Below are 57223 nucleotides of genomic sequence, written 5' to 3'. Positions count from 1 at the left end.
GGCTGAGCTCACCGGCGGTCACGATTCCGGCGTTGACGGTCGCGCTGTCGTTCCAGTACGCGAGCGTGCCTGCTCCTCCGAGCAGCAGCGCGATTGCTGCGCCGCTGGCGATGGATGCCTTCGTGAACTTGTTCATGATTCCTCCTGCTCCTGGGGCTGCTCCTGGGGCGTGGTCTCGGCACGCCGCTTCCGCATCGATGTGGCGATGCCGCTGGCGAGCATGTATCCCGCGTACAGGAACAGTCCGACCGCGATTGCGGGCACGAGCCAGCTGCGGGCTTCGCCGTTGACGAAATTGTTGGCGTAGCCGATCCACGGCACGCTGTACCAGACCTTGCCCTTGAGTTGCACGGGCTGCACGGGCAGGGCATCCGCGGCACCGTTGGCGTCGCCCTTCGTGGTGAAGGCGAGCTCACCGTTGGTCGAGTGTGAGATGGAGATCACTCGGTGGGTGACGACGGCGGCCTTGCCGGATTCGATCTGGTACGTGATGGGGTCGCCGATGCGGACTTCCTGCGCGTCGAGCGGCTTGACGATGATGAGCGTGCCCGGCGGGTAGGTGGGCTCCATCGATCCGGTGAGCACGGTCATGGGGGTCGAGCCTGTGGCGGCTGGCACGACGATGACAAGCACGCCGATGAGCAGAACGAAGGCGAGCAGGCCTGCGCTCAGGCCGACGCCGATGTAGTAGATGAGCCCGCGGGGCTTCTTCTCCGCCTGGTCTCGGGCGGTGCGCCTCTCGCTCATGCTGCTTCCTCTGTTGGTGTCTCGGTGCGGCGTCGGCGTCGGCCGATGGCGGCGAAGACAAGCGCGCCCAGCACGGATGCGCCGATCGGGATGAGGATCAGGTATTCCTCGAACAGGTGCCAGGTGTTGGGGTCGATGCCGAGCAGCCCTGGCAGGTTGAGCACGGGCAGCTCGATGTCGCTGCCGTCGATGGTGGGCACCTGCGGTCCGAGCGCGTCGGAGAATCCGGCGCCGGGCGCGAGTATCGCCGCCGGGGTTCCGGTGGGTGTCGTCGGCGGAGTGCCGGGCGTCACGGGGATTGTGGTGCCTGAGCTGCACTGGGTGAGCGGCAGCGACATCATGGGCACACCGCTGAGGGAAACCTGGATGGCGAGGGATGCGGTGGCCGCCTGCCCCTTCTGCCCGTCGAGCTGGCCGAGAACGAGGGATGACTGCACGGGCACGACCTCGCCCGGTTCCACGCGCTGACCTTGGATGAGCACCCGGCACGGGGTCGCTTCGGACAGACTCGCCGGGCGCCCCTGTTCTTCACTGGTGAACAGGGCGACGGAGAGGGCATCCGCAAGATCCGCATCCGAGGCGACGACGTCGCGCATGGTGATGCGTAGGAAGCCGGGCTCGATGCTCGAGTTGCGCACATAGAAGGTGGCGGCCTGGGCGTCACCGGGCACCATCGTGTCGATGTCGTCGAACAGTGCGCCCGGGTAGCTGGAGCCGTAGCTGGTGCCATCACCGCTCACCTCGACGCCGCCGGGTGAGGCGTTCGCGGAGGTGACGGGTGCGAGTACGAGCGCAGCCCCGATGATGGCCACTCCGCACAGCTTGGACAGAAGATTCATCGTGCAAACACCTTGCGATTCACGCTGGGGGCATTGACATCGTCAGTGATCCGGAGGGGCTGCGAGATGACGAGGGTCGTTCCGTCGAAGATCTCCAGGACCTTGTTGCCGACAGACACTCCGACGAACTGCTCAGGGTAGAGCTGGAGACGATCCTTGGCGTACTCGTTCACGGCAGTAATGCTGAACGGCTGACCGTCGAGCAGAACTGTGTAGTCAGTCTTGGCGCCAACGACCTGAGCGTCCCACAACAGGCCGAGGAAGTATCCGTCGCTACCGCTGAGCGCTGCCGTCTTCGTCGGAGTTGTGGTCACGGGCGGCACGACAGAAGACGATCCTGAATCCTCTGGGGTGCTCGGCTGCGAAACGCCGGATCGCCCTGCGGTGATGCAGCGGAGCACGTGGGCGTCGTTGGTGTTGGCCCTGCCGCTCTTCGCGACCTCGATCGTGGCTGACTCTGTGCCGTAGCTCACGCGCAGGATTCTGGTTCCGTCCGCCCAGTTGTTGGCCGGTGTGACGGTGACGGATGTCGCCCAGCGGTTCGCCGTGCCTGCGGACGTCCAGGTGCGGTCCACGGTGAACAGGTCGACGTTGTAGGTGCCGAGAGCGGGGTGACCCCAGCCGATGGTGACACCGTTCCATCCGGAGTCGACGCAGCTCAGCGAGGTGAAGCTCGCGGTGGGCGCGGCGCACTGGAGCACATTGGCACCGTTCTGCGTGAGCTGACCCTTCCAGAGCGAGGTGATGGCTGAACTGAGTGCCGTCGAATTGTAGGTGATCCTCATGTTGAGCACTCCGGCGGACAACTGCGTGTTGTCGCTGGGCGAGAATGTCGTGGCGTCCGCGCTGGCCGTCCCCAGATCACGCCAGGTACCGTTGCCATTGCGTGCCTGGAAGACGTAGTTTCCGATCGCCGGCTCGGACCAGCTGAAGCTGAGGCCCGTGGGCGTGTTCACGCAGGCGATGCCGGCCACAGTGGCGGTGGGCTGGCTGCAGCGAAGACGGTGCTCGCTGCCGGTCGTGCCCTTCCAGATCTGCGACGTGATCAGAGTGGATGTTCCGTAGACGACTCGGATGGCCCGGTTGCCGTTGCTCCATCCGCTGTCGGCTGCCGGCATTGTGTACGAGGTGGATCCCTCGGTTGCCGTACCGATCGTGCCCCACGTGCCTCCGGATTTCTGCGCCTGGATCACATAGTCGCCGAATGCGGGCTGGCTCCAGCTGAGCGTCACCGACTGCGGCGTCACACCCGTGGTGTTCACGCAGTTCAGGGTGGAGATGACCGGTGTTTCCACGAGGCGGACGGTGAGGGTGTATCCCTGCCGCGTTGTCCCGTCGCAGGAGCGGAGTTCAAGGTCGATGCCCGTGGCAGGCGCCTGGAGGCAGAGCCCGCTCGCGCGATTGACGATCTGGTAGGTGTTGGTGCCGCCTGCATTCGAACGAAGCTGAAGCTGCCACTGCTGCGCCTCCGCGTTCGCGGTGCGCTCCTGCAGCTCGACGAGGCCGGTGCTCCGCGGCCCGATGATGAGCGCGTCGTTGTAGCGGGCGGCGATGGTCACGTAACGGGGGTCGTTCGATGCGGTGCTGAAGGACCAGTCCTGGTTGTAGGTTCCGGTGTCGGTTCCTGTCTTGCACGCGAAGTCGATGAGGTTGGTGCCGGCGCCGTTGTTGCCGCCGTTGACGTCAACGCACTGCGTCGTCGCTGCGTTCCTGATTTGGAACCAGGTGTGTGAGGACGGCTGGCTTGTGGCCGGGTAGATGTAGCTCGTCTGCTGTGTTGTGCTTGCTGTGGTGGTGACGGCGAAGCTGCCCACCGCGATTGACGCGGTGATGCGGGGGGCGATTGTCTGCGACCCGGATGCGGTTGCCAGCGTGCTGCGCTCTGCGACCGTGCTGTCGATGCAGTACTTGACCTTGGCGCCGGCCGGTAGAAGTGCTGTTTCAGTGAAGCCGGGGAATGATGCCCAGCTGCCCGTTCGGATGGTGCCTGTGGGGGCACCCGTCGCGCAGTCGGCGGTAAGTGCAACCCGCCACATTGTTACGGTGACGGCTGCGGCGATTGCGGCGCTTCCACTGGCGGAGTCGAGTCCGATGGTGAGGTCGGCGGCGGTAGTGCTGCTGGTGGCGGTGGTGTTGCTGACGGTGACCGAACTTCGCTTCGAAAGAGAGTCGTTGCGGAAGGTGAAGGCCGAGCTCGTGAAGTTCTCGGTCGTGAGCACCAGTGTTGCCGAGGATGCGCTCGAGGTTGCGACGGCTTGGGAATTCCAGAGCGCGAGCGTCTGGCCCACCCCGGCTCCTGTGACCGCAAGAAGTGTCACGAGCGCAGCTACCCCGGCGACGATGACGATGCGACCGGGGGTTGAGATGAAGTCCGCGAGCCGGCGAAACACAGAAGCGCGACCCATGTCAGCCAGCCTTCTGGGTCGCGACAAAGGTCAGCGTGAAGTCGGTGGTTCGCCCCTGGGCCGCGGCGGGGGCGGATGCCGGAAGCATGACCTCAACGCAGACTGTCGTGGTGTCCGTGGGCGCCAGCGTGCCGAGGTTCACGGGTGTCGCGCCGAGAGCGGAACCGGAAATGGCCGTTGTCGTGCATGCACCGGATGCCACCCTGACCTGGTGACCGTTGCCGCCGACCGTGCCGGTCACGGTGAGAGTGCTGGCGACGTTACCCGTCGTGGACAGGGTGACGTTCTGCGTCCTGCGATCTCCCGGGAGCATCCCCTGAAAACCTGCGGCGGGCAGGGCGACGCTCGTTTGCGAATTCACCTTCAGTGTCAGAGAGCCGGAGGTGATGATGCCTGCAGCGGCCGGGGCGGCGGCAGACCAGCTGGCGTAGCTTCCGCCGAACGTCGACACCGTCAGAAGGACGACACCGGCAAGGGCCGCAGCGCAGGCGTGGAGCGCCCAGGCAGCTGGTCGCCGCGTCACGCGTGTGGTGTTTGCGGACATGGCGTCACCTCCTGGGGCAAGAAGAATCGGGAATCTGTGAAACATGGAGGGCTCGGCGGGTGTGAGAATCGGGCCTCACACCCGCCGAGAGGGTTACTACTGGACCTGCTGGACCGTGACTGCTGCCGTGGAGAGGTTGAGCGTCTGGTTCTGACCGGTGAGGCCCGACACGGAGGTCGGGAAGTCCACTGCGACGGTGGCCTTGATCGTGTAGGTACCAGCCGGGAGCTTGTAGACGCCTGCGGTGGGCGTCTGGACTACCTGCGAAGCGTTCTGAACGACGACGGTGGGTGTGACGGTGGCGCCCGTGATGCTGCCAGCGGAGACAAGCGTCGCGACGTTGTCGCTGACAGAGAACTTGAGGTTGTCGCCTGCAACGGCGAGCGACAGGTTACCGGTGTAGGTGAGGCTGTCTCCGGGGACGATCTTGGCGATCGTCTTGTCCCAGGAGCCGGTTGCTGCGGTGATGTCGAGCTGGCCGGAGGAGATCGATCCTGCGCTTGCAAGCGTCTGCGAGTCGTTCCAGTAGGCGAGCGTTCCCGCGCCACCGAGGAGGAGGGCGATTCCGGCGGCGCCGGCGATGGAACCCTTGACGAGCTTGTTCATGGTGTTTCCTTTCGCGACATCGCGAAGGATGTCGGGTAGCGAACCCGAGCGCGGCAGGGCAGGACGGAACGCACGCCCGGTGAGGGGCGGGCGACGGCGCCTGCACAAGACAGATTCGGGTTGTCTTATGGGATGATCCGCGGTGGTTTCGGGCCACACGCGAAAGTGGGTAAAGCTGCGGTACTCGGGTTGATTCGGGGTTGTTCGGGGTTTCGGGAGACAGCCGAAGCAGCCCTTCCAATGGAAGGAGACGAGTCGGTACATCCCCCGATATACGAGCTTACTCAGCCGCGCGCGAATCACCAGCGTCACGCTGCCCCCAGTGATGGGGGTACAAAGCATGTCCCCCCTAATGCTGACACACTCGTACCCCGAAATGCAATACCTGTACCCCGAAATTTTCTGATGGGAACCGAGCCGCAGGCATCCTTCTGCGCAGGAGAAGGTACGGTCGGAATGTGGCAGCAGCGAACGCGAAACCATCCCAGTCCCCTGCGCGCCAGGCCGGCGCCTACCAGCCGCGCGCCGGGCGGATCGCGATACGCGATCTCACGCCCCGGCAGCCCGAGGACCTCTGGCCCGCCAAGGCCTTCGTCGGCGAGGTCGTGCCCTTCGGCGCGACCGTCTTCATGGAGGGCCACGAACTGCTCGCCGTGGAACTACTGCTCACCGACCCCGACGGCACGCAGCAGAGACACCGGATGTCGCAGGGCGCGCCGGGCACGGATCGCTGGCACACAGAGGTGCAGTTGGAGGCGCCCGGCACCTGGCTGTGGAGTGTGCAGGCCTCCGTCGACGCGTGGCAGACCTGGTTGCACAACGCCGAGATCAAGATTCCTGCCGGGATCGATGCCGTGCTCATGGCGGATGAGGGCGCTGCCCTGCTCGCCGCCGCTTCCGCCGCCGACCCGGGCAATACCGTGCTGATGGATGCGGCAGCCAGCATCGCCAAGCGCTCCAGCAGCCCGGCGAAACGTCTCGCGGCGGCGCGCGACCCCCGAGTGGCCGCCGAGCTCGAGAAGGCCCACGACGGAACCACCCGTCGACTCAGCACGCTCAGCCTGCCGAACACGCTGCGCGTCGAGCGCGCCCGCGCCGCCGTCGGCAGCTGGTACGAGTTCTTCCCGCGCTCCGAGGGGGCCAAACAGCGCAAGGACGGCAGCTGGAAGAGCGGAACCTTCCGCACCGCCACCCGGCGCCTACCCGCTATCGCCGGCATGGGCTTCGACGTCGTCTATCTGCCGCCCATCCATCCCATCGGCACCAGCTATCGCAAGGGCCCGAACAACACACTGGATGCCGGCCCGAACGACCCCGGCTCCCCCTGGGCGATCGGCTCCCCCGATGGCGGCCACGACGCCGTCCATCCCGATCTGGGCACCATCTCCGACTTCAGCGCCTTTGTTGCCGCGGCGAAGAAGAACGGGCTCGAGATCGCGCTCGATCTGGCCCTGCAGTGCTCGCCCGATCACCCCTGGGTCACCGAGCATCCGGAGTGGTTCACCACCCGCGTCGACGGTTCCATCGCCTACGCGGAGAACCCGCCCAAGAAATACCAGGACATCTACCCGATCAACTTCGACAACGACCCGCAGGGTCTGCGCGACGAGGTCCTGCGCGTCGTCGAGCACTGGATCGGCCTGGGCGTGCGCATCTTCCGGGTCGACAACCCGCACACCAAGCCGCTGCGATTCTGGGAGTGGCTGCTGCATGAGGTCGATGCGAAGCATCCGGGCGTCGTCTTCTTGGCGGAGGCCTTCACCCGTCCGGCCATGCTGCGCTCGCTCGCACAGGTGGGCTTCCACCAGTCGTACACATACTTCACGTGGCGCAACACGAAGCTCGAGTTGGAGGAGTACCTCGCCGAGCTGAGCCACGACACGAGCGACTATCTGCGGCCCAATCTCTTCGTCAACACCCCAGACATCCTGACCGAATATCTGCAGTTCGGCGGGCCAGCCGCCTACAAGGTGCGCGCGGCGATCGCGGCGACCGCCGCCCCCAGCTGGGGCGTCTACTCCGGTTACGAACTGTTCGAGGATGTGGCCCGCCCGGGCTCAGAAGAGAACATCGACAACGAGAAATACGAGTACCGACCGCGCGACTGGGCTGCGGCGGAAGCCGAGGGCAGGTCGCTTGCCCCCTACCTGGCCACGCTCAACAAGGCCAGGGCTGAGCATCCGGCGCTCCGGCAGTTGCGCAACCTCGAAGTGCACTGGAGCGACGATGAGGCCATTCTCGTCTACAGCAAGCACCTCGACGGGCAGTACGTGCGCAGCGGAAAGCCCGACGGCGTGATCGTGGTGGCCAATCTCGACCCGCACGCCGTGCGCGAGACAATGGTGCACCTCGACACGACTCGTCTCGGTATCGAGCCCGGAACGCCGTTCACCGTGACCGATCTGGTCACCAAGCAGAAGTTCCGCTGGGGTTCCGACAATTATGTGCGGCTCGACCCCTTCACCGAACCGGTGCACATTCTCAGCGTCGACTACAGCAGCATCGGCCGCGACAGCATGGGAGGCACCCGATGAACGCGCAGCCGAAGCCCATCACCGGCGACATCGATCTGCACCTGTTCGGCGAGGGCAGACACGAGGAGCTGTGGCGGATGCTCGGGGCGCGGCCAGTAGACCGCGACGGCACCCAAGGTACCGTCTTCGTCGTGTGGGCACCCCGCGCGCAGGCCGTTCGCGTCATCGGCGATTTCAACTACTGGGGTGGCGAGCAGCACGAGATGCTCCGCCTCGACGACACCGGCGCCTGGGAGCTGTTCGTTGCCGGTGTCGGCGCCGGAACCGCATACAAGTTCAGAATCCTCACGGCGGCCGGCGAATGGGTCGAACGCGCCGACCCCATGGCCCGCCACACCGAGACACCACCACGCACCGCATCCATCGTCATCGGCGCCAGCGGCCACGAATGGGGCGACGGCGACTGGATGAATACACGCGCTGGGCGAGACCCGCACGAGTCCCCCATGAGCATCTACGAGCTGCATGTCGGCTCGTGGCGGCCCGGCCTCGGCTACCGAGATCTCGCCGATCAGCTCATCGACTACGTCTCCGATCTCGGCTTCACGCATGTCGAGTTCATGCCGCTCGCGGAGCATCCGTACGGCCCCTCGTGGGGGTATCAGGTGACCGGATACTATGCGCCGACCAGCCGTTTCGGGCATCCGGATGACCTCAGATATCTGATCGACAGGCTGCACCAGGCGGGAATCGGGGTGCTCATGGACTGGGTTCCGGGGCACTTCCCGAAGGACGAGTGGGCGCTCGCCCGCTTCGACGGCGAGACGCTGTACGAGCACGGCGACCCGCGTCGCGGCGAGCAGCCCGACTGGGGCACCCTCGTGTTCGACTTCGGGCAGTCGCAGGTGCGCAACTTCCTTGTCGCGAACGCGCTCTACTGGCTGGAGGAGTTCCACATCGACGGCCTGCGGGTCGACGCCGTCGCCTCGATGCTCTACCTCGACTACTCGCGCGAGGACTGGCTGCCCAACGAGTTCGGCGGCCGTGAGAATCTGGAGGCGATCAGCTTTCTGCAGGAGGTCAACGCGACCGCCTACAAGCGATACCCGGGCGTCGTCATGATCGCCGAGGAGTCGACAGCGTTCCCCGGCGTGACCCGCCCCACGGGCGGCAACGGGCTCGGCTTCGGCCTCAAATGGAACATGGGGTGGATGCACGACAGCCTGCAGTACATGGCCGTCGACCCGATGTGGCGCTCGCACCATCACCACGACATCACGTTCAGCACGCAGTACGCGTTCAGCGAGAGCTTCCTACTGCCCATCAGCCATGACGAGGTCGTGCACGGCAAGGGCTCGCTGCTCGCGAAGATGCCGGGCGACCAGTGGCAGAAGCTCGCCAATGTGCGCGCCTATCTGGCGTTCATGTGGGGGCACCCCGGCAAGCAGCTGCTGTTCATGGGCCAGGAGTTCGGGCAGCCGAGCGAGTGGAGTGAGGATCGCGGCCTCGACTGGTGGATCCTCGACCAGCCGGTGCACCAGGGGCTCCATTCGCTCGTCGGGCAGCTGAACCGCGTGTACAGGGCCGAGCCGGCGCTGTGGTCGCGCGACAACGACCCGCGCGGCTTCGAGTGGATCATCGGCGACGACAGCACCAACAATGTGCTCGCGTTCATCCGGCGCTCCTCCGATGGCGAGCAGCTCGTCGTCATCGTCAACTTCAGCGGCGTTCCGCACGAGCACTACCGCGTCGGCCTGCCGGTCGACGGCGAGTGGACCGAACTGGTGAACACGGATGCCACGGAGTACGGCGGCAGCGGCGTCGGCAATCTGGGCTCGGTGACGGCGAGTGCGGGCCCCTCGCATGGGCAGCCGGCGTCGGCGTTCGTGACGGTGCCCCCGCTGGGTGCGCTCTTCCTGAAACCGCGCGCGTAGCGGCCCTCCCCTGAGCGGCAGCCGCCGCTTTCACCTAAACTGTATACCGGGCTGAGTACAGAGATTCAGCCCGCAGAAACGTCACAGGACGGATGTCCATGGCAGCATCGGCAGCAGGCTCGACGACGAGCGGCACGACAGGGGACTCCCCCGCGCCCGCCCGCCCCGCCATCGGCGTCTTCGATCTCTTCACGATCGGCATCGGGCCGTCCAGCTCGCACACCGTCGGCCCCATGCGCGCGGCCGCAGCCTTCACCCGCGAGCTGGCCGACGCCGGCCTCACCGAGCGGGTACACGGTCTCTCGGTCGATCTCTTCGGCTCCCTCGCCGCGACGGGTCGCGGCCACGGCACGATGCTGGCCATCCTGCTGGGGCTCGAGGGTGCCAGGCCCGACGAGATCATGCCAGCTGACGTGGAGGCCGGCCTGGCCCGCATCGCGAGCGGCGGAACCCTGCAACTGGGCGGCATCCGCCCCGTCTCCTTCGTCGAAGCCGACATCGTTCTGCACCCCTTCACGAGGCTCGAGCGTCACCCCAATGGCATGCGCTTCGCCGTCACCGCGGCCGACGGCACGGCGCTTCTCACCTCCACCTATTTCTCGATCGGCGGCGGCTTCATCGTGCGCGAGGGCGACGACGCCCCCGCAGAGCTGTCGATACCCGCCGACTCCCTTCCCCTGCCGTTCCGCACGGCGGAGCAGCTGCTGCGGCACTGCGACGAGAACTCGCTCAGCTTCAGCGGCGTCATGCTGCGCAACGAGCTTGCCTCGCGCACCGAGGAGCAGGTGCGCGACGGCCTTCTGCGCATCCGCACCGCCATGGACGAATGCAAGGACTCCAGCCTCAGCCGCACCGGCACCCTGCCCGGCGGGCTCAACGTGCACCGCAGGGCACCCGCCTGGCACGCACGCCTGCTGCTCGAAGACCCCGACCGCAGCCCCGCCTTCTGGCAGGAATGGGTGAACCTGGTCGCCCTCGCCGTCAACGAGGAGAACGCATCCGGTGGCCGCGTCGTCACCGCACCGACCAACGGCGCCGCCGGCATCATCCCGGCCGTGCTGTTCTACGCGACCCACTACATCCCGGGCATCGCGGATGCCTCACCGCAGCAGAAAGACGATGTGGTCGTTCGCTTTCTGCTCGCCGCCGGCGCCGTCGGCGTGCTCTACAAGGAGCAGGCCTCCATCTCGGGCGCCGAGGTCGGATGCCAGGGCGAGGTCGGCTCCGCCTCATCCATGGCGGCGGCAGGCCTCGCCGAGGTCATGGGCGGCACCCCGCAGCAGGTGGAGAACGCCGCCGAGATCGCCATGGAGCACAATCTGGGCCTGACCTGCGACCCCATCGGCGGGCTCGTTCAGATCCCCTGCATCGAGCGCAATGCGATCGCCGCCGCGAAGGCCATCAACGCCGCCAAGATGGCCCTGTGGGGTGACGGCACCCACCATGTGTCGCTCGACGAGGTCATCGCGACCATGCGCGAGACCGGCCGCGACATGGACTCGAAGTACAAGGAGACCTCGCAGGGAGGCCTCGCAGTCAACGTCGTCGAGTGCTGACGCCCCGCAACTCGGTGGTGGCGGCTGTACTTTGTCGCGACGGCGGTGGAATGTTCCGCAGCCGTCGCGACAAAGTACAGCCGTCGCGAGGAGCGCGCGCTAGAAGAGCAGCGTCGTGAGGCGACGGCGCGCCGCGACCACGCGCGGGTCCTCGACGCCGGCAATCTCGAAGTACTCGAGCAGGCGCGTGCGCACGCCGTTCTTCGCCTCCGCGTCAAGCGACGGGAACAGGTCGAGCAGCCGCCCGAACGCGTCCTCGAGGTGACCGCCCGACACGTCCAGGTCGGCGACCGCGAGTTGCGCCTCGATGTCGCCGGGGGCGTCGCCCGCTGCAGTGCGGATCTCGGCGGCCGTCTTGCCGGAGAGCCGGTTCAGCAGCGAGACCTGGGCGAGGCCCGCCACGGCCAGCTGGTCTCGGGGATCCTGCGCGATCGCCGTCTGGTAGGCGGCGATGGCGGCCGGGTAGTCGCCGCGATCGATCGCGTCGTACGCCTCCTGGTGGTGCGGCGGGAGTGGCTCCTCGACGGGCTCGGCGGGCTCACCCTCCTCGCCGTCGACCGTCACGGTACCGGTGACGCCGTTCTGCGCGGCAAGCGTGAGCACCTGGTCGAGCATCTGACGCAGCTGGTCGTCGGCGATCTCCCCCTCGAACAGCGCCAGGGGTCGCCCGCCGATGACGGCGGCGACGGTCGGCACCGCGGCGACGGAGAAGGCCTGCTGCAGCTGCGGGCTGCGGGTGGCGTCGACGCTCGCGAGCAGCAGGCGGCCGCCGTACGAGCGCACTGCTGCGGCGATTCCGGCCCACGCCTGCCCCGCATGGAACTCGACGATGATCGGCACCGTGTTCGAGAGCTCGAGCAGCCCCGTGAAGGCGGCGTCGTCGCTGTCGACGACGAGCGAGGGCACCGGGATGGGGCCGGATGCCTGCTGCGCGCCGTTCGCGGCGCCGGTGGCGGGGGCCGCAGAGGCCGCAGGCTGAGCCGCGCGCTGCACGAGGCCCGACAGGTCGACGGCACCGCGAAGGGTGGATGCGGATGGGGGGATCATGCTCATGGAAGTTCTCCTGCCGAAGTCGTGCCCTGCGTCGCGCCGAGCAGCCGCACCTTCTCGGAGCTGCCGGCCGGCGGAACGTAGAACAGCAGCTGATAGCCGTAGTTCACGAATACGCCCTTCTTGGTCGTGCTGAGCCCGGTGAGGAGGCGGGCGGCGTCACCGACGGTGATCTCGGCCTGCGCCTCCGTGGGGGCGACGGTCTCCCTGTCGCCGAAGCTCATCACGAGGATCGCGCCCGTGTCCTCCGTGGCGAGGGCAACACGGTCGCCCGTGCCCTCGACCGGTTCTGACGTGAGGGCTGCCGGACCGGTGACGGCCGAGACCCGGCCGGCCTTCGCATCCGGGCCCACCTGCGGCAGGAAGGTGTCGCTCGCCAGGTCGAACTCGTCGGCATACTCACTCGCCTCACCGTTTGCGATGATGTCGGCGTAGCCCTTCGCGACCTCCTCGGGTGCGAGCTTCAGCAGCTTGTTGTCTGGCGAGTAGCGAATCGCGCCGACGCTGGCGCCGGCGACCTCCGGGAACGTCGTCGCCTGCAGCATGACCACGTACTGGGCCTTGTAGTTGTCGCGGGGCGTGGCCTGCTTGAGCACGAGCGCCGTCGGCACCACCGCCTCGTCGGCCGGATCCTGCACGACGACGAGGACGTAGCGGGGCCAGATGTCGGTCTGCTGCGGCAGCGAGAGCGCGATCGGTTCTGCGGCGATCGCCGGCTGGCCCGGCTGCTCCGCATCGGCCGCGCGCTTCGTGTAGCTGGCCGTGCGCAGCTCGAGCGCAGGACCTTCGAACCGGGTCGCAAGGAGCTCCGCGTTCAGCTCGGCGTCGGCCTTGCCCGCGACATCCGCGACCTGCTTCATGATGCGCTTGAGCTGCACCTCGGTCACGGCGACGTCCTTGACGGCGCTCACAGTCTCCACCGTCGTGCCCGGCGACGCCGAAGGGGATGCCTCCGCGTCACCCGAGAAGTCGGGCCACGCATCCGCCGAGCACCCGCCCAGCACGAGCGCGCTCACCACGACGACAGGCAGCACTGCGGTCATGCGTCGCGTCGAGCGCCGACCCTTCGAACTCTCGATCTGCTTCGGAGCATCCGGAGACTTGATCGCCTTGGCGGCCTTGCGGGCGCTGTAGCGCGGCTGGCGGGGAAGCTTCGGCTGATTCGGCGGCGGGGTACGGCGCGGGCCGCGAGCCTTGCGCAGATGGTTGAACGCCCACAGATAGAGCCCGATGCCGAGCAGCAACAGGATGACCCCGCCCACGACGAGCGGGCCGGACCACGGCGTGCGGTTGTCGACCGGCCATGTGACGCTCACGGTCGAGGGCGCGGGGTCGACGCCCGTCGACATGATGAGAACCGACACGCCCTCCGGCACGTTCAGCGTGAAGTCGAGCGCCGCCTCACCGGCATACTCGCCCAGCCAGAGGTCGGAACCGATCGCATCCGGAACCTCCTGCTCGCTGCCCCTGACGAGCGACGACACAAGCTCGCCCGTCTCCTCATCGACGGTCAGACGGTTGTAGCTCGCATCGCCGACCCAGGCCTCGATGTCGCCCGTGCGACCGTAGACGGCTACGACACGCTCACTGCCGCTGACCTCGACCTTCTGGCGGCCATCATGCGCGTTCAGAGCCGACCCCTCGAGCACGCTCAGCACCGCATCGGAGTCTGTCGTGCTGGCCGCAACGACACGATCGGGCTCGGCGAACACGGTGCGCTGGGCGATACCGAAGCCGATGAGGATGAACGCCAGGACGAAGCTGACGATGGCCGCAACAAACCGCAAGAACTACTCCTCTCGTGTTGCCGACTCGACCGGACACCTGAGGGCTGACGGGCGCTTCCCACAGCCGACGGCCATACGGCTCCCGAAAGCGGACGCCGTGGACAACAGACAAAGACGATCAAGACTAGCGGAGCTAACTGAAAGCCACCTAATAGCGGGCTGGGGGCGAGCAGCCCCACAGTCACGAAGTGCCGAGACCGGATGCTGCGGCTAAACTCGGATGGCGCGAGCCGGCATCGCACTGCACCGGCCGACAACTCACGAGGAGATCAGCGTGGCAATTGACGAAGAAGCGTTCAGCACCGTCATGCGCGGATACAACCGCGAAGAGGTCGACGGCGCCATCCAGGCCCTTCGTCGCGAACTCATCAAGGCCAACGCCGACAAGGCGGAGGCGAGCAAAGAACTCAAGCGGCTCAAGGCGACCGTCGACGACCTCCAGGCGGAGCTCGACGAGACCGGCAGCCCCACCTATGCGGGGCTCGGCACGAAACTCGAGAACACGCTTCGGGTGGCCGAGGAGCAGTCGACCCGCCTGATCAGCCAGGCCGACATCGACGCCGAGAAGCTGCGCAGCACGGTGCAGGCAGAGGTTCAGGGGCTTCGCGCCGAAGCACACGCCCATGCCGAGCGCATCGTCGGCGAGGCGAGCACGAGGGCTGAGGCCCTCGTCACCGAGGCCCGCGTCGAGGCATCCGAATTCCTTGATCGCGCGCACATCGAAGCCGAGACGGTGACTCAGGATGCGGTGCGTGAGGCCGCCACCATCCGCGGCGCCGTCGCAACGGAGGCCGCGGAGGTGCGGGCCACCGCAAAGCGTGAGGCCGGCGCACTGCGCGCCGAGGCGGAGCGCGAGGCCGCCGAGCTGCGCGCCGTCGTCGACCGCGAATCCGGAGAGGCCCGCGAGCAGGCCGCAGCACTCGCCCGGGAGACCGAGCAGGGCAGGGCCGCCTTCGCCGCAGAGGATGAGAAGCTGCGCGGCGACCTCGAACGCGAGATCGAGCAGAAGCGCACCGACATCGACCGCTACGTGGAGACGACGCGCGCCGAACTGGACGCCACCGTCGAGCAGACCAAGGCGGCACTGAAGCAGGAGATCGACGAGGCCAGAACGGCCCTCGAACTCGACACCCGCGAGAAGCGCGGCAGCCTCGAACGCGAGACGACCGAGGCCCGCGGCAAACTCGAACGCGACACCCTTGAGGCCCGCGGCAAGCTCGAACGCGACACCAAGGAGGCATCCGACCGCCTCGCCCACGAGACCGCCACGACGCGCGCCGCCCTCGAACAGCAGGCGGCGCAGCAACGCGCGGCACTCGAGCAGGAGGTCGGCAGCCGCCGCCGCGAACTCGACCACGAGATCAGCGCGGCCCGCAACGAGCTGCAGCAGGAGCTCACGACGGCACGCACAGAGCTCGAGCAGGAGCTCACCGCACGACGCAGCGAGCTCGACCAGGAGATCACGGCGCGACGCACAGAGCTCGAGAACGAGATCACCGGCCGCCAGGCTGCCCTGCAGAACGACAGCCAACGCATCCGCACCGAACTGGAGCAGGAGGCCGCGCGCATCCGCACAGAGCTCGAGCAGGAGGCGGAACGCGTGCGTTCGGCCCTCGACATAGAAGCGTCAGAGACCCGCGCGACTCTCGAGAACGAGACGGCCGCCACACGCGGCGCACTCGCAGAAGACACGACACGGCTGCGCTCCGAACTCGAGGAGGAGACCACCCGGGCTCGCTCCGAGCTCGAGGAGGAGACCACCCGGGCACGCTCCGAGCTCGAGCTCGAGATCACCTCGCGCCGTTCCGCGCTTGAGGCCGAGCTCACCGCGGCGTTGAAGGCGGCCACGACCGAGGCGAGCAAGCTGCGAGCGGATGCCGCACGCGAGGTCGCGCAGGTGCGCGCGGCCCTGAAGCACGACGACGAGACGGTGCGCGCCCAGCTCGCCTTCGAGTCGGAGGAATCCCGCAGCACTGTCGCGCGCGAGACCGAACAGGCCCGCATCGACCTCGACGTCGAGCTCAAGGCGCGACGCGACGAGGCCGAGAAGGAGTTCCTCGCCCGCCAGCAGGAGGCGGTCTCCCAGACCCAGAAGTACCTGGACGAAGCCCAGAGCCAGCTTGCGGAGGCCATCAAGCGTGCCGGCGAGAAGCGTCAGGAGGCGGAGACGCTGGAAGCCGGCTCCAAGGCCGAGGCGCGTGCGCTGCGCGAATCGTCGTCGGCCACGGCCGCCGAGATCCTCTCCAACGCGGAGAACCGGGCCCGCTCGATCGTCGATGAGGCCGAGAAAACAGCCGCAACGCTTGTGTCTGATGCAGAAGACCGTCTGGCCAAGATTAGGATCGAGCGCGAAGCGGTCGCTGGCTACTTCGAGAACCTCCGGGGCATGCTCACGGAAGCCGAACGCATCACGAGCGACCACTGAACTGAAGACGAGCGCTGCGCACGGCAGCGTCGGATGCAGCAGGGAGCCGCATGAAGATCCAGAACGCATTCCGGCTGGGGCTGTTCGGTGGGCTCGGAGTCATCCTCGCCATCGCCATCGGTGCCGCCGTCGGCAACCTGGCAGCGATCCTCACGTACATCGGTGCCGCGCTGTTCATCGCACTCGGCCTCGACCCGCTCATCTCCTTCCTCGAGAAGCACCACTTTCCGCGCTGGCTCGCCACACTCACCGTGCTCATCGGGGTGCTCGCGGCGTTCACCGGCCTCGTGTTCGCCCTCATCCCAGTCATCACGGAACAGGTGGGCAAGCTCGTCGCCCAGGTGCAGGAGATCATCGTGCAGGCGCAGTCCGGTGACCTCGACCTCACCGAGTACCTGCAGGATCTGTTCCCAGATCTCAAGGTGTCGGTCATCCTCGACCAGCTCTCCACCTGGGTCGCCGGCCTCGACTTCTTCAGCATCGGCGGCGGCGTGCTCCAGGCGGGCATCAACATCGCCACCGCAGCGTTCGGCGGCGTCATCATCCTCATCCTGACCCTGTACTTCGTGTCATCGCTGCAGAGCATGAAGCGCGGGGTCTACCAGCTCGTCCCCGCCTCCAAGCGGGCGCGCTTCATCGACATCGCCGAGCAGATCACCGACTCCGTCGGACGCTACGTCGTCGGCCAGGCGACGCTCGCCTTCATCAACGGTGTGCTCAGCTTCATCTTCCTGTCGATCATCGGCGCCCAGTACTCGGTGCTGCTCGCCTTCATCGCCTTCCTGTTCAGCCTCGTTCCGCTCGTCGGAACCCTCACCGGCTCGACACTCATCGTGCTCAGCGTGCTGCTGTTCAACGGATGGCCGACCGTACTCATCGCCGCCATCTACTACCTGATCTACATGCAGATCGAGGCATACGTGATCAACCCGCGCATCATGAACCGCGCGGTGAAGGTGCCCGGCGTGATCGTCGTCATCGCCGCCCTCGTCGGAGGAAACCTGCTCGGGGTTCTTGGAGCGCTCGTCGCCATCCCCGTCGCGGCATCCGTGCTCATCATCGTCAAGCAGGTCTTCATCCCCCGCCAGAACGAACTCTGAGCCTCAAGGCTCTAATTCTCCGGGCGCTGCTGCTCTCTAGGCGAGCGGGCCCGTCCAGCGCGTCGGCAACGGAAGGGCAGCCGGGTTCAGACGCGCGACGATCTCGCTGAGCACACGGCGCGTCTGCTGCTCCCCCACCCACAGGTGCCGGCCGCCCTCGACCGCCACGAACTCCGTCTCCGGCACGGCCGCGAAACGCTCCGCCGCCTCTGCCGGCCGCAGGAAGTCATCGAGCTCCGGCACGACGGCGACAAGACGACGACCGCTGCCCGCCCACGCGGCAAGCTCAGCATCCGTAGTCCGGCGCAGCGGCGGAGACAACAGGATGGCGCCAGGCAGTTCGTGTGCGAGGCCGTGCTTGAGGGCGACCTCGGTGCCGAACGACCAGCCCACGAGCCACGGCACGGGCAGGCCCCTCTGCGCCACGAAGTCGACGGCCGCCGCGAGGTCGAGGCGCTCATCGACGCCGTCGCCGAACTCGCCCTCGGAGGTACCGCGCGGCGAGCTCACGCCACGGAAGTTGAAGCGCAGCATGGCCATGTCTGCGAGAGCCGGCAGCCGCGCGGCCGCCTTGCGGATCACATGCGAGTCCATGAAGCCGCCCGCCGTCGGCAGCGGGTGCAGGGCCAGCATCGTCGCGACCGGCGCCTTCTCGAGCGGCAGGGAGAGCTCCCCCACAAGGGTGAGCCCGTCGGCGGTGCGCAGCTCGATGTTCTCGCGGCGGGCCGGAAGCTCCACGGCCGCACGGATCTCGACTCCGGCCTCCGTCTCGCCGGCTGTCGCCGAAGCATCCTGCGCTGGTGTCTCTGACATGGGTCCTCCTCGGTCGACGCTCAGCTGATCTTCCAACAGTGCGAATGCCAATGCCTGCGGGCCGCCAGATCGTCGGCCTCACCCATGAGGCCGTCAGCACGCCAGGCGACGACATGCGCCGTGCCGGGCTCGATGCCGAGGCTGCACCCCGGGCAGATGTAGGACTTCACCGCGGATGCTCCGGAGACCGGCTGCACATTCCACGCCACACCACGCCGCGTCTCGGTTCGTGACGACCCGAACAGCGCCGACCTCAGATCGCGCTCCTCGACCGGATCCCGCCGCCTGCCGCGGGGGCGATTCGATCTGGGCATGCCGACGAGTCTACCCGGCGAAGCCTGCGGCCCCGCCGGAGCGGCTCAGTACCAGCCCTTGATCTGGCTGAAGCCGTAAGCGTCGCACGGGGTGCCGTAGCGGCCCCCGATGTAGCCCAGGCCCCAGATGATCTGCGTCGCCGGGTTCGTGGCCCAGTCGCCCGCGACCGAAGCCATCTTCGTGCCGGGAAGCGCCTGCGGGATGCCATAGGCACCGCTCGAACGGTTGTGGGCGTAGACGTTCCAGCCCGACTCCTTGTTCCAGAGCGCGACAAGGCAGTTGAACTGATCGTCGCCCCAACCGCGGTCCTGCAGCAGGCTGTAGGCGATGGCCTGCGCCGAACCCGGATCGGGGACACCAGCAGCGGGAGCCGCATGCGTCGTCACCACAGGAACGGGCTTCGACGCCTCATAACTGTCACGGGTGAACTCGACCACCGAAGCGCTCGACGAGATCAGAAGCGACTGCGTCACATCAGCCGACGCCGGAACATCCGAAGCCTCAGCAGCAGCCTGCTGAGGCAGCGCGTTCGGGGCAACGACAGAGACGAGCATCACCGCGGCCGCAGCCGTGAATGCGAAGAGTTGGAGGACGGTACGACCATGACCGCCGGAGAGCGCCGCCCGACGAGGCAGGGCGCGCCGCGCCGGGGTCACCGAAGACGCACCCCCCGAACGAACGATCAGCGCTCGGGACGCGCGATGACTACTTCGCCTGCCCACAGTGAGAAGACCTTAGCTCAGAATGGATCGAAACCCCAGCGATGAGGCGTAGTCGCCTCATCCGACCGCCAGAAGAACGTCGATCACATCATCCAGAAGCAGATCGACCTGAGACTCGCGGTAGCCGCCGCGGCGAGGATGGAATGCCGCCGTGCGAACCTCTGCGACCTCCAGCGGAGCATCGGACTGCAGATGCCCTGCGATTCGATCGGCGAGAGCATCCACCTGGGCCCGGTCGTAACCCTTGGCGAGCAGACTCACCCGCTCGAATCTGTTGCCCTTCGGACGCGCGATCCGGTTCACGATCTGCTGGGCGGTATCCCGCATGCGCGCCACCAGCGCGTCCTCACCCTGCTGCGCGATGAGGCGCTCGCGTTCACGCGTCGCGAACGCATCCTCCAGACGCTCAAGAGCAGCATCCACATGCTCCGGTGCGTAGCCGCCCTTCTGCAGGGCGAAGGAGGTACGACGGATCGTCGCCGCATCGACCACCGAGACCTCGCCACGCTCAGCCGTGTACGCGCGTCGCGCATCCTCGAGGAAGTCCTCGACCTGCTCGATGCTGTACCCCTTGCGGGAGGGCCGGGTCTTCGGAAAAGTTGTGCTCACGGCTCTATTCTGCACCAAGAACTCAGGCGAAGAGGTGGAACAACACGTAAGCCGCCGCCGCACTGGGCAGGATCGAATCGAGGCGGTCGAGGAAGCCGCCATGCCCCGGAAGCCAGGTGCTGATGTCCTTGATGCCCAGATCGCGCTTGATGAGCGACTCGATCAGATCACCGACCGTCGCCGTGAAGACCATCGTCAGACCGAACACCACACCGAGCCACCACGGCTTGCCCAGCATCAGCGTCGACAGCAGGATGCCCGCGAGAAGCGCGGCAGCCACTCCCCCGGCGAAGCCCTCCCAGGTCTTGCCCGGGCTGATGTGCGGGGCCATCTTGTGGCGCCCGAAGCTCACGCCGCTCGCATAGGCGCCCACATCGATCGCGACGACGATGACGATGAACGCGAGAGTCCACCACTCGCCGCCGTCCTGAGCGGTCAGGAGAACGGCGAAGCCCGCCAGGAACGGCACATAGACTTGCACGAGGGTTCCCGCAGCCACGTCCTTCCACAGCTCCAGCGCGGTGCCGCGATGACTCGGGCGCACCAGCTCGGCCACACGCCACAACGCGACAAAGGCGATGCCCGCAAGCGAGACGAACCATTTGCCATCCGCACCCAGATAGAACGCCGCAGGAACCGTGGCCAACGCAGCCAGCACCGTCGGCAGCCGCGGCACATTGCGACCCGCGAAGCGCAGTGCGCTCGCCAACTCGAACGCCGTGAACGCGACAAGCGCGCCGGCGAAGAGCATGAACAGCTCCTTGACGACGATGAGGCTGAGCAGCATGAGCGCGCCAAGGCCCAGACCGATGCCCACAGCGGCAAACAGGTTGCGCCCCGCCTTGGCCTCTATCTTCTCGTTCGTGGCCTCGAACTGAGCCCGAGCCTCCTCGAACTGCGCCTTGAGCTCATCAGCGGTCTGGTGCGCGAAAGCCTCAAGCTCCTCACGCTTTCGCCTGCGACGCCCCCAGCGGGACGCACCCCTCGAACCATCCGGCGACTCAGCCATCTAGACCTCGAGCAGCTCGGCTTCCTTTTTCTTGAGTGCGTCGTCGATCGCATCCGTGTGCGACTTCGTGATCGCGTCGAGTTCCTTCTCGGCACGGGCCAGTTCGTCGTCGCCGATCTCGCCCTTGAGCGCATCGAGCTCGTCCTTTGCCTTGCGGCGGACGTTGCGCAGCGCCACACGCGCATCCTCGCCCTTGCTCTTCACGAGCTTCACGTACTCCTTGCGACGATCCTCCGTGAGCTCCGGCAGGATGGCCCGGATGATCGTGCCGTCGTTGCCGACGCTGGCCCCCAGATGCTGCGCAGCGGTGAGCGCCTTCTCGATCTCCTTGAGAGCCGACTTGTCGAACGGCGTGATGATGAGCATCCGCGCCTCGGGATTGCTCATCGTCGACAACTGACCGAGCGGCGTCGGCGTGCCGTAATAGTCAACGAGAACCTTCTGGAACAGCGCCGGATTGGCGCGCCCGGTGCGCACATTCCCGAAATCGTCCTTAGCGGCCTCAACCGACCTGTTCATCTTGTCTCTGGCTTCGGCCAAAACGTCGCTGATCACGGCAACTCCTTCATGTCTTCTGCAAGTTTATCGGCAATCGGGGGTGCTGCTCAGTTGCTGACGAGCGTGCCGATGCTCTCGCCACGAATCGCGGACGCCACGTTGCCGCCCGGCTCCATGCCGAAGACGACCATGGGCATCCCATTGTCCATGCAGAGACTGAAGGCCGTCGAGTCGACAACCTTGAGGCCCTGCACGAGCGCCTCCTGGTAGGTGACCTTCTCCAGCTTTGAAGCATCCGAATTCTTGCGGGGGTCATCGTCGTAGACGCCGTCGACCCCGTTCTTCGCGACGAGCACGACATCCGCACCGATCTCGAGCGCGCGCTGCGCCGCAACCGTGTCCGTGGAGAAATAGGGCAGGCCGGCGCCGGCACCGAAGATGACGACGCGGCCCTTCTCGAGGTGACGCTCCGCACGGCGAGGGATGTACGGCTCGGCGACCTGGGTCATCGAAATTGCCGACTGCACCCGCGTCGCTGCACCCGCCTGCTCCAGGAAGTCCTGCAGCGCGAGCGCGTTCATGACAGTGCCGAGCATTCCCATGTAGTCGGCGCGGCCGCGATCCATGCCGCGCTGGCTGAGCTCTGCCCCGCGGAAGAAGTTGCCGCCACCGACGACGATCGCGACCTCGACGTCGACCGCCGCCTCGGCGATCTCGCGAGCGAGCCCGCTCACCACATCGGGGTTGACGCCCAGCTGCCCGCCGCCGAACGACTCACCCGAGAGCTTGAGAAGCACCCTCCGCTTACCGGTCACTGATGTCATTTCTTCTCCCTCGATGGTCGTACTCACTACAGGCTAGGTGCTCACGCATCCGGATTACCCTCCCGGGCTCGGATACGCCCCCTCAGAAGGGCGAGCGGGCATGAAACGGCCCCCGCCTCACGAGGAGGCAGGGGCCGTTTCAACATTCAGAACGCGGATGCGTTGCTTACGCGCCGACCTTGAAGCGGGCGAAGCCCGTCACGGTGATGCCGGCATCCTGCGCGACCTTGGCGATCGACAGCTTGTTGTCGCGGGCGTAGTCCTGCTCGAGCAGGGCGACCTGCTTGTAGTAGGCGCCGAGGCGACCCTCGATGATCTTCGGCAGGGCGGCCTCCGGCTTGCCCTCACCGCGGCTGATCTCCTCGACGATGCGACGCTCGTTCTCGACATCGGCCGCAGGAACGTCCTCGCGAGAGAGCACGGTCGGGTTCGCGAAGGAGATGTGCTGCGCGATGCCACGAGCAGTCTCAGCGTCGCTGCCCGTGTAACCGAGCACGACACCGATCTGCGGCGGCAGGTCCCTGCTCGTCTTGTGCATGTAGATCTCGAATGCGTCGGCCTCGATGACCGTGACACGGCGAAGCTCGAACTTCTCACCGATGATCGCGGCCTCTTCGCTGATGGCGTCGGCGACGGACTTGCCGTCGGCCTGCGCCGCAAGGGCCTCCTCGACCGTCTTGGCACCCGCAGCGACGATCGCGTCGAGAACCTTCTCGCTGAGGGCGACGAACTTCTCGCCCTTCGCCACGAAGTCGGTCTCGCAGGCGAGCTCGATCATGGTCGCCGAGTTGCCGACAACCTTCGCCGCGACAATGCCCTCGCTCGTGGAACGGTCGGCACGCTTGGCGTTGCCCTTCGCTCCCTTGAGGCGAAGCAGCTCGGTGGCCTTCTCGAGGTCACCGCCCGCCTCGACGAGCGCATTCTTGGTGTCGATCATGCCGGTGCCGAGGCGCTCGCGCAGGATCTTGATGTCTTCCAGGCTGAAATCTGCCATGGGAACTCCTTTTTGCTCCGAAAGGGATGGGTGAGAAACTACTTCGACTCCGCGGCGGGCGCGTCGGCGGCGGCCCCGTCAGCGACGGGCGCGGTCTCCTCGGCGGCAGGCGCCTCGGCAGCGGGAGCCTCGGCCTCGGGCTCCGGCGTCACAACGGCAGCCTCGTCAGCCTTCGATGCCTCGTGACCGGCGAGCAGCTCGGCCTCCCACTCGGCGAGGGGCTCGACGGCGGAGACGTTGCCCTCTTCGGGCTTCTGGTGGCGCTGGATGAGGCCCTCGGCGGCAGCGTCCGCGATGATGCGGGTGAGCAGGCCGACCGAACGGATGGCGTCGTCGTTACCCGGGATCGGGTAGTGAACCTCGTCGGGGTCGCAGTTCGTGTCGAGGATCGCGATGACCGGGATGCCCAGCTTGCGCGCCTCATCGATCGCGAGGTGCTCCTTCTTGGTGTCGACGACCCAGATGGCCGAAGGCGTCTTCGTCAGGTTGCGGATACCGCCAAGCGTCTTGTGCAGCTTGTCGAGCTCACGCTTCTTGATGAGGAGCTCCTTCTTGGTGAAGCCCTTCGTGGTGTCGTCGAAGTCGAGCTCCTCGAGCTCCTTCATGCGCGCGAGGCGCTTGCTGACCGTCTGGAAGTTGGTGAGGAGGCCACCGAGCCAGCGCTGGTTGACGAACGGCTGGCCGACGCGCTGCGCCTGCTCGGCGATCGCGCCCTGAGCCTGCTTCTTGGTGCCGACGAAGAGGATGGTGCCACCGTGGGCGACCGTCTCCTTGACGTAGTCGTACGTCTTGTCGATGTAGGACAGCGACTGCTGCAGGTCGATGATGTGGCTGCCCGAGCGCTCCGTCAGGATGAAGCGCTTCATCTTGGGGTTCCAGCGGCGGGTCTGGTGTCCGAAGTGAACGCCGCTGTCGAGCAGCTGGCGAATGGTGACAACGGCCATGGCCGTCTCCTTTTCTTGCACGACGCCGTATCCGCGGCTCATCGCGCTGTTCTCAGTTGTCATCGCGCCGGTTGACGCAGATCCTGGTGCCCTGCAGGCATCCGCCCCCACCGTGAGGAGGGAGACCGATTGGATGGCTGCGTGGTCTGGGCACGCGTAGTCACCCCGAGTACACGGGATGCGACCCCAATCATAACATCGCGACGACGGCTTCGACGCCTCCTCCCCACATCGACATCCCGCAGCGTTCTCAACAGATTCTGGGTGTTCGAGAAGACCGGATGCCACGGCGCGCGACGCTGGAGGGGTGCTGCCTCCTCCCCCTCTCCCATCCCGTGCGTTCCGGCTGTATGCCCGGGTGGGCGGTGCGCGGATCGCCGCCGTGGTCATGGTGCTGGCCTCGGCGCTCCTCGCCGTCACCACGGCGGTTCCCGTGCAGGGGGCGGAGGCAGCCACGCACGAGCGCTGGCTCTGGCCCGTCGACAAGCCGCACCCCGTGCTGCGCGCGTACCTCGCGCCCGCAACCCCCTACTCGGCGGGGCACCGCGGCATCGACATCGGCGTGGCATCCGGGGCCGAGCCTGCGCAGCTGCGCGCACCCACCGACGGGATCGTGCACTTCGCAGGGGTCGTCGTCGACAGACCCGTGCTGTCGATCCGGCATGCGGGTGGACTCGTCGCGAGCTATGAGCCCGTCGTCACAGAGTTGGTCGCGGGCGACACGGTGCAGCGCGGCGACCTGCTGGGCGAACTGGCAGGGCCGGTCACGCACTGTGACCGACCCTGCCTGCACTTCGGGGTGCGACTCCACGGCGACTATGTGTCGCCCCTTCTCTACCTGGAGGGGATTCCGCGATCGGTGCTGCTGCCGACGAGGGCCTCCCCGGCCGGGCCCCCATGACCGAGCCTTCCCAGGCGGCTCGGCCACCAGATGCGGCGGCCGATGTCATAGGCCAGCGCCGGCACGAGTAGAGACCGCACCAGGAAGGTGTCGAGCAGAACGCCGAACGCGACGATGAACGAGATCTGCGCGAGGAACAGCACCGGCAGCACGCCGAGCGCCGCGAACGTCGCCGCCAGCACGAGACCCGCAGAGGTGATCACGCCGCCTGTGGAGGTGAGCCCGCGCAGAACGCCCTCCCGCGCCCCGTGCACGAGGGACTCCTCCCGAACGCGCGTCATCAGGAAGATGTTGTAGTCGATGCCGAGCGCCACCAGGAACACGAAGCCGAACAGCGGCACACTCGGGTCTGCACCCGCGAAGCCGAACACGCCGTTGAAGACGAGTGCCGAGACGCCCAGGGCTGCGAAGTACGAGAGCACGACGCTGCCAACCAGGAGAACAGGAGCGACCACAGAGCGCAGCAGGAGCATCAGGATGACCAGGATCGCGCCCAGAACCAGCGGGATCACGAGGGTGCGGTCATGGATGGCCGCGTCGTTGGAATCCAGCGCGATCGCCGTCGTGCCACCGATGAGGACCTCACCGTGGAGACCATCCGCTGCGAATCCGGCGCGCAGCTCCCGGATCACCTGCTCGGCCTCGGCGGAATCGCCTGCGTCCTCCAATGTCGCCTCGATCATCACGTCACCCTCCACGACGGTCGGGTCGGGGATCGGCGAGCCGGGAGCCCCCACCGACTGCAGCCCATCGGCCGTGAACCGGAGCGAACCACTCGGCGAATCCGCCGACAACACCGAGACGGAGGCCACACCGCGCGCATCCAGCACCGTCGACGCCACCCGATCGAGCTCGGCCTCGGGCGCGACGATCACGGCCGGCGTGCCGGAGCCACCCGGGAAGTGCTCACCCAGAACAGCCTGACCGTCACGCGCCTGCGACTCCCCCAGCACGAACTCGTTCTGCGAGACGCCGTCGGCCTTCAGCTGCAGCATGCCCAAGCTGGCGACGGCAAGCAGAAGAACACTTGTGACCCAGACGGCGCGCGGGCGACGCGACACCAGCCGGGCGATGGCAGGCCAGACGCCCTTCGCGCCCTCGACCGCCCCCTGCGCCGGATGCGCGGAGCCGAACGCGGGACGCCGCGGCCAGAACGCCACCCGGCCCGCCGCAAGCATCAGAACGGGCAGAAGCGTCAGCGCGGCCAACATTGCGAACACGATGCCGATCGCCGCGACAGGGCCCATCGCCCGGTTCGAGTTGAGATCGCTCAACAGCAGGATCATCAGTGCAGCGATGACGGTGCCGCCGGAGGCCAGAATCGGTTCGAAGGAGCCGCGCAGCGCCGCCCACATCGCGTCCCACCGCCGCTCGTGGTCGCGCAACGCCTCACGGTAACGGGCCACGAAGAGCAGCGAATAGTCGGTCGCCGCACCCACGACCAGGATCAACAGGATGCCCTGAGTCTGACCGCTGAGCAGCACCAGCTCGGCCTTCGCCAGCGCCACGACAACCGAGACCGCACCGATCAGGGCGAACATGCTCGTCGCGAGCACGATGAGCGGCAGGAGCGGGGAACGATAGACGGCCACCAGAATCACGAACACCGCGGCGAGCGCCACCAGCAACAGCAGGCCGTCGATTCCGCTGAACGCTCCGACGATGTCGGCCGACAGGCCGGCCGGGCCGGTCACCCACGCGTTGAGCCCCGCAGGGAGCGCCCCGGAGGAGTCGGTGGCCGCGAACTGGGCGCGGATGAGTTCCACCGTGTCGCTCACCTTCACCGACGAGTCCAGCGGCACGAACACCTCGGCCGCCTCACCGTCCTCGGAGGGAATGACAGGCGAGATCGCATCTGCAGCGACCCCGTCGAGATCGGCCAGCGATGCGACGGTCTCGGCTATGGCATCCGAATCGGCGCTTTCCAGCCCGCCATCACGCTGGAACACGAGAACAGCGGGAACGAGATCGCTGTCACGGAAGCTCGCCTGCAGCTCGCGCACCTGCGTGGCCTCGGCACTGGCGGGGAGGTGCTGGCTCTGGTCGTTGCTGGCGACCTTGCTCAGCTGGCTGAACGACGAACCCCCGCCGCCCATGACCACGAGCCAGACGAGCGCGAGCACCACGGGCAGGCCGATGCGCAGCCAACGGCTGGGAGCAGCAGCCGAACCGGATGCACGCCGGGAACGGACACGGGAGGGCGGAGGAGTGTTGATCATGACATCCACGGTAGGAATCGGGCCACCCCTTGCGCGTCGTACAAAAGTTTGAACCGCGGGAGCGGGCGCACAGCCGGCTCCATCCTTCGATTGATGCCGCGCCCAGAGCCCCTCACTAGGCTGACGACGTGAACGAGACCGAGCGCGACGCGGGCCGCAGTGCCCTCGCCCACGCGCCGCTCGCGCCCGTGTTCCTGGCGCTGAGGATCAGTCTGCACACACTCATGGTGCTGCTCGCCGGCTTCGTCATCGTGCGCGCCGTCATCGCATCCGGTGCCACCGCATCCTGGATCGTCGGCCTCGCCGTCGTGCTCATCGTCAGCTACGCCTGCGGCGCATTCATCGTGCGCGGCGCCGATGTGACAGTTCAGCGAGGATGGCTTGCGCTCGTCACGATCGAGGTGATGGCGCTGACGGCGCTCACCGCCGACGCGGCCTTCCTCATCTTCCCCCTGTTCTTCCTGCAGTTGCACCTGCTGCCGCGCCGGTGGGGCGCGCCGATCGTGCTGCTCACAACCGCGATCACGATCGCGGTGATGACGATGCACAGCGGCGTGCACCTGGGAGGTGTGCTCGGCCCGCTCATCGGGGCTGCTGTCGCGATCGTCATGGCGCTCGGCTATCAGGCGCTCTACACGGAGGCCCGACAGCGCCAACTGCTCATCGACGAGCTCCTCGCCGCGCGCGAGGAGCTCGCCCGAGAGCAGCACAATGCCGGGGTGGCGCAGGAGCGCGCGCGGCTGGCCCGCGAGATCCACGACACCGTCGCCCAGGGCCTGTCGAGCATCCAGCTGCTGCTGCACGCCGCAGAGCGCGACAGCAGCGGCGAAGTACTCGAACAGCTGCGTCTCGCCCGCGAGACCGCCGCAGAAGGGCTCGCCGAAGCACGCCGGTTCATCCGGGAGCTCAGCCCGCCCGCACTGGAGGGGCAGAGCCTGGGGGCGGCCCTCGCACGGCTCTGCGACACGAGCTCCGGGGCGTCCCTCACCGTCACATTCCATGAGAGCGGTGACCCTGCCCCTATGCCCATGCAGCTCGAGACGGCACTGCTGCGCATCGCGCAGGGGGCCCTCGCGAATGTCACCCAGCATTCCCACGCCCACCGCGCCGAGGTGACCCTCAGCCACCTCGACGACTGGGTCGGGCTCGACATCGTCGACGACGGCGTCGGATTCGACCCGCCGCAGGCGCACACAGACGCACCGCCCAGCGCCTCCTTCGGGCTCACCGCGATCCGGCAGAGGGTCGAGCAGCTCGGCGGAAGCCTCAGCATCGAATCGGATGCCGGCGGCACCGCGATCGCCGTCGGATTCAGCCTCGAAGGGACAGAGCGATGATCCGCATCCTGCTCGCAGACGACCACCCCGTCGTGCGCACCGGCCTGCGCGCCGTGTTCGCCGCAGAAGACGATATGGAGGTCGTGGGCGAGGCCGGCAGCGTCGAGGACGCCCTCGCCGCCTGTGAGAGACTCCAACCCCACGTCGTGCTCATGGATCTGCAGTTCGGGGCCGACCGCTCCGCACTGCAGGGAGTCGACGCGACCAGGATCATCCGGGAGCGGCCCGACGCGCCCCATGTTCTCGTGCTCACCAACTACGACACCGACGCCGACATCCTCGGAGCCGTCGAGGCCGGGGCGAGCGGCTACCTGCTCAAGGACGCCCCGCCCACGGAACTACTCGCGGCAGTGCGCTCCGCCGCAGCTGGCAGGAGCGCCCTCGCGCCCGCAGTCGAAGCCCGGCTGAGCTCCCGCTCGAGGTCGAGCAGGCCCGGGCTGAGCACCCGCGAGGCCGAAGTGCTCACGCTCGTCGCCGAAGGCAGGTCGAACCGGGACATCGGTCGGGAGCTCTTTCTCAGCGAGGCGACCGTGAAGTCGCATCTCGTGCACATCTTCACCAAGCTCGACGCCGGCTCGCGCACCTCCGCCGTGGCGAAGGCACGCGAGATCGGTGCCATCCGCGGCTGAGTCGAAGCCCGTCGCCGCGGAACCGCGCTGCGCTACTTGGGCGTCACGCCCAGGATGTCGACGGCGAAGACGATCGTGTCGGTGCCGGCGATACCCGCGCCCGCGTTGCCGGCCGTGCCATAGCCGTAGAGCGGCGGGATGACCACGACAAGCTTGGCGCCCACCTTCTGGCCGACAAGCGCGGCACCGAAACCGGTGACGACGCCATCGGTCGCGAATGTTGCCGTCTGCCCGCGCGTCCAGGAGGAGTCGAACTCCTCGCCCGACGTCCAGTTGATGCCCGTGTAGTTGACCTCGACGCTGTCGCCATCGCCGACGACGTCTCCGTCGCCCTCCTCGATGACGGCCAACGCCAGGTCACCCGTCGGCTCGCCATCCGGAATCGTCACGGTCGGCGTGCCATCCGCGGCGTACGCGACCGAGGGCATCCCCTCAGCGTCAGGCTTGACCGTGACCATGTCTGCCGCGGCGTCGACGGGCGGCGTCACACCGAGCACATCGAAGATGAAGAACACGGAGTCGTCGGCGGTGACGCCGAGCTGCTCGTTGCCGGTGTCGCCCCACAGATCGGTGGGCGGGATGAGGGCGACGACGCGGTCACCCTCCACGGAGCAGTTGAGGGCGCGAACGATGCCGTCGACATACTGGGCCTCGTCGACGGCGAAGGGGAACACCTGGCCCTCGTTGCCGTAACCGCTCGAGTCGAGCAGCTCGCCCGTGCCTCCGTGGTAGAGCGAGTAGGCCACATCGACGGTGAACCCGTCCTTCGCGACCTCCGTGCCGTCGCCCTCGATGACGGCACTGCGCTCGGTGCGATCAGTGGTGAGGGCATCCTTGAAATCGACGACCGGCTCGGCGTTGAAATCGCCCGTGACCGAGATCGAATCGGATGCGTCGCCCGCCGTTGTGCACTCATCGGTCACCGATGGAGCCGCAGTCTTCTCCCCGCCGTTCGTCGCCGTGTCATCCGAGGCGGTGCACCCCGCGAGGACGAGGGCAATGGCCAGTGCGGATGCAGCGGCGGCAGCACGCTTGCGGGTTACAAGATTCACGGGGTCGCTTTCTGTCGAGAGTGCGGTGCGTCTGCGCCGTTTCGATTCCCCAACACAAACAGATGAAGCCTAGGCAAGTGCTGGGAGCAGCGGAAATCGTTACAGATCAGGCCCGCGGATGCGCCGCCTGATAGCTCTGTCGCAGACGCTCCGTCGAGACATGCGTGTAGATCTGGGTCGTGCCGAGGCTCGCATGGCCGAGCATCTCCTGCACCGCGCGCAGATCGGCGCCGCCGTCGAGCAGGTGCGTGGCCGCGGTGTGACGCAGGGCGTGCGGCCCCGCGGGGCCCCCACCCGGCATCGACTCGAGAAGCCCCGACACGAGCCTGTGAACCGTGCGGGTTCCGAGGCGCCCGCCGCGTGCGCCCAGGAATGCGGCAGGCCCGCCGGAGCCGACCCCCGTCAGCGCGGGCCGCGCCTGCCTCAGATAGTCGGCCAGCGCATCCTTCGCCGGAACGCCGAACGGCACCACCCGCTGCTTCGAGCCCTTACCCATGACACGCACCGTGAGCCTGCCCAGGTCGATGTCGTCAACGTCGAGGCCGACGAGCTCGCTGACTCGCAGGGCGGATGCGTAGAGCAGCTCGACGACGGCGAGGTCGCGCAGCGCACCGGGGTCGCCGTCTGCGGCACGCGCCCACAGGCCGCCCAGCATGCCGTCCATCTGCTGGCGGGTGAGCACGCGAGGAAGGTGTCGATCGGGTCTGGGCCCGCGCAGCCGTGCAGCCGTGTCGGCCTCCGTCTCGCCCGTGCGGGTCAGCCAGCCGGAGAATGCGCGCGCCGCCGCCGCGCGCCGGGCGAGCGTCGACTTGGAGAAACCGCGCTGTGAGGCATCCCACAGCCAGCCTCGCAGCAACTCAAGCGAGAGCCCGTCGACATCATCGACACCCTGCGACACCGCGTACTCGGCGAGGCCCGCCAGATCGGAGCGGTAGGCGCGCACGGTGTGCGCGCTGAAACCCCGCTCCGACAGCAGGTAGCGGGTGAACGCCTCGGTGGAGGCCTCGAATGCCATGCCCCTATCGTCGCCTGCCGCGAGGCGAGGCGCAGGCGGGCGCGCGGCGATTCACCGCACGGGGCCGGGCGAGATGCGGCTCACTGTGCCGGCGGCTCACTGTGCCGGCGGCTCCTCGCCGAGGTTGAACGGTGACCGCTTGTTGGAGAACATCTCGAGGCGCTGCTCGAAGCTCATCGCCTCGATCTGGGCCCTGTGATCTGAGGAGAAGCCCGTGATCTCGACCGTCTCACCGAGCGGCACAGAGGAGTGGACGATGCGGTCGGGGTAGGTGTGCACGATGTTGATCGCCTGCCCGGCGTCGACGCCCGACAGCAGCCTCCCTTTCGCGCTGAGATCGAGGGTGTAGCAGGTGGCGGCGGCCACGGAGACGGGGATGCTGCCGATCGTGCTGTGCGTCGAATAGTGCAGGTGCCCTGCCAGGACGCCCCGAACATCCGTTCCCTCGATGACCCGCTGCAGGCGGTCCTGACCGTGAAGTTCGAGCATCTCCATCGCCCACAGAAGCGGTGTGGGGATGGGCGGGTGGTGCACGGCGATGAGGGTGCCGTGCGGCGCGGGCGTCGCAAGGACATCGGTGAGCCAGTCGAGCTGCTCGTCGTCGAGGCTGCCGTGGTGGTAGCCGGGAACGCTCGTGTCGAGCGACACGATGCGCAGGCCGTCGACGTCGTACACGCGATCCTGCGGCGCCTCCGAGCCGACCTCGTCGAAGAGCCCCTGCGAGTACTGCAGGCGCTCGTCGTGGTTGCCCATCACCCAGATGACGTCGGCGCCCATGCGCTGGGCGGCCGGCTCGACGATCGCGCGAAGCCGCGCGTAGGCATCCGGTTCGCCCAGATCAGCGAGGTCGCCCGTGAAGACGAGCGCCTGCGGCCGGATGTCGGACCGCTCCAGCTGCTTCAGCGCCTGCTCGAGGTTGCGTTCCGTCGCGATCTCGCCGTACAGCCTGCGCCCCTCCGCAAGGAAATGGGTGTCGCTGATGTGCGCGATCGTGTGGGTGGGGGCAGGATGCTGGCCGAGTCTGGTCACGCCCTCAGGCTAGCCGCGAAGCCGGGCCGCCCACCAGCGCCCGGCTGTTCCCGCCGGTGGCCGCCGGGTCGGCTTCGGCTCGGCCTCGGCTCGGCTTCGGCGAGCGCTCAGCGCATGATCCACCCTCGCTCGCGTTCGACGACCCGGCCGTCGAGCTGCAGGATGCCGAGGGCCGACTGCACGTCGCCCACCGACAGGCCGCTGCGTGCCGCAACATCGTGCGGGCTCCTCGGCGCGCGGGTGCTCAGCGCATCGAGCACACGCAGCTGCTCCGGGCGGTGTTCGTCGGCGTCGGTGGAAGCCGGGCCAGAGGCATCCGGGGTCTCGTGCTTGTCGTCGAAGGGCGCGAGCTCGGCCATCTGTTCGGCGTTGGTGACGCACACCGCGTCGAACTCACGGATGAGCCTGTGGCACCCCGCCGATGCAGCGCTTGTGACAGGCCCCGGGACGGCACCGAGCGGCCGACCGAGCGCGGCCGCATGCCCGGCGGTGTTCAGTGAGCCCGAACGCCAGCCGGCCTCGAGCACGACGGTGGCCCGACTCGCTGCCGCGATGAGCCTGTTTCGCTGCAAGAAGCGCCATTTGGATGGTTGGGCGCCGCACGGCAGCTCCGAGACGACGGCGCCCGATTCGACGATGCGTGTGAGCAGCGCTTCGTGCCCGCTCGGGTAGAAACGATCCACCCCTCCCGCCAGGAAGGCGAGCGTGTGCCCGCCGCTTGCGAGCGCGGAACGATGCGCCATGCCGTCGATCCCGTAGGCGGCGCCGGAGACGATCGTGTAGCCGCGATCGACGAGACCCGCGGCCGCCTCCATGGCGACATGCTCGCCATAGCCGGTCGCCGCACGTGCCCCGACCAGGGCGATCGAACGGTCGAGGGTTGCGAGCGTCGCCTCCCCTCCCCGCACCCAGAGGGCGAGCGGACTGTGCCAGCCGAGGTCGTCGAGCCCGGCAGGCCACAGCTCATGGGATGGTGTGAGCAGCCGCACCCCGAGCCGGCCCGCCTGCCGGAGCGCCACGAGCGCCGTCTGTGAGGTGAGCCTCGGCAGCCAGCGTGCGAGCGCCTTGCGCGCATCCTCTGACGACAGCTCGCCCCCATTGTCGGCGACGAACGCGACGAGACGATCGGCATCCCAGCGTTCGACGAGGGCGGTCAGCGCAGCCCCGGCCCCGGCGATACCGACGAGCACGCCGGCGACCCTGTCACCCGGTTCGGCGATACCCGACCAGCTGGCCCTCGCGAAATGCTCGGCCACCTCCGCGGTACTCAGCTCATCGCCGGCGATCTGACGCACGAGCGGTGCGACGCTCGCCTCCTTCAGCCCGAACATGGTCATGGCATTCCCCTCCTCAGGAACAGTGCGCGGCCGATGTGGTCCGCTGTGGGCACGGCTGCGCCGTGCAGGTCTGCGATGCTCCACGCCGTTCTGAGCACCCTGTCGTAGCCGCGCATGGTGAGCCCGCCGCGCTCGAGCGCGCGGTCGACGGATGCCGTGGTCGCCGCCGCGAGGCGCATCCGCCGCTCCCGCAGGAATGTGCCGGGAACGTGCGAGTTCACCCGCCACGGCGTGCCGGCGAGGCGGGCGACAGCAGCGGCGCGCGCCTCGATGACCCGGCTGCGCGCATCCACCGTCGTGAGGCGCGGGTGCTCATCAGCCATGCGAAGCTGCGCCGCGGTGATGCGGCCCACGGTCAGCTGGATGTCGATTCGGTCGAGCAGTGGCCCCGACAGTCGGGCCAGATAGCGACGGCGAGCGGCGGGCGCACAACTGCAGTCGGTGTCGGATGCGCCGTACTGGCCGCAGGGGCAAGGATTGGCTGCCAGCAGCAACTGGAAGCTGCCCGGGAAATGCGCGACCGCATTGGCCCTGTGGATGCTGATGAGACCCGATTCGAGCGGCTGACGCAGGGCATCGAGCACCGTGCGCTGGAACTCGGGGGCCTCATCGAGGAAGAGAACGCCGTGGGCTGCCCGTGCAGCGGCGCCGGGCCTGATCATGCCGCTGCCACCGCCGATGAGCGCGGCGGCCGTCGCCGTGTGATGCGGCGACTCCAGCGGGGGTCTCGTCTGCAACGTGCCCCCGACGGGAAGCCCGGCGAGGGATCGCACGGAGCTCACCTCGAGCGACTGCTCCGGTTCGAGGTCGGGCAGGAGGCCGGGCAGCCGCGCCGCGAGCATCGTCTTGCCCGCGCCGGGCGGCCCCAGCATGAACATGTGGTGACCGCCTGCAGCCGCAACGAGAAGCGCCTGAACGGCGTCGTCGTTGCCGATGACATCCGCAAGATCTGCGGTGTCGTCGGCGGCCTCGAGCGGCCGGGGTGCCGCGATCGCCTCCACCGGCTGCGGCTCGAGCTCGCTGCCGTGCCAGATGGCGGCATCGCGCAGCGAAGCAACACCGACGACCCGGATGCCCGGCACGAGCGAGGCCTCCTCCTGGTTGCCGCTCGGCACCATGATCACGTCGGCGCCCGCTCGCGCTGCCGCCATCACCGAGGGCAGCACCCCCTTGGTGGGCCGCAGCCTGCCGTCGAGCCCGAGCTCGCCGAGATGCACGACCCGCGCGACCGACTCGGCGGAGACCGCCCCGTCGGCCGCGAGCGCCGCCATCGCGATCGCCAGGTCGAAGCCGGAACCCTGCTTGGGCAACGACGCCGGAGAGAGGTTGATCGTGAGTTTGTGCGTCGTGACGGGGCAACCCGAGTTGGCGGCCGCAGCGCGCACGCGTTCCCTCGCCTCTCCGAGCGCCGCATCCGGCAGCCCGATTATGGCGAAGTAGGGCAGCCCGCTGGAGATGTCGGCCTCGACCTCGACGAGCGAGCCTGCGAGCCCCAGAAGGGCGACCGCGGTGGTTCTCGCGACAGCCATCAGGAGACCCCCTTCAGATGCTCCACGACGGGGGCCTGACCGGGAGCGGCGATGATGCCGATCGCATCGATCCGGATGCGCACGCCGGGGTGCAGCTCCCGCTGCTCGTCGAGATGCTCCTCGCACCACACACCGGCCAGCCGTCGCAGTCGCGCCATCTTCTGCGGAGTGATCGCCTCGAGCGGGTGCCCGAACAGCACACTCGTGCGCGTCTTCACCTCGACGAACGCGATGTCGCGCCCATCGAAAGCGATCACGTCGATCTCGCCGTGCCGGCACCTCCAGTTGCGGTCCAGGATCGAATATCCCGCCCGCGCCAGGAACGCGGCGGCGATCTCCTCGCCTCTCCGCCCCAGCTCATCCTTCGCAGCCATGGCCACCTCCTGCATCGAGCATGGCGACGGTGAAGGCCCGCGATTCCGGATGCCCGGAGATCTGTGAAGAGACCGCGGCGAGGCATCCGGATGCGGAGAAGACGCGACCCACCGCATCCGCTCTCACTGCTCCTTCAGATATTGCGCGGATAGTGTGGGCGGCTGTGACTTCCAGACGACGCGCAAGCTCCCCCGCGACCGAGGCCGACGCGACCGTGGCCCGCCATGGCCGCCTGCCCCGCACCGGCGCCGGCCGTGGCGTGCTCAAACTCGTGGGTGCCGGCCTCGCGGTCGTGCTCGTCAGCTCGCTCTGCGTGGCCGGTGTCGCCGTGTGGAACCTGACCAGCCAGATCAAGCCCGGCGTCGCGCTCGAAGGCGAGGAGAACATCCCCGAGATCGGCGCCATCGAGGGCGGCGTGAACCTGCTGCTCGTCGGAAGCGACAGCGGCGAGGGCAACCCCGCCTACGGTGAGCGCGGCGAACACCTCGCCGACGTCACCATGCTGCTGCACATCTCCGAAGACCACAGCAACGCGACCGTCGTCAGCTTTCCGCGCGACCTGCTCGTGCCCATCCCCTCCTGCGACGGCCACAGCGCCATGAGCGCGCAGAAACTCAACTCATCACTCAGCTATGGCGGCCTCTCGTGCACAGTCGAGACGGTGAAGGACCTCACCGGCCTCGACATCCCCTTCGCGGCGAAGATCGAATTCGACGGGGTCATCCAGATGTCCAACGCCGTCGGCGGTGTTCCCGTGTGCGTCGCATCCGACATCCGCGACAAGCAGATCGGCCTCTACCTGACGGCCGGCGAGCACACCCTCTCCGGCTGGGACGCCCTGCAGTTCGTGCGCACCCGCTACGGCGTGGGCGACGGCAGCGACCTGAGCCGCATCAGCAACCAGCAGGTGTTCCTCTCCTCGCTCGCGCGCACCATCAAGAGCGCCGAGACCCTCTCCGACCCCGTCAAGGTCTACGGGCTCGCGCAGGCCGCCGTCAGCAACATGGAGATGTCGAACAGCCTGCAGAATGTGACCACGCTCGCCTCCATCGCGCTGGCCCTCAAGGACATCCCCCTCGACAACGTCAACTTCGTGCGCTACCCGGGCGGGACGGGCACGAGCGGCGGCTTGAGCGTCGTGATCCCCAACAAGTCGGATGCCAGCATCCTGTTCGACGCCATCGCCGCCGACCAGCCGATCACCATCACGGGCGACACGGGAGACGGCTCAAGCGTCGACCCGAACGCGCCCGTCGAGGAGGCCACGCCTGAGACGCCCGAGACGCCCGCCGACCCCGGTGCCACGGGCGAAGCGACGGCACCGGATGCGACGCAACCGCCGACCCCCACCTCCGTCGAGCTGCCCAGCACCATCATGGGTCAGTCGGCCGGAACCTACACCTGCTCGGCAGGTCAGTAGCGAGCTCGGCAGCTCAGTAATTCAGAGACGGCCTGCGGCTACTCGTCGAGCGCGAGCTCCTTGGGCAGCTCGAGCTCCTTGGAGCTGAGCTCCTCCACATTGACGTCCTTGAACGTGAGCACGCGCACGGCCTTCACGAAGCGGTCGGAGCGGTAGACATCCCACACCCACACGTCTTTCATGCTCAGCTCGAAGTAGAAGTCGTTCTCGGTGTCCTGGCGGACCAGCTCCACCTCATTGGCCAGATAGAAGCGTCGCTCGGTCTCGACCACATAGCGGAACTGCGACACCACATCGCGGTACTCGCGGAACAGCGCCAGCTCGACCTCACGGTCGTAGTCTTCGAAGTCGTCGTCATCCATAGCGCCTCAATCCTACGCTGTCGCCGCGCTGCGGGGCACAGTGTGCATCCGCCGCCCTCAGCCGAGCGCGGGCTGCTTCAACCAGCTGAGCCGGTGCAGCTCGCTCGGGCCGAGAAGCGCGATCGCCTCATAGTGCGCGGCACTGCCGTACCCCTTGTTGCCGGCCCATCCGTAACCGGGGATGCGCGAATCGGCCTCGATCATCATCCGGTCGCGATGGACCTTGGCGATGACGGATGCTGCGGAGACGGATGCGCAGTCACGGTCGGCCTTCACCTGGGTGCGCACGCGCAGCGGACTGGCCAGCGCGGGGCTCAGCCAGTCGGCGTGCCCATCAAGAAGGATCACGCTGCTGCGGATGGCGACACCCGCCTCGTGCAGGGCGGTGAGCGCCCGCTTGCCCGCCAGCCCGAGGCACGCCGTGATGCCGAGCCTGTCGACCTCGTCGGCGGATGCGAGGCCCACAGCGCTGTGCAGCGCCCACTCCGAGGCGAGCGGCGCGAGCAGCTCCCGCTTCTTCTCGCTGAGCATCTTGGAGTCGCGCAGGCCCACAGGAATGCCCGCCATGCCGGGGGCCACGACGCTCATGCCGACCCCGACGGGCCCAGCGATCGCGCCACGGCCGACCTCGTCGCATCCGATGACGAAGCTGGCGCCGCCCTCGAAGAGCGACTGCTCGAACTCGAGCGTCGGGTCTGCCACCGCCATGTCAGTGCCCCGCGGATGCCGCCGGTGCCGAGGACTCGTCGACGCCGTCGAAGACGGTCGGGTAGTTGTCGAGCCAGCCCCAGCGCGCCGTCGGCCAGCTGATCATGATCGCGCGCCCGACTACGTTCTCGAGCGGGACGAACCCCTTACTGGACCCGGTGGCGTTGCAGCGGGAGTCGCAGGAGTTGTACCGGTTGTCGCCGAGCACCCACAGCTTGCCTTCCGGAACCGTGACGGCGAAGTCCTCCTTGGACGCCTTCGTGACGCGATCGGGCAGCTTGAGATACGGCTCGTCGAGCGGAACGCCGTTGACCGAGACCTGACCGAGCGCGTTGCAGCAGGCGACCTCGTCGCCGGGGAGCCCGATGACCCGCTTGATGAGGTGGTCATTGCTGTCGGGCGCGCTGAGCCCGATCATCGACAGCACCCAGTCGAACGCCTCGACGATGGCGGGCCGCGGCTCGGTCGGGATCGGGGTCAACCAGCCGCCCGGGTCGCGGAACACGACGACATCGCCGTGCTCGACCGGGACCAGATTCGGAACCAGCTGGTTCACGATGATGCGGTCGTTGATCTGAAGCGTGTTCTCCATCGACGCAGACGGGATGTAGAACGAGCGCACCAGGAACGTCTTGATGCCGACCGAGATGATGACCGCAGCGAGGAAGATGAGCAGGAGGTCGCGAAGGAACAGCCTCACTCCCCGACCGCGGCTGGTGGTCGTGGTCGTCGCGGTATCGGGCCGCACGGCCGGTTCTTCTTGTGTCATTAAACCCCTGAGCTCCCCGCCAGTTTATGTGGTGGGGAGCTCAGGAAAACACACTCCGAGGTGTGCCGCGAGAAGTCGTGCGACTAGTTGTCGCGCTTCTCCTTGATCTTGGCCTTCTTGCCGCGCAGCTCGCGCAGGTAGTACAGCTTGGCGCGGCGAACATCACCGCGGGTGACGACCTCGATGTGGTCGATCACCGGCGAGTGAACCGGGAAGGTACGCTCGACGCCGACCTGGAAGCTGACCTTGCGGACCGTGAAGGTCTCGCGAACGCCCTCGTTCTGGCGGCCGATGACGACACCCTGGAAGATCTGGACACGCGAGCGGGTGCCCTCGATGATGTTGACGTGCACCTTGACGTTGTCGCCGGCGCGGAAATCCGGGATGTCGTTGCGGAGTGATGCCGCATCGACGGAGTCGAGAATATGCATGATGGTTCGCTCTCTGCGACCGCCACAGGTCGACCGCGATCTCAGTACTGCAGAAAGATGGAAGGTGCCGTGAAACTGCTGGCTCCCCTGTGGCAGAGCCGTGCGCAGGCACAAACACCTATTCTGCCATACGGCACGCCGCATCCGCTAATTCGGTGCGGCTCCCCCGACATCCGGATCTGTCGGCGACTCGATGCGGATGATCTGGCCCGCCCCCGGCGCATCCGCCGTCGGCCCCGACTGCGGCGCCATGGTGGCCCGCCGGGTGGCGTTGTACTCCTGCGCGGGCTCGGCCCTGTAGTCAAGGCCGGCGAGCGCACTCTTCACGCGCCGCCCGGTCTCAGTGAGCAGCTGCCAGATGGAGGACCAGAACGCGACGACCGCGATCAGGATGACCGGGATCGAGATCGCAGCATGGTCGACGAGCCCCGCGAACACGATCGAGAGATACCAGGCCCCCAGCACGCCCACGTCGAGCCAGGAGACGGCCCGCTCGCGGCGCACCGTCGAACGGAACCAGACGATGCCGGACACGACCGCCATCACGGCGGCGAGCACCACCGCGGCGAACGTGAGGAACGGGATCTCCCACTCGTCGACGCGCAGGATGAACGTGCGAGCCAGAACGAGCCAGAGGGGCAGCACGACCGGCGCGCCATACATGGCGTAGAAGAACGCCCGACGAAACCACATGGTTCAAGCGTAGACGGCGTGCCTGAAGAAACGTCTAGTCGAAGTCGGAGGGCGAGAGCAGCTCGGGGCGCACCCGCCGCGTGCGCTCGATCTGCTGCTCGCGACGCCAGGCGGCGATCGCACCGTGATTGCCGCTGAGAAGAACCGGCGGAACATCGTGGCCGCGCCAGCTGGCCGGCTTCGTGTAGCTCGGGTATTCGAGCAGCCCGTCCTCGTGGCTCTCCTCGACGAGGCTCTCCGGGTTGCCGACGACGCCGGGGATGAGCCTGCCGATCGCCTCGATCATCGCCATGGTGGCGACCTCTCCCCCGTTGAGCACGTAGTCGCCCAGGCTCACGAGGCGCACCTCCGCGCGCGACGCCGTGTGGTCGACGACACGCTGGTCGATTCCCTCGTAGCGGCCGCAGCCGAACACGAGATGCGGATGCTCCGCCAACTCCCGCGCGGTGGCCTGTGTGAAGACCTCCCCCGCAGGCGACGGGAAGATCACCGTCGGACGCGTCTCGCCGAGGATCGAATCGAACGCCTCGCCCCACGGTTCCGGCTTCATGACCATTCCGGCTCCCCCGCCGTACGGGGTGTCGTCGACGGTACGATGCCGGTCGTGCGTGAAGTCGCGCAGATCGTGCACGCCCAGATCGATGATGCCGTTCTGTCGGGCCTTGCCGAGCAGGGATACGTCGAGCACGGAGAAGAACTCCGGAAAGATCGTGACGATGTCGATGCGCACCCGTGAAGTCTACGCAGCCGCCGCACGGACGGCGTCGACCGCGCTACCGCGCAACGAGCACACGCTCGAGCAGCGCGGCCGCAGCGGCATGACGGTCGAGCACGACACGGACGAGCGCGGCAGGCGGATGCTCACCGGCCAGCAGCAGCGGACCCGTCACGACATCGGCAGGCGCGGCGGCGGCCAGATCGGCGAAGTGACCAGGGGCGAGCAGATAGCTGCTCACGACGACACGGGAACCCGGCGCCACCGCCCTCTCCATCGCGATGGCCTCGGCGAGCGTGGGGCGCGCAGCCGAGATGAAACCGGCCCGCACCGGCATTCCCAGCTCAGCTGAGAGCATCCGCGCCGCCTCGAAGCAGTCGTCGACTGCTGCTGCGTCCGTCGAGCCGGCACAGGCGAGCACCACCCTGTCGGGGCGACGCAGCCCCGCCCCCGCGAGCCGGTCGCTGAGAACGCCGGCGATCCTGCGGTCGGGGCCCAACGCATCCGCCAGCACCGTCGCCGTCGCGGCCGCGTCGAGCTCGCGGACGAGGTCGACATTCACGTGGTACCCGGCCGAGAGGAGCAGCGGAACGACGACCACCTGCTCGCCCGACGCGAAACGGGCGAGGGTCTCGGCGACATCAGGGCGCTGCACATCGACGAATCCGCCGCGCACCGACAGCCCCGGCCGCTGCCCGGCAACCGCCTCCACAAGCGCTGCAACCGCCGCCTGACCCTGCGGAGAGGAGGTGCCGTGAGAGATCGCGGCGAGCGCCGGGATCACTGCGGAACCTCGACCTCCACAACACCGCCCCGGATGCGGGTGCGGAAGGGACGCAGGAAGAGCTGCGGGTCGGAGAAGCACTCGCCGGTCTCCAGGTCGTACAGCTGCTTCAGAAGGGGCGACGCGATCGTCGGGCGGAGCCCACGCGAGCCGACGATGCCGCGGGCCATGACGGGCGAACCGGTGTGCGGGTCGCGATTGCACACCGCGTAGACCTCGTCGGGCGCGAGCTTGAAGAGAGCGAGCTGCTTCGTGCCGAGGAGGATCGCCTCACCCCATTCGAGTTCGAGCTCGGCGCTGTGGCAGGCGGCAACCCAGACGAGGGTCTCGGCATTGGCCGGCGCTGCCGTGCCCGGGAGCACTGCCGTGCCGGGGAGCACTGCCGTGCCGGGGGTCACAGAATCGAGAAGCTCGGCATCGATGATGATCGTCATCCTGGTGTCCTTACAAGGTTGTGCGGCGGCGTACTGTCGACGCTATTCGCCCGGTGTTTCACGACCGTGTCGCCATGTTTCAGGCGGGTGAAACATCCCTCACACGCGACGCGCACCCCTGTGGGGGCGATGTGATGCGCAGGTCACATCGGCTTAACGGCGCCGAAATGTAGCGCCCATACGCTCGAGACTGCTCGCGGCGCATCCGGCACCCCGGGCAGAACCGTTCACCGACCGGCCCCGCCGCTGCGGCCGACCCGCCCGAACAGCGCTGCTGCGCCGAAGCGAGGACGCCATGACCGAGACCGTCAGCCCACGACCCGAACGTCATGTCGTCGTCATCGGGGGCGGGCCGGCATCCCACCGCCTCGCCGAGGCGCTGAGCTCGCGCGACACCGCCGCGGGCATCCGGATGACCGTGCTCGCCGAGGAGGCGCGGCTGCCCTACGACAGGGTCGCGCTCAGCCGCAGGCTCGACTCCGATGAGGACCTGTCGCTCGCGCCGGCGGTGTGGGAGTCGGAGCGGGTGACCCTGCGGATCGGCGAGGCCGCCGTGTCGATCGACAGGACGGCGCAGACGGTGACGACATCGACGGGCGACATCGTCGACTACGACGAGCTCGTGCTGGCGACCGGGTCGACCGCGCCGGTGCCCGACATCCCCGGCTCTGAGCATGCACGCGTCTATCGCACACTCGACGACATCGACTGGCTGCTCGCCGAGGTCGAACGCCTGCACGGCGTGCTCGGCAGGCCGCCCCGGGTTCTCGTGGCGGGTGGCGGCCTGCTCGGCCTCGAGGCCGCGGGCGGGCTGCAGCGGCGGGGAGCCCAGGCCGCCATCGTGCACTCGGGCGGCTGGCTGATGAGCGCACAGCTCGACGAGGGTGCCGGCCAGGCGCTCGGGCGGCTCATCGAGGCGCAGGGAATCGCGCTCCATCTCGCCCAGCGGCCGCGGCGCATCCTCGTCTCGGACGGCGCCGTCACCGGCGTCGAATTCACCAACCACACGGTCGTGCCGGCCGACATCGTCATCTTCGCGATCGGCATCAGCGCCCGCGACGAGCTCGCCAGGCACGCCGGGCTCGATCTCGGCGAGCGCGGCGGTGTGGTCGTGGGGGCCGACTGCCGCACATCGGATGCCCGCATCTGGGCGATCGGCGAGGTCGCCTGTGTCGATGGCCGGTGCACAGGCCTCGTCGCCCCCGCGAACGCCATGGCGGAGGTCGTCGCCGACCGCCTGCTCGGCGGCAGCGCGGAGTTCACGACGGTCGATGATGCGACGAAACTGAAGCTCTCGGGCGTCGACGTCGCCTCCTTCGGCGACACCCGCGCCGAGGCCGATGGCGCACTCGAGGTCGTCTACGCCGACCCGGCCCGCGGCCTGTACCAGAAGCTCGTCGTGTCGGGCGATGCCCGCACCCTGCTCGGCGGCGTGTTCGTCGGAGACGCCGAACCCTATGCATCCCTGCGCCCCCTGCTCGGAAGCCGGCTCAATGCCGACCCCGGCGCCTACCTCTCTGTCGCGGGCGCGGTCGCCCCCGGCGGAGACGAGCTGCCCGACAGCGCACTCGTGTGCTCCTGCAACAACGTCACCGCAGGCACGGTGCGCGCCGGCGTGCACGAACACGGCTGCACGGAACTCGGCCCCCTCAAGGAGTGCACGAGAGCGGGCACCCAGTGCGGTTCGTGCGTTCCGCTCGTCAAGAAGCTGCTCGAGGCCGAACTCGGCAAAGCCGGAATCACCGTCAACCGCGCCCTCTGCGAGCACTTCGCGATCGGCAGGCAGGAGCTCTTCGAGTCGGTGCGGGTGCTCGGCCTCACCTCGTTCACCGAGATCATCGCCCGGCTGGGCACGGGGCGCGGCTGCGACATCTGCAAGCCGGCCGTCGCATCCGTTCTCGCCAGCCAGCTCGACGGCTACATCCTCGACAACGGCCTGGGCACCCTGCAGGACACCAACGACCGCGCCCTCGCGAACATGCAGAAGGATGGCAGCTACTCTGTCGTGCCGCGCATCCCCGGCGGCGAGATCACGCCGGCCAAACTCGCCGTCATCGCCCAGGTCGCGACCGACTTCGGGCTGTACACGAAGATCACCGGCGGCCAGCGCATCGACATGTTCGGCGCCAGGCTCGACCAGCTGCCCGACATCTGGCGCATCCTCGTCGATGCGGGCTTCGAGTCGGGTCAGGCCTACGGCAAGGCGCTGCGCAATGTGAAGAGCTGCGTCGGCTCGACCTGGTGCCGCTTCGGCGTGCAGGATGCGGTGAGCATGGCCATCCGGCTCGAGCTGCGGTATCGCGGGCTGCGCGCCCCCCACAAGTTCAAGTTCGGCGTCTCAGGCTGTGCGCGCGAGTGCGCTGAGGCGCGCGGCAAGGACGTCGGCGTCATCGCGACAGATCAGGGCTGGAACATGTACGTCGGCGGCAACGGCGGTTACCAGCCCGCGCACGGGCAGCTGCTCGCCTCCGATCTCGACGACGAGACCCTCGTGCGCTACATCGACCGCTACATGATGTACTACATCCGCACCGCCGACCGGCTGCAGCGCACCGCCCGCTGGATGGAGGAACTCCCCGGGGGCGTCGAACATGTGCGCCAGGTGGTCGTCGACGACACGCTCGGCCTCGCCGCAGACCTCGAGGCCGCCATGGCGAGGCACGTCGACGGCTACGAGGACGAGTGGGCGGCAACCCTCGCCGACCCCGAACGCCTGCGTCGATTCCGCTCCTTCATCAATGCTCCGGATGCCCCGGATGTGGGCTTCCCGCGGGTCGCCGAGCGCGGGCAGTCGCGGCCCCCGACTGCGGAGGAGCTCGCCGACCCGGCGACCGTGCTCATCTCGGGCGGCACCATTCCCGTCAGGCCGCGGTCATGAGCGGCCGGCACGGCGCGGGTCGCGTCACCCTCGTCGGCGGCGGCCCCGGATCGGAGGAGCTCATGACCGTGGGCGGCGTGCGGGCCCTCGCCGACGCCGACGTCGTGCTCTACGACAGACTCGCGCCCCACACCCTCCTGCCGCGGCTCTCCCCCGGCGCGCTCCTCATCGATGTCGGCAAGAAACCGGGCCACCACCCCATCAGCCAACACGGCATCGAACTGCTCATGATCGACCACGCCCGCAGCGGAGCCCACGTCGTCAGGCTCAAGGGCGGCGACCCCTACGTGCTGGGCCGCGGAGGCGAAGAGGTGCTCGCATGTCGTGCGGCGGGCATCCCCGTCACCGTGCTGTCAGGTGTCACGAGCGCCATCGCCGTGCCCGCCGCCGCAGGAATCCCGCTCACCCACCGAGGCGTCAGCCACATGTTCACCGTCGTCTCAGGGCACGACCCCCTCAGTGACGACGAACTGCGGCACCTGGTCGGGCTGGGCGGCACGATCGTCGTGCTCATGGGCGTCAGCACGCTGCCGCAACTCGTCGCCGGGCTGCGGAGGCACGGGATGACCGCCACAATTCCCATCGCCATCATCGAACGCGGCCACAGCGACGAGCAGAAGACAACGATCTCCGACATCGACGGCATCGTCGACGCGGCCGCCCTCGCCGGGGTGGGTGCGCCCGCCGTGCTCGTCATCGGGGAGGTCGTGCGCCTCGCCCACGACGGAAACGACGAGGCCGACCGGATACTGCGCAGGGCCGAGTCGCTCACGGAGATCTGATGAGCGACGCCGTGCCCGGGTTCAGGCCAGACCAGCTGGAGGGGTTCAGGATCGGCGTCACCTCCGACCGCAGATCCGAAGACCTCATCGACGCGTTCGAACGCCGCGGCGCCCGCGTCGTGCACGCGCCCACCCTGCGCGTCACCCACGCCGAGGCCGACAGCCCCCTCATCGACGACACCCGTGCGATGATCGCCGCCGCACCCGCCGTGCTGCTCGCGACCACCGGCTACGGCATCCGCCGCTGGTTCGAGGTCGCCGACTCGGCAGGGATCGGCGACCAGCTCACCGACACGCTGCGCGGCGCCCGCATCCTCGTGCGCGGGCCCAAAACGCGGGGCGGGATCAGAGCCGCAGGCCTCGACGACGACGGGATGAGCGACGCCGAGACAACAGAATCGCTCGTCACCAGAACCCTCGCGGAGACCCCGCCCGGCCTCGTCATCGCCGTGCAACTCCACGGCACCACCGACGAGCGGCAGCTCGACCGCCTCCGGCAACGACACCGGGTACTCACCGTCGCCCCCTACAGCTGGAATCACATCGGCCGGGCCGACGAACGCGTGCAGAGGCTCATCGAGTGCGCCTGCGCGCGGAGTCTCGACGTCGTCACCTTCACGAGCGCACCCGCCGTCGACGCACTCCTCATCGCAGCCGAAGGCATGGGCATGCTCGAACAGCTCCTCGACGCCTTCAGGTCTGATGTCATCGCTGCCGTCGTCGGGCCCGTGACCGCCGCGCCCCTGCTGGCCCACGGCATCCGACCCCTGCAGCCCGAGAGATTCCGGATGGGCGCCCTCATCAGGCTCGTCTGCGAGCGCCTCGAGAACGAACGAGTGACCCGCATTGACACCCGCCACGGGCCCATCACGCTGCGCGGCAGCATCGTCGACGTCGCCGGGCTACGGGTCGCCGTGCCCGCGACCCCGCTCGCGCTACTGCGTCGGCTGGCGGCCGACCCCGGCTCCGTCGTCAGCCGGGCCGAACTCACTGCGGCGCTGCCCGGGGCCAGAGACGACCACGTCATGGAAGTCTCGATCAGCCGACTGCGCCACACCATCGGCATCCCCGGCCTCATCACAACCGTGGTCAAGCGCGGCTACCGCCTCGACGTGTGAAACACCAAACGGCCCGAAACTCGTGGAGTCCGGGCCGTTCAGCAGGCTGTGAAACGAGCGATCAGCGCACACCCTCGCTTTCGGGGATGCGCTGGTCCTGTGCCGGTGCCGGTGCCTGTTCCTGTGGCTGCAGCGGTGCCCCACCGCGCCGCGGCATGCGCACCCACCGCTGCCGTGACGGGCCCGCCTGCGCGAACGCGACGTCACGCGCCGCCTTCGTTCTGGCATGCGTCAGATAGAGGGGCAGTGCGGTGAAGAGCAGCCCGCCGACAAGATTGCCGAGAACGGTGGGGATCTCGTTCCACACCAGATAGTCGACGATCGTGAACTCACCGCCGAGCAGCAGACCGGAGGGGAAGAGGAACATGTTGACGATCGAATGCTCGAACCCCATGAAGAAGAACAGCATGACGGGCATCCACATGGCGAGGGCCTTGCCCGGCACGCTGCCGGCGATCATGGCACCCGCGACACCGAGCGAGACCATCCAGTTGCACAGCATCCCGCGCACAAACAGGGTGAGCATGCCCGCGGCACCGTGCTCCGCATAGCCGAGGGTGCGCCCCTCACCGATGTGGCCGATCGCGACGCCCACCTCGTTCGGCGACACCGAGAACCCGTAGGTGACGACGATCGCCATCAGAACGGCCACCCCGAAAGCGCCGAAGAAGTTGCCGACGAACACCAGACCCCAAGTGCGAAGCACCCCACCCGCCGTCACGCCGGGGCGCCTGTCGAACCACGCCATCGGGGCGAGCACGAAGACGCCCGTCAGCAGATCGAAGCCGAGCAGGTAGAGCATGATGAATCCGACAGGAAAGAGGACGGCCCCCAGCAGCGGGATGCCCGTCGTGACACTCACCGTGATGGCGAAGGCCGCCCCGAGGGCCAGCAGCGCCCCCGCCATGGTCGCGCGCACCAGGGTGTCGCGGGTCGACATGAGCACTTTCGACTGGCCTGCGTCGATCATCGCCGTGACGAGATCGGCCGGTTTCACATAGGACATAGGACACACTCCGAGGGCATCAGGTGGCTGCAGCGTGATCACTGCACCGCCGCGAGCTGCGGCTGCCACCGACGCTATGCGCCGGGCATTTCGCCCTGGTGTCTCGAATCGTTCGGCCGCGTTACCTTTGCCGCACAGCGGCAGTCACGGGCTGTGAGCCGGATGCCGTATGCCTTGTGCCGTGCCGAAAACTAGGCGGGATCGGCCGGTGACTCCGGTGCCGCATCCTCGGGGAGCTCCTCGAAGAGGCCCGCAGGCGGGGTGACCGTGATCGTGCCGGACTTGAGGTCGACGCTCGGCACGATGGCCTTCACGAACGGCACAAGCACCTCACCGGACTCCGTCTCGACGTGCAGGAGATCCTGGGCGGGAAGATGCTCGACAAGCGTGACCGAGCCGATCTTGCGGCCATCACGGACGACGGCCAGTCCGACCAGCTGGTGGTCGAACCAGGCATCCTCCTCATCGCTGACCTCGGATGCGTCATGGTCGACCCAGAGGATCGCCTTGACGAGCGACTCCGCCGTCGTGCGGTCGGGAATGTCCTTGAAGAACGCGACCGGATGCGAGTTGAACCATTTGAGCTCGATGAGCTCGATGGTCTTACCGTGCCACGAAGACGTGGCGGGAACCTGGAGGGTGAACACGGCGCCCGGGACGAAACGTCGCCCCGGGTCATCCGTGTACAGCTCAATCTTGATCGCGCCCTTCAGGCCGTGGGCCTTCGTGAGCCGACCGACCCGAAGCTGGGTCTCGTGCGGGGCTGCTTCTCTAGAAATCGGTATCGACCACATCGACGCGCACCTTCTTGCCATCGGCGAGAGCCGAGACGAGGGTACGGAGAGCCTTGGCCGTGCGACCAGCGCGACCGATCACGCGGCCGAGATCTTCGGGGTTCACGCGAACCTCGAGGACCTCACCACGCGGAGAGTTCTGTGCGACGACAACGACATCGTCAGGGTGATCGACGATCCCCTTGACAAGGTGCTCGAGAGCGGCTGCGAGCACGTGCTACGCCTTGTCGGCGTCTGCGGCAGGAGCCTCTGCAGCGGCCTCGACGGGAGCCTCGACAGCGGCCTCCTCGGCGGCAGGCTCCTCAGCGGGGGCCTCCTCGACCTTGGCGGGCGCGGCAGCCTTGGGCTTGAGAACCGGCTTCTTCTTCTCGTCGGCGACGAAAGCCTCCTTGGGCTCCTTCACCTTGACGGTCGAGACGGCCTTGGCGTCGCCCTTGAACTTGCCCCAGTCGCCCGTGAGCTTCAGCAGTGCGGCGACCTGCTCGGTCGGCTGCGCGCCGACGCTGAGCCAGTACTGCGCACGCTCGGAGTTGACCTCGATGAACGAGGGCTCCTCGGTCGGGTGGTACTTGCCGATCTCCTCGATGACGCGACCGTCACGCTTGGTGCGCGAGTCGGCGACGACGATGCGGTAGAACGGAGCGCGGATCTTGCCCATGCGCTTCAAACGAATCTTTACAGCCACAATTCTCCTGTGTTTCTAGATATGGGAGCGAACTGACAGCCGTGAGCGTGGGGGCACACTCGGCCAGAAAGGTCTAAGGAAGCACGCGGCATCTGATTAGAGGGTCGGATGACGCGGGCTCAACGTCCTATTCTGCCAGAGAATCGGAGCCGCTGCGTACTCCGCCTGGTCGTGGCATGGCATCCGCTCGTGTGCGAGGCATCCTGCGACTGACGGCGACCCCCGCGAGGCACACGATGCCCCCGACGATGGCGAGCGGCGCAGGCACCTCGCCGAAGGCCACAAGACCCATCACGACGACGAGGGGCGGTACTGCGTAGGTCGTCACGCCCAGACGACTCGCGGGCATCCGGCCCAGCGCGTAGGCCCAGGTGCTGAACGCGATCGCCGTGGGCACAAGCCCCAGGTAGACGACGCCGAGGATCGCGCCGGTGGGAGCATCCGCCAACTCCCCCAGCAGAGCGGGCGTGAACGGCAGGCAGGCGAGCGCGCCGATCGCACACCCCATGAACGTCAGCTGCGAGGCGGGGATGCGGCGCAGCGCCGGCTTCTGACAGAGAACGCCCGCCGTGTAGACGGCGGCGGCGAGGAGGACCCACCACACCCCGGAGCCGTCGCCGAAGCCGCCGACCCCCGTGCCGAGGGCGATCAGCACGACCCCGAAGAAGGCGAGACCGGCACCGATGACGAGCCACCGTGTGACGCCCTCGCGCAGGATGATGCCACCGCCCAACGCGATGAGGATGGGCGCGATGTTCACGAGCATCGACGTCGTGCCCGCATCGAGCGTCGTCTCGGAGATGTTGAGGGCCACGTTGTAGACGCCGAACCAGCCGAGCCCGTACACGGCGATGAGCGCCCAGTCGCGGCCACGGGGCAGCACCCAGCGGCGGCCGATCATGAGCAGGGCGAGGCCGACCGTGCCGACCAGAAGCCGGCCGAGCGCGAGCCCGCCACCCGAGAAATACGGCATGACACCGCGGATGACCACGAAGGCGCTCGCCCAGGCCAGCACCGTCACGACGATCGCCGCCAGCACCCGAAGATCGGGGCCGGCCGCGGGCTCGCGCGCGAGCAGGGTGGGAGGTGCGGATGCGGTCACGTTCACACGTTAGCCGTGGCCACCGACATCGCCGCGCGATCGCGGGAATCATGGCAGTTCTTCACCCGTGAACGGCAGAACCGCATCCGTTCCTGCGCTCGGCCCGAGGCATCCGGATGTCTTCATCGCCCGTTCACCGACACGACACCGCCGGGAAGCCCCCACGAAAACCCCGCCTGAGAGTCTGCAGTGGTGAGAGTCGCGCTGATCGCCGAGTCCTTCCTCCCGCACATGAACGGGGTAACCCATTCGCTGCTGCGGGTCATCGATCATCTCTCCGCACGCGGAGACGACGTGCTCGTGCTCGCCCCCCGCGCAGCCGAACTGCCGAGCGAACACGCCGGCTACAACATCGAAGGGCTGCCCGCCTTCGCGCTGCCCCGCTACCCGAATGTGCGCATCGCCACCGTCACGGTCGGCCGCGTCGTGCGGCTGCTGAGAGGCTTCCAGCCCGACGTCGTGCACCTCGCCTCACCCTTCGTGCTCGGCCTGCAGGCCATGCTCGCCGCCGAACAGCTCGGCATCCCCACCGTCGCCATCTACCAGACGGATGTTCCCGCCTACGCGAGCAGATACGGATTCCCCCTCGCCGAGCCGCTTCTGTGGCAGCAGGTGCAGCGCATCCACCAGCGCGCCACCCTCAACCTGGCCCCCTCCAGCTACGCGCTGTCGCAACTGCACGACCACCAGATCGACCGGCTGCGCAAATGGACGCGCGGCGTCGACACCGCCCGGTTCACCCCCGAGAAGCGCGACGAGGCGTGGCGCGCACGCATCGCCCCCCACGGCGAGCGAATCGTCGGCTATGTGGGGCGCCTCGCCGCCGAGAAACAGGTCGAAGACCTGCGCGTCATCGCCACCCTGCCGGACGTGCGGCTCGTCATCGTCGGAGACGGACCACTGCGGGCACGCCTCGAACAGCTCATGCCGACAGCCCACTTCACCGGATTCCTCGGCGGCGACGAACTCGCCCGCGCCATCGCATCCTTCGACGTCTTCGTACACCCGGGCGAACTCGAGACCTTCTGCCAGACCATCCAGGAGGCCATGGCCAGCGGCGTGCCCGTCATCGCCACCGGTCGCGGCGGTCCCCTCGACCTCGTCGACTCCAGCCGCACCGGCTGGCTCTACACACCGGGCAACCTGCACGAGATGCGGATGCGCGTCGCCGACCTCGTCGGAGACGATGCGAAGCGCGCCGCCTTCGCCCTCGCCGCACGAGAGACCGTGCGCGACCGCTCCTGGACGGCCGTCTGTGATGCCCTCCTCGCCCACTATGCGGATGCGATCAGGCTGAACCGCCTGCGGCCCGCGGCAGGCTGGCCCGTCGGCCCGCGCGCATCCGTCACCGCCTCTCGCGGCTGAGCACCCCTCCCACCACCGGGAACAACTCGCACGTAGGCTGGGCGGGTGAGCAGCACCCACCGCAGGGACCTCGACGAGCTCGCCTCACGTGCGAGGGACGGCAGATTCACGCCCCTCGCCGGCCCCCACGCCTACGACCCCGTCGCCGCCGAAGGCTACCGCCAGTCGGGCGTGCTCGCCCTGTTCACGCCCGGCAGCGGGCAGGACGTCGACCTCTTTCTCGTGCAACGCTCACCCCTGCTGCGCGACCACCCCGGCCAGATCGCGCTGCCCGGCGGGCGGATCGAGCCGAGCGACGACGGGCCCATCGCTGCCGCGCTGCGCGAGACGCACGAGGAGACCGGCATCCGACCTGACCGGGTCACCGTGCTCGGCGCGCTGCCGCCCGTGCTCGTGCCCGTCAGCAACTTCGTCGTCACCCCCGTCATCGGATGGGCGGATGACGCCATCGCGGCCGACTCGATCGTGCCCGGCGAAGTGCTCCACACGCTGCGCGTCTCCGTCGACACCATGCTCGACGACAGCGCACGGGCCATGGTCGAGATGGGAGGCTTCCGGAGCCACGGCTTCCGGCTGCCGACAGGCTGGGTGTGGGGCTTCACCGGAAACCTGCTCGCACACCTCTTCGAGCAACTCGGCTGGGCGCGGCCATGGGATACGCAGCGCGTCTACCGGATGACCCTCGACGAGGCACACGGGCGCTCACTCATCACGCCCGAAGACTGACGCGCTCTCTCACGACCGCGAGCGGTCAACATCCGCCCATCCCGGCCGCTCTTCGGACGAGAATTGGCCACTCGAAGGCGCGCTGGGACTACTGTCGGCCGCCGAGCATCCGCTGAAGCGTCGCCAGCTCGTCCTCCGAAGGGCCATCCTTGCCGGCACCCAGACCGAAGCCCGAACCCGAAGGGGCCTGCGACGCCGCCGGGGCGCCCGCAGCGAACCTGGCATTCTCGGCCGCCCGCTTGGCAGGGTTGCCCGACTTCGACGACTTCTTCTTCGCCTGCTGCTTGCCACGGCCGCCACCGAAACCGGCGCCGGGGATCGGCCCCATTCCGGGAATCTGCGGCATGCCACCCTTCGCGACGGTCTTCATCATCTTCGCCGCCTGCTCGAAACGGTTCACAAGAGCATTGACCTCCGTGACCGTCGTGCCAGAACCGCGCGCGATGCGCAGGCGCCGCGAGCCGTTCAGCAGCTTCGGCTGCAGCCGCTCCGACCGCGTCATCGACTGGATGATCGCCTCCGTGCGGGTCAGCTCCGACTCGTCGAAGTTCTCGAGCTGCTCCTTCATGCCGCGCGCACCCGGCAGCATGCCGAGCATGCCCTTGAGCGACCCCATCTTCTTGAGCTGCTGCATCTGGGCGAGGAAGTCCTCGAGCGTGAAGCTGTCGGTCGCGAACTTCTCCGCAACCTTCTTCGCCTCCTCCTCATCGAAGTTCTTCTGCGCCTGCTCGATGAGCGTGAGAATGTCACCCAGGTCGAGGATGCGGCTGGCCATACGCTCCGGATGGAACGGCTCGAAATCCTCCAAGCGCTCGCCCGTGCTGGCGAAGATGATCGGGCGACCCGTCACCGACGCCACCGACAGGGCGGCACCACCACGGCTGTCGCCATCGAGCTTCGTGAGCACCACGCCCGTAAAATCGACGCCATCCTGGAACGCCTTCGCCGTCGCGACAGCATCCTGACCGATCATCGCGTCGATGACGAACAGCACCTCATCCGGGTCGACAGCCTTGCGGATGTCCCCCGCCTGCTTCATCAGCTCGGCATCGACGCCGAGACGGCCGGCCGTGTCGACGATGACCACGTCGTACTGCTTGTCCTTCGCGAACCTGATCGAATCCTTCGCAACCTTCACCGGGTTGCCGACGCCATTGCCGGGCTCGGGCGCGAACACCTGCGCGCCGGCCTGCTCGCCGACGACCTGCAGCTGCGTCACAGCGTTCGGGCGCTGGAGGTCAGCCGCGACGAGCAGCGGCGTGTGGCCCTCGCCCGCCAGCCACTTCGCGAGCTTGCCCGCGAGCGTCGTCTTACCGGCACCCTGGAGGCCCGCGAGCATGATCACGGTCGGCGCCGTCTTCGCGAACCTCAGCCTGCGCTGCTCACCGCCGAGGATTCCCACGAGCTCCTCGTTGACGATCTGCACAACCTGCTGGGCCGGATTGAGGGCCTTGCTGACTTCATCGCTGAGGGCACGCTCGCGCACCTTGCCGGTGAACTCCTTGACGACGTCGAGCGCGACATCCGCATCGAGCAATGCCCGGCGGATCTCGCGCACGGTGCCGTCGATGTCGGCGGGGCTGAGCTTTCCCTTGCCGCGCAGGTTCTTGAAGGTATCCGCGAGGCGGTCGGTGAGGTTTCCAAAAGTGGCCATGGTGCCCCTAGTTTAACTTGTATGACACCGACGCCGCTGCTCGTGACCATCGAAGGCAGTTCCCCCGCCATCGCCGACACCGCCTGGGTCGCGCCGAACGCCACCCTCATCGGCAGAGTGACGCTCGCAGAAGACTCCAGCGTCTTCTACGGAACCGTGCTGCGGGCGGATGTCGACAGCATCACACTCGGCGCCGGCAGCAACCTGCAGGACAACGTGACCGTGCACTGCGACACCGGAATCCCCACCACCATCGGAGCGGGCGTCAGCGTCGGACACGCGGCCGTGCTGCACGGCTGCACCATCGAAGACGACTGCCTCATCGGCATGAGCGCGACCGTGCTCAACGGTGCCGTCATCGGCGCAGGCTCGCTCGTCGCGGCCGGTGCCGTCGTGCTCGAAGGCACCATCGTGCCACCCGGATCGCTCGTCGCAGGCGTGCCCGCGAAAGTGCGCCGCGAACTGACGGATGCCGAACGCGAGAAGATCAGACAGAACGCGGAGCACTACCGCGGGTACAGTGCGACCCACCGGGCCGCGCTCGGCGGCTGAGGCGTCGGGTACGGCACCGGCCGGTTTCGAGACGGCACCGGCCGGTTTCGAGACGGCGCTGGCGCGCCTCCTCAACCGGCAGGCCACCCGCTGGCTGAGGGATCGCCGTCTACGGCGATCGTCTCGAAGCCTGCCCGCTCTCAGCCGACGAGGTTCTGCACGAAGACGTGCGGGGTGAAACCCGTGAGGTCGCCGATGCCTTCGCCCTGGCCGACCAGTTTGATCGGGATGCCTGTGCGCTCCTGCACGGCGAGCACGAAGCCGCCCTTCGCCGAGCCGTCCAGCTTGGTCAGCACGAGGCCCGTCACTCCGGCGTGCTCGATGAACGCCTCCGCCTGAGCGAGCCCGTTCTGCCCTGTCGTCGCATCCAGAACCAACAGCACCTCGGCGATCTCCGTCTGCTTCTCGATGACGCGACGGATCTTCGTGAGCTCATCCATGAGGCCGCTCTTCGTCTGCAGTCGGCCAGCCGTGTCGATCACGGCGATGTCGATGCCCTCCGCGATCGCCTTCTCCACCGTCTGGAAGGCGACGGATGCCGGATCCTGGCCCTGCTGCTGCGGGCGCACGATCTGCGCGCCACCGCGCTCAGCCCAGGTCGCCAGCTGCTCCACAGCGGCAGCCCGGAAGGTGTCGGCGGCGCCCACCACGACCGAGCGGCCGCGCGTGACCAGGAACCTCGAGAACTTGCCGATCGTGGTCGTCTTGCCGACGCCGTTCACACCCACCACGAGCACGACGGCCGGGCGGGCCGACAGGGTGAGGGTGGGGTCGAGCCTCGCGAGGCGCTCCTCGAGATTCTCGCGCAGCATCCGCTTCAGATCATCTGGATCGGTCGTGGCGTATTTGCGCACCTGCTCGCGCAGCTCATCGATGACGGAATCGGTGATCGTCGGCCCGAAGTCTGCGCCGATGAGCGCATCCTCGAGGTCCTCCCACGTGTCGTCGTCGATTGTCTTCTTCGCGAACATGCCGCGGAGGGCGCCCGACAGGGACCAGGGGGTGCGATCTGCCATGCCCCCCATCCTAATTCGCGCGACCACGAGCATCCGGGCCACCATGTGAGTTCATGATGCGCTTCGCTCGATCTGGGAGAATGGACGAAATCCCCCAGCAGAGACGAGCTCCATGACGATCGCCTTCATCCGCCACGGCCAGACCGACTGGAACGCCGCAGGACGCATGCAGGGAACATCCGACATCCCGCTCAACGATGTGGGCCGCGGGCAGGCCCGCGACGCGGTCGCCGTGCTCGGCGACTTCCGGCCCGAGAACGCCGAATGGGATGTCATCGTCAGCTCGCCGCTGGGCCGGGCCCGCGAGACCGCCGCGATCATCGCCGAGGGGCTCGGCATCGAACTGGGCAGCAGCTACGACCTGCTCGTCGAACGACACTACGGGGAGGCCGAAGGGCTCACCGCCGCTGACATCCGCGACCGCTGGGGCGAAGGCCGCGACTACCCGGGGCTCGAATCGCTCGACTCCGTCGTCGAGCGCGGAAAGGCGGCACTCGAGCTGATCGCCGAGGAATACCGCGGCCGCAACGTCGTCATCGTCTGCCACGGCACGATCATCCGGTACACGCTCGCGGACCTCGCCGGGCGCCCGCTCGACCAGATCGTCAACGGCTCCGTGTCGACGCTCGAACACGACGGCAGCGGCTGGCGCGTCACCGGGGTCAACAGCAAACCGCTCGACGCGCTCGTCTGAGGTTCACCGCCGCACAGTATTCGATGATGAGCCGGATGCGCTGGCAGCAGCCGGATGCGATGGCTCAGGGCTGCGGCAGCGTCACGCGAGCGGATGCCCGCAGAAGCGCCCACACGACGACGCCCGCCACAAGCGCCATGCAGGCGACGCCGAGCCCCGAATAGCCGAACGCCGTCAGGACGGGGCCGGCCAGAGCACCACCCGCAGCGCCGGCCAGATTCATACACAGATCGGACACGCCCTGCACGCCAGGCCTGTCGCCGACCGGCACCGAATCGACAAGCATGGTCGATGCCGAGATCGTCGACGCCGACCACCCCAGCCCGAGCAGCACCAGGCTCAGCACGACAAGCTCGTGCGACTCGCTGCCCACCCAGGTCAGCACGAGCGACACCAGCAGCAGCGCCTGCCCGCCCAGCAGAACCGGCAGCCGCCCCAGCCGGTCGGCCAGCCATCCGAACACGGGCGACAGCGCGTACATTCCGGCGATGTGAAGGCTGATCGTGAAGCCGACGATCGCGAGCGTCGCCCCGTGCCCGTACAGGTGCACGGGCGTCATCGACATGACGGCGACCATGGTCGCGTGGCTGAGCGCGACCGCCCCCACCGAGAACCGTGCCCGCCCGTTCACGCGCAGCGTGGAGAACCCCAGCCGAGGCCGCTCCGCAGTCACGGCGCCGAGCGCGGCCCGGGCGGTCAGCAGCGGGTCGGGTCGCAGCCCGACCGCATAGATGGTGACGGTCAACAGCTGAGCCACGAGAGTGAACACGAACGGCCCGGTCAGCTCGGGCAGGCCGAGAACGCGGCCGATGGCCTCCCCCGGCTCGATCAGGTTCGGCCCCAGAACCGAACCGATCGTCGTCGACCACACCACCAGCGAGAGGTCGCGCCCGCGATGGGCCGGCAGCGCCAGATCG

55 protein-coding genes and 1 pseudogene (2 of these 56 only partly in view) are annotated in these 57223 nt (G+C 67.9%); 16 read left to right on the top strand and 40 right to left on the bottom strand.

What is annotated here, in order from left to right; translation table 11 throughout:
• The 6 genes from FB562_RS03485 to FB562_RS13600 all read right to left on the bottom strand — a co-directional run.
• On the bottom strand, positions 1-136 hold the 5' end (the start) of the coding sequence (locus FB562_RS03485) for an alternate-type signal peptide domain-containing protein (RefSeq protein WP_141879871.1). Its footprint begins 464 nt before the window's first position; only the first 136 of its 600 coding nucleotides appear in the window; it begins with the start codon at positions 134-136; its stop codon lies beyond the left edge, outside the window.
• Entirely contained in the window at positions 133-747 is a 615-nt protein-coding gene (locus tag FB562_RS03480) for a signal peptidase I (RefSeq protein WP_141879870.1), read from the bottom strand. Before FB562_RS03480 ends, FB562_RS03485 begins: the two co-directional genes overlap by 4 nt.
• A complete protein-coding gene (locus FB562_RS03475; protein ID WP_141879869.1) occupies positions 744-1586 on the bottom strand; it encodes a hypothetical protein in 843 nt (280 codons plus the stop codon). The genes FB562_RS03480 and FB562_RS03475 overlap by 4 nt, the downstream gene beginning before the upstream one ends.
• Complete coding sequence (locus FB562_RS03470) at positions 1583-3991, bottom strand: RICIN domain-containing protein (RefSeq protein ID WP_141879868.1); 2409 nt, start codon at positions 3989-3991, stop codon at positions 1583-1585. The genes FB562_RS03475 and FB562_RS03470 overlap by 4 nt, the downstream gene beginning before the upstream one ends.
• A gap of 1 nt (position 3992) precedes the next feature.
• Positions 3993-4535, bottom strand: a complete 543-nt coding sequence (locus FB562_RS03465; RefSeq protein WP_141879867.1) for a hypothetical protein — start codon at positions 4533-4535, stop codon at positions 3993-3995.
• Between the two features lie 96 nt (positions 4536-4631).
• Positions 4632-5141 (bottom strand): alternate-type signal peptide domain-containing protein, encoded by a 510-nt coding sequence (locus FB562_RS13600; RefSeq protein ID WP_185740445.1) that lies wholly within the window; start codon positions 5139-5141, stop codon positions 4632-4634.
• A 458-nt stretch (positions 5142-5599) separates the two neighbouring features.
• Between FB562_RS13600 and FB562_RS03455 the strand changes: the two genes are divergently transcribed.
• From FB562_RS03455 to FB562_RS03445, 3 genes and pseudogenes are all read left to right on the top strand, one after another.
• Positions 5600-7675 (top strand): alpha-1,4-glucan--maltose-1-phosphate maltosyltransferase, encoded by a 2076-nt coding sequence (locus FB562_RS03455; RefSeq protein WP_425459814.1) that lies wholly within the window; start codon positions 5600-5602, stop codon positions 7673-7675.
• 14 nt (positions 7676-7689) lie between these two features.
• A pseudogene (gene glgB, locus FB562_RS03450) lies at positions 7690-9549 on the top strand (1,4-alpha-glucan branching protein GlgB); the annotation flags it as partial.
• Between the two features lie 92 nt (positions 9550-9641).
• On the top strand, positions 9642-11105 hold the full coding sequence (locus FB562_RS03445) for an L-serine ammonia-lyase (RefSeq protein ID WP_425459813.1): 1464 nt from the start codon (positions 9642-9644) through the stop codon (positions 11103-11105).
• Between the two features lie 99 nt (positions 11106-11204).
• On the opposite strand, the gene FB562_RS03440 is transcribed toward FB562_RS03445, so the two are convergent.
• On the bottom strand, positions 11205-12158 hold the full coding sequence (locus FB562_RS03440; RefSeq protein ID WP_141879862.1) for a tetratricopeptide repeat protein: 954 nt from the start codon (positions 12156-12158) through the stop codon (positions 11205-11207).
• The gene (locus FB562_RS03435; RefSeq protein ID WP_141879861.1) at positions 12155-13942 is read right to left on the bottom strand and encodes a DUF8094 domain-containing protein; all 1788 of its coding nucleotides are present in this window, start codon (positions 13940-13942) and stop codon (positions 12155-12157) included. The genes FB562_RS03440 and FB562_RS03435 overlap by 4 nt, the downstream gene beginning before the upstream one ends.
• 274 nt (positions 13943-14216) lie before the next feature.
• On the opposite strand from FB562_RS03435, the gene FB562_RS03430 reads away from it, so the two are divergent.
• On the top strand, positions 14217-16367 hold the full coding sequence (locus FB562_RS03430) for a hypothetical protein (RefSeq protein WP_141879860.1): 2151 nt from the start codon (positions 14217-14219) through the stop codon (positions 16365-16367).
• 50 nt (positions 16368-16417) lie between these two features.
• On the top strand, positions 16418-17467 hold the full coding sequence (locus tag FB562_RS03425; protein WP_141879859.1) for an AI-2E family transporter: 1050 nt from the start codon (positions 16418-16420) through the stop codon (positions 17465-17467).
• A gap of 36 nt (positions 17468-17503) precedes the next feature.
• Here FB562_RS03425 and FB562_RS03420 read toward each other — a convergent pair whose 3' ends face one another.
• The 9 genes from FB562_RS03420 to rpsB all read right to left on the bottom strand — a co-directional run bounded on the left by FB562_RS03420 (position 17504) and on the right by rpsB (position 24195).
• A complete protein-coding gene (locus FB562_RS03420; RefSeq protein ID WP_141879858.1) occupies positions 17504-18280 on the bottom strand; it encodes an alpha/beta hydrolase in 777 nt (258 codons plus the stop codon).
• Positions 18281-18300: 20 nt separating this feature from the next.
• Positions 18301-18594 carry a hypothetical protein gene (locus tag FB562_RS03415; protein ID WP_141879857.1) on the bottom strand — a complete coding sequence of 98 codons (294 nt, stop codon included), beginning with the start codon at positions 18592-18594 and terminating at the stop codon, positions 18301-18303.
• Between the two features lie 45 nt (positions 18595-18639).
• Positions 18640-19251 (bottom strand): aggregation-promoting factor C-terminal-like domain-containing protein, encoded by a 612-nt coding sequence (locus FB562_RS13760; protein ID WP_246081327.1) that lies wholly within the window; start codon positions 19249-19251, stop codon positions 18640-18642.
• A gap of 123 nt (positions 19252-19374) precedes the next feature.
• Entirely contained in the window at positions 19375-19926 is a 552-nt protein-coding gene (locus tag FB562_RS03405; RefSeq protein WP_185740444.1) for a DivIVA domain-containing protein, read from the bottom strand.
• Positions 19927-19948: 22 nt separating this feature from the next.
• Positions 19949-20935, bottom strand: a complete 987-nt coding sequence (locus tag FB562_RS03400; RefSeq protein WP_141879855.1) for a phosphatidate cytidylyltransferase — start codon at positions 20933-20935, stop codon at positions 19949-19951.
• Positions 20936-21490 carry a ribosome recycling factor gene (gene frr / locus FB562_RS03395; RefSeq protein WP_141879854.1) on the bottom strand — a complete coding sequence of 185 codons (555 nt, stop codon included), beginning with the start codon at positions 21488-21490 and terminating at the stop codon, positions 20936-20938. It lies immediately after the preceding gene.
• Positions 21491-21540: 50 nt separating this feature from the next.
• The gene (pyrH, locus tag FB562_RS03390) at positions 21541-22257 is read right to left on the bottom strand and encodes a UMP kinase (protein WP_141879853.1); all 717 of its coding nucleotides are present in this window, start codon (positions 22255-22257) and stop codon (positions 21541-21543) included.
• A gap of 166 nt (positions 22258-22423) precedes the next feature.
• A complete protein-coding gene (gene tsf / locus FB562_RS03385; protein WP_141879852.1) occupies positions 22424-23251 on the bottom strand; it encodes a translation elongation factor Ts in 828 nt (275 codons plus the stop codon).
• Between the two features lie 38 nt (positions 23252-23289).
• Positions 23290-24195: a 30S ribosomal protein S2 gene (gene rpsB, locus FB562_RS03380; protein ID WP_141879851.1), complete on the bottom strand. Its 906-nt coding sequence runs from the start codon at positions 24193-24195 to the stop codon at positions 23290-23292.
• Between the two features lie 307 nt (positions 24196-24502).
• Here rpsB and FB562_RS03375 point away from each other — a divergent pair, with 307 nt between their 5' ends.
• On the top strand, positions 24503-25096 hold the full coding sequence (locus FB562_RS03375) for a M23 family metallopeptidase (RefSeq protein WP_246081326.1): 594 nt from the start codon (positions 24503-24505) through the stop codon (positions 25094-25096).
• On the opposite strand, the gene FB562_RS03370 is transcribed toward FB562_RS03375, so the two are convergent.
• Positions 25030-27315 (bottom strand): MMPL family transporter, encoded by a 2286-nt coding sequence (locus FB562_RS03370; protein ID WP_141879850.1) that lies wholly within the window; start codon positions 27313-27315, stop codon positions 25030-25032. The two genes, FB562_RS03375 and FB562_RS03370, sit on opposite strands and share 67 nt — an antisense overlap.
• A 128-nt stretch (positions 27316-27443) precedes the next feature.
• Between FB562_RS03370 and FB562_RS03365 the strand changes: the two genes are divergently transcribed.
• Together FB562_RS03365 and FB562_RS03360 are read left to right on the top strand one after the other, a co-directional pair.
• Positions 27444-28652 carry a sensor histidine kinase gene (locus FB562_RS03365; RefSeq protein WP_246081325.1) on the top strand — a complete coding sequence of 403 codons (1209 nt, stop codon included), beginning with the start codon at positions 27444-27446 and terminating at the stop codon, positions 28650-28652.
• The gene (locus tag FB562_RS03360; RefSeq protein ID WP_141879849.1) at positions 28649-29281 is read left to right on the top strand and encodes a response regulator; all 633 of its coding nucleotides are present in this window, start codon (positions 28649-28651) and stop codon (positions 29279-29281) included. The genes FB562_RS03365 and FB562_RS03360 overlap by 4 nt, the downstream gene beginning before the upstream one ends.
• Positions 29282-29313: 32 nt before the next feature.
• On the opposite strand, the gene FB562_RS03355 is transcribed toward FB562_RS03360, so the two are convergent.
• The 6 genes from FB562_RS03355 to FB562_RS03330 all read right to left on the bottom strand — a co-directional run bounded on the left by FB562_RS03355 (position 29314) and on the right by FB562_RS03330 (position 35617).
• Positions 29314-30333 carry an FKBP-type peptidyl-prolyl cis-trans isomerase gene (locus FB562_RS03355; RefSeq protein WP_141879848.1) on the bottom strand — a complete coding sequence of 340 codons (1020 nt, stop codon included), beginning with the start codon at positions 30331-30333 and terminating at the stop codon, positions 29314-29316.
• Between the two features lie 106 nt (positions 30334-30439).
• Positions 30440-31348 (bottom strand): tyrosine recombinase XerC, encoded by a 909-nt coding sequence (locus tag FB562_RS03350; protein WP_141879847.1) that lies wholly within the window; start codon positions 31346-31348, stop codon positions 30440-30442.
• Between the two features lie 96 nt (positions 31349-31444).
• The gene (locus FB562_RS03345; RefSeq protein WP_141879846.1) at positions 31445-32377 is read right to left on the bottom strand and encodes a phosphodiesterase; all 933 of its coding nucleotides are present in this window, start codon (positions 32375-32377) and stop codon (positions 31445-31447) included.
• A 107-nt stretch (positions 32378-32484) separates the two neighbouring features.
• The gene (gene dprA / locus FB562_RS03340; RefSeq protein WP_141879845.1) at positions 32485-33714 is read right to left on the bottom strand and encodes a DNA-processing protein DprA; all 1230 of its coding nucleotides are present in this window, start codon (positions 33712-33714) and stop codon (positions 32485-32487) included.
• A complete protein-coding gene (locus FB562_RS03335) occupies positions 33711-35243 on the bottom strand; it encodes a YifB family Mg chelatase-like AAA ATPase (RefSeq protein WP_141879844.1) in 1533 nt (510 codons plus the stop codon). Before FB562_RS03335 ends, dprA begins: the two co-directional genes overlap by 4 nt.
• Positions 35243-35617 carry a YraN family protein gene (locus tag FB562_RS03330; RefSeq protein ID WP_141879843.1) on the bottom strand — a complete coding sequence of 125 codons (375 nt, stop codon included), beginning with the start codon at positions 35615-35617 and terminating at the stop codon, positions 35243-35245. Before FB562_RS03330 ends, FB562_RS03335 begins: the two co-directional genes overlap by 1 nt.
• A 164-nt stretch (positions 35618-35781) precedes the next feature.
• On the opposite strand from FB562_RS03330, the gene FB562_RS03325 reads away from it, so the two are divergent.
• The gene (locus tag FB562_RS03325; protein WP_246081324.1) at positions 35782-37038 is read left to right on the top strand and encodes an LCP family protein; all 1257 of its coding nucleotides are present in this window, start codon (positions 35782-35784) and stop codon (positions 37036-37038) included.
• Between the two features lie 38 nt (positions 37039-37076).
• Here FB562_RS03325 and FB562_RS03320 read toward each other — a convergent pair whose 3' ends face one another.
• From FB562_RS03320 to nirD, 8 genes are all read right to left on the bottom strand, one after another.
• Positions 37077-37400 (bottom strand): DUF2469 family protein, encoded by a 324-nt coding sequence (locus tag FB562_RS03320; protein WP_141879841.1) that lies wholly within the window; start codon positions 37398-37400, stop codon positions 37077-37079.
• A gap of 57 nt (positions 37401-37457) precedes the next feature.
• A complete protein-coding gene (locus tag FB562_RS03315; protein WP_141879840.1) occupies positions 37458-38108 on the bottom strand; it encodes a ribonuclease HII in 651 nt (216 codons plus the stop codon).
• A 1-nt stretch (position 38109) separates the two neighbouring features.
• Positions 38110-38877, bottom strand: a complete 768-nt coding sequence (gene lepB, locus FB562_RS03310) for a signal peptidase I (protein WP_141879839.1) — start codon at positions 38875-38877, stop codon at positions 38110-38112.
• 83 nt (positions 38878-38960) lie between these two features.
• Positions 38961-39308 carry a 50S ribosomal protein L19 gene (gene rplS / locus FB562_RS03305; RefSeq protein ID WP_141879838.1) on the bottom strand — a complete coding sequence of 116 codons (348 nt, stop codon included), beginning with the start codon at positions 39306-39308 and terminating at the stop codon, positions 38961-38963.
• Positions 39309-39455: 147 nt separating this feature from the next.
• Complete coding sequence (locus FB562_RS03300) at positions 39456-40001, bottom strand: hypothetical protein (RefSeq protein WP_141879837.1); 546 nt, start codon at positions 39999-40001, stop codon at positions 39456-39458.
• 34 nt (positions 40002-40035) lie between these two features.
• Positions 40036-40731 carry a tRNA (guanosine(37)-N1)-methyltransferase TrmD gene (gene trmD, locus FB562_RS03295; protein ID WP_141879836.1) on the bottom strand — a complete coding sequence of 232 codons (696 nt, stop codon included), beginning with the start codon at positions 40729-40731 and terminating at the stop codon, positions 40036-40038.
• Between the two features lie 43 nt (positions 40732-40774).
• Positions 40775-41500: a sirohydrochlorin chelatase gene (locus tag FB562_RS03290; RefSeq protein ID WP_141879835.1), complete on the bottom strand. Its 726-nt coding sequence runs from the start codon at positions 41498-41500 to the stop codon at positions 40775-40777.
• Positions 41497-41934 (bottom strand): nitrite reductase small subunit NirD, encoded by a 438-nt coding sequence (gene nirD, locus FB562_RS03285; protein WP_141879834.1) that lies wholly within the window; start codon positions 41932-41934, stop codon positions 41497-41499. The genes FB562_RS03290 and nirD overlap by 4 nt, the downstream gene beginning before the upstream one ends.
• A gap of 295 nt (positions 41935-42229) precedes the next feature.
• Between nirD and nirB the strand changes: the two genes are divergently transcribed.
• Genes nirB through FB562_RS03270 form a run of 3 tightly spaced genes read left to right on the top strand, consistent with a single transcriptional unit; the run spans position 42230 to position 46712 of the window.
• Positions 42230-44812, top strand: a complete 2583-nt coding sequence (gene nirB, locus FB562_RS03280) for a nitrite reductase large subunit NirB (RefSeq protein ID WP_141879833.1) — start codon at positions 42230-42232, stop codon at positions 44810-44812.
• Positions 44809-45594: a uroporphyrinogen-III C-methyltransferase gene (cobA, locus tag FB562_RS03275; protein ID WP_141879832.1), complete on the top strand. Its 786-nt coding sequence runs from the start codon at positions 44809-44811 to the stop codon at positions 45592-45594. The genes nirB and cobA overlap by 4 nt, the downstream gene beginning before the upstream one ends.
• Positions 45594-46712 (top strand): uroporphyrinogen-III synthase, encoded by a 1119-nt coding sequence (locus FB562_RS03270; RefSeq protein WP_141879831.1) that lies wholly within the window; start codon positions 45594-45596, stop codon positions 46710-46712. Before cobA ends, FB562_RS03270 begins: the two co-directional genes overlap by 1 nt.
• 61 nt (positions 46713-46773) lie before the next feature.
• Here FB562_RS03270 and FB562_RS03265 read toward each other — a convergent pair whose 3' ends face one another.
• From FB562_RS03265 to FB562_RS03245, 5 genes are all read right to left on the bottom strand, one after another.
• The gene (locus FB562_RS03265; RefSeq protein ID WP_141879830.1) at positions 46774-47718 is read right to left on the bottom strand and encodes a formate/nitrite transporter family protein; all 945 of its coding nucleotides are present in this window, start codon (positions 47716-47718) and stop codon (positions 46774-46776) included.
• Positions 47719-47909: 191 nt separating this feature from the next.
• Positions 47910-48512 (bottom strand): ribosome maturation factor RimM, encoded by a 603-nt coding sequence (gene rimM, locus FB562_RS03260; protein ID WP_141879829.1) that lies wholly within the window; start codon positions 48510-48512, stop codon positions 47910-47912.
• Positions 48490-48726, bottom strand: coding sequence for an RNA-binding protein (locus tag FB562_RS03255; protein ID WP_141879828.1), 237 nt, complete (start codon positions 48724-48726; stop codon positions 48490-48492). Before FB562_RS03255 ends, rimM begins: the two co-directional genes overlap by 23 nt.
• A 3-nt stretch (positions 48727-48729) precedes the next feature.
• Entirely contained in the window at positions 48730-49197 is a 468-nt protein-coding gene (gene rpsP / locus FB562_RS03250; protein ID WP_141879827.1) for a 30S ribosomal protein S16, read from the bottom strand.
• Positions 49198-49324: 127 nt separating this feature from the next.
• The gene (locus FB562_RS03245) at positions 49325-50299 is read right to left on the bottom strand and encodes a DMT family transporter (protein WP_246081322.1); all 975 of its coding nucleotides are present in this window, start codon (positions 50297-50299) and stop codon (positions 49325-49327) included.
• 192 nt (positions 50300-50491) lie between these two features.
• Here FB562_RS03245 and FB562_RS03240 point away from each other — a divergent pair, with 192 nt between their 5' ends.
• A complete protein-coding gene (locus FB562_RS03240; protein WP_141879826.1) occupies positions 50492-51664 on the top strand; it encodes a glycosyltransferase family 4 protein in 1173 nt (390 codons plus the stop codon).
• A gap of 45 nt (positions 51665-51709) precedes the next feature.
• The gene (locus FB562_RS03235; RefSeq protein WP_141879825.1) at positions 51710-52390 is read left to right on the top strand and encodes an NUDIX hydrolase; all 681 of its coding nucleotides are present in this window, start codon (positions 51710-51712) and stop codon (positions 52388-52390) included.
• A gap of 88 nt (positions 52391-52478) precedes the next feature.
• Here the strand turns inward: FB562_RS03235 and ffh are convergent, their stop codons facing one another.
• On the bottom strand, positions 52479-54044 hold the full coding sequence (gene ffh / locus FB562_RS03230) for a signal recognition particle protein (protein WP_141879824.1): 1566 nt from the start codon (positions 54042-54044) through the stop codon (positions 52479-52481).
• 21 nt (positions 54045-54065) lie between these two features.
• Here ffh and FB562_RS03225 point away from each other — a divergent pair, with 21 nt between their 5' ends.
• Entirely contained in the window at positions 54066-54596 is a 531-nt protein-coding gene (locus FB562_RS03225) for a gamma carbonic anhydrase family protein (protein WP_141879823.1), read from the top strand.
• Between the two features lie 140 nt (positions 54597-54736).
• Here FB562_RS03225 and ftsY read toward each other — a convergent pair whose 3' ends face one another.
• Positions 54737-55612 carry a signal recognition particle-docking protein FtsY gene (gene ftsY, locus FB562_RS03220; protein ID WP_141879822.1) on the bottom strand — a complete coding sequence of 292 codons (876 nt, stop codon included), beginning with the start codon at positions 55610-55612 and terminating at the stop codon, positions 54737-54739.
• A gap of 112 nt (positions 55613-55724) precedes the next feature.
• Between ftsY and FB562_RS03215 the strand changes: the two genes are divergently transcribed.
• A complete protein-coding gene (locus FB562_RS03215; RefSeq protein WP_141879821.1) occupies positions 55725-56306 on the top strand; it encodes a histidine phosphatase family protein in 582 nt (193 codons plus the stop codon).
• A gap of 64 nt (positions 56307-56370) precedes the next feature.
• Here the strand turns inward: FB562_RS03215 and FB562_RS03210 are convergent, their stop codons facing one another.
• A protein-coding gene (locus FB562_RS03210; protein ID WP_141879820.1) for an MFS transporter crosses the window boundary here: on the bottom strand, positions 56371-57223 show its 3' portion. Its footprint extends 377 nt past the window's final position; 853 of the gene's 1230 nt are visible here — the last part of the coding sequence; its start codon lies off the right edge, out of view; it ends in the stop codon at positions 56371-56373.

The organism is Homoserinimonas aerilata (assembly GCF_006716125.1).
GTDB classification, from domain to species: domain Bacteria; phylum Actinomycetota; class Actinomycetes; order Actinomycetales; family Microbacteriaceae; genus Homoserinimonas; species Homoserinimonas aerilata.
This window is presented reverse-complemented; position numbering and strand designations above follow the sequence as displayed.

Excerpts from the sequence above, each read along its gene's own strand:
- FB562_RS13600 (WP_185740445.1), bottom strand. The coding sequence starts at position 5,141 with ATGAACAAGCTCGTCAAGGGTTCCATCGCCGGCGCCGCCGGAATCGCC.
- FB562_RS03350 (WP_141879847.1), bottom strand. The coding sequence starts at position 31,348 with ATGGCATTCGAGGCCTCCACCGAGGCGTTCACCCGCTACCTGCTGTCG.
- FB562_RS03480 (WP_141879870.1), bottom strand. The coding sequence starts at position 747 with ATGAGCGAGAGGCGCACCGCCCGAGACCAGGCGGAGAAGAAGCCCCGC.
- FB562_RS03265 (WP_141879830.1), bottom strand. The coding sequence starts at position 47,718 with ATGTCCTATGTGAAACCGGCCGATCTCGTCACGGCGATGATCGACGCA.
- lepB (WP_141879839.1), bottom strand. The coding sequence starts at position 38,877 with ATGACACAAGAAGAACCGGCCGTGCGGCCCGATACCGCGACGACCACG.
- FB562_RS03320 (WP_141879841.1), bottom strand. The coding sequence starts at position 37,400 with ATGGATGACGACGACTTCGAAGACTACGACCGTGAGGTCGAGCTGGCG.
- FB562_RS03360 (WP_141879849.1), top strand. The coding sequence starts at position 28,649 with ATGATCCGCATCCTGCTCGCAGACGACCACCCCGTCGTGCGCACCGGC.
- FB562_RS03335 (WP_141879844.1), bottom strand. The coding sequence starts at position 35,243 with ATGGCTGTCGCGAGAACCACCGCGGTCGCCCTTCTGGGGCTCGCAGGC.
- ffh (WP_141879824.1), bottom strand. The coding sequence starts at position 54,044 with ATGGCCACTTTTGGAAACCTCACCGACCGCCTCGCGGATACCTTCAAG.
- rplS (WP_141879838.1), bottom strand. The coding sequence starts at position 39,308 with ATGCATATTCTCGACTCCGTCGATGCGGCATCACTCCGCAACGACATC.
- FB562_RS03300 (WP_141879837.1), bottom strand. The coding sequence starts at position 40,001 with ATGTGGTTTCGTCGGGCGTTCTTCTACGCCATGTATGGCGCGCCGGTC.
- FB562_RS03215 (WP_141879821.1), top strand. The coding sequence starts at position 55,725 with ATGACGATCGCCTTCATCCGCCACGGCCAGACCGACTGGAACGCCGCA.
- FB562_RS03425 (WP_141879859.1), top strand. The coding sequence starts at position 16,418 with ATGAAGATCCAGAACGCATTCCGGCTGGGGCTGTTCGGTGGGCTCGGA.
- FB562_RS03400 (WP_141879855.1), bottom strand. The coding sequence starts at position 20,935 with ATGGCTGAGTCGCCGGATGGTTCGAGGGGTGCGTCCCGCTGGGGGCGT.
- FB562_RS03420 (WP_141879858.1), bottom strand. The coding sequence starts at position 18,280 with ATGTCAGAGACACCAGCGCAGGATGCTTCGGCGACAGCCGGCGAGACG.
- FB562_RS03370 (WP_141879850.1), bottom strand. The coding sequence starts at position 27,315 with ATGATCAACACTCCTCCGCCCTCCCGTGTCCGTTCCCGGCGTGCATCC.
- rpsB (WP_141879851.1), bottom strand. The coding sequence starts at position 24,195 with ATGGCCGTTGTCACCATTCGCCAGCTGCTCGACAGCGGCGTTCACTTC.
- rimM (WP_141879829.1), bottom strand. The coding sequence starts at position 48,512 with ATGTGGTCGATACCGATTTCTAGAGAAGCAGCCCCGCACGAGACCCAG.
- FB562_RS03475 (WP_141879869.1), bottom strand. The coding sequence starts at position 1,586 with ATGAATCTTCTGTCCAAGCTGTGCGGAGTGGCCATCATCGGGGCTGCG.
- tsf (WP_141879852.1), bottom strand. The coding sequence starts at position 23,251 with ATGGCAGATTTCAGCCTGGAAGACATCAAGATCCTGCGCGAGCGCCTC.
- dprA (WP_141879845.1), bottom strand. The coding sequence starts at position 33,714 with ATGACCATGTTCGGGCTGAAGGAGGCGAGCGTCGCACCGCTCGTGCGT.
- FB562_RS03225 (WP_141879823.1), top strand. The coding sequence starts at position 54,066 with ATGACACCGACGCCGCTGCTCGTGACCATCGAAGGCAGTTCCCCCGCC.
- FB562_RS03270 (WP_141879831.1), top strand. The coding sequence starts at position 45,594 with ATGAGCGACGCCGTGCCCGGGTTCAGGCCAGACCAGCTGGAGGGGTTC.
- FB562_RS03440 (WP_141879862.1), bottom strand. The coding sequence starts at position 12,158 with ATGAGCATGATCCCCCCATCCGCATCCACCCTTCGCGGTGCCGTCGAC.
- FB562_RS03415 (WP_141879857.1), bottom strand. The coding sequence starts at position 18,594 with ATGCCCAGATCGAATCGCCCCCGCGGCAGGCGGCGGGATCCGGTCGAG.
- cobA (WP_141879832.1), top strand. The coding sequence starts at position 44,809 with ATGAGCGGCCGGCACGGCGCGGGTCGCGTCACCCTCGTCGGCGGCGGC.
- FB562_RS03470 (WP_141879868.1), bottom strand. The coding sequence starts at position 3,991 with ATGGGTCGCGCTTCTGTGTTTCGCCGGCTCGCGGACTTCATCTCAACC.
- nirB (WP_141879833.1), top strand. The coding sequence starts at position 42,230 with ATGACCGAGACCGTCAGCCCACGACCCGAACGTCATGTCGTCGTCATC.
- FB562_RS03315 (WP_141879840.1), bottom strand. The coding sequence starts at position 38,108 with ATGGCGGTGGCAGACCCGACGCTCGAGTTCGAGCAGTCGCTCTTCGAG.
- ftsY (WP_141879822.1), bottom strand. The coding sequence starts at position 55,612 with ATGGCAGATCGCACCCCCTGGTCCCTGTCGGGCGCCCTCCGCGGCATG.
- FB562_RS03465 (WP_141879867.1), bottom strand. The coding sequence starts at position 4,535 with ATGTCCGCAAACACCACACGCGTGACGCGGCGACCAGCTGCCTGGGCG.
- FB562_RS03330 (WP_141879843.1), bottom strand. The coding sequence starts at position 35,617 with ATGGCTGCGAAGGATGAGCTGGGGCGGAGAGGCGAGGAGATCGCCGCC.
- nirD (WP_141879834.1), bottom strand. The coding sequence starts at position 41,934 with ATGACGATCATCATCGATGCCGAGCTTCTCGATTCTGTGACCCCCGGC.
- FB562_RS03445 (WP_425459813.1), top strand. The coding sequence starts at position 9,642 with ATGTCCATGGCAGCATCGGCAGCAGGCTCGACGACGAGCGGCACGACA.
- pyrH (WP_141879853.1), bottom strand. The coding sequence starts at position 22,257 with ATGACATCAGTGACCGGTAAGCGGAGGGTGCTTCTCAAGCTCTCGGGT.